This window comes from Cohnella sp. (assembly GCF_041641335.1).
In the GTDB taxonomy this organism is placed as follows: Bacteria; Bacillota; Bacilli; order Paenibacillales; family Paenibacillaceae; genus Cohnella.
The window spans coordinates 1-57,671 of sequence record NZ_JBEPYQ010000036.1; the positions used below are offsets into that span (position 1 = coordinate 1).

The following is a 57,671-nucleotide window of genomic DNA, read 5'->3' on the forward strand; positions in this document are numbered from 1 at the left end:
TGTCGAACTCGGCGCGCACGCGCAGTCCGCGGCCGCCTCTCTCCAGCCGGACGATCGTGCGAAGACGCAGCGTCACCGTCCGCTCCGCGCGGACGGAGCGGCGTCCGGTGAACCAGATCAGCTCCTCACGTTCCCGCTCGAGCGAAGCCTCGGCCTCCGCCGGCACCTGCCATTCGTGCACGATTTCCAGCGCCGCCTCGTATGGCGTATCCGCAAGAACGCTCACTTCTGCCTTCAAAAGCTCGGTCGTCAGCGCCGTCTCCCCGTTTGGCTGCCGGTACATATACTCGTTGCCGACGTCTCCGGTATTTTCGTAGACGCACAACCCCCGGAACGTCCGGCCGCCGGCTTTGTCGATCATCGTTACCGAGCCGTTATCCTCGACGGTCGCCCGGATTCGGTCGTTTTCCAGCGTCCGGCCGTCCTCGGAGAGCAAGGAACGAGCGTCTCCTCCGGAGAGTCGCGGCTCCAGCAGTTGCTCCTTCTCCCCTTCCTGACCGGAAGGGATAAAGGCAAATGCCCGGTGACCGCAGCACGGAACGTCCGACGCCTCGAACTCGACGCGCAGCGTACGGGCGAAGTACGGCTGGCGGAAACGGTCGTCCGGCAAATCGTAGCCGAAGCGAAGACCCAGATCGGTCACGCTGCATGCCAAGCGCCGTCCCTCCGAATCCAAAACCTCTCCTCCGCTTACTGGCAGCGTTTTCAAACGCATCTTCATTTCGCTGAAATCGACGCCTTCCCGGAAGTAGATGCGGCTGATATCCAGATCCACCGACACGATCCCGCCGCGCGTCCATCCGGTCGTGTTGAATACGACGAACGGCTGCGCCCGCTCTCCGCAGTCCGCGAACGCGGACGTATCCACCCTCTGCGCGATGTACGCGATGCTGTCGGCGATAATGCACTCCGCGGTCTGGCCGCTCTTCTCGAAACGCGTCACCATCTCGCGGTGCACCTCGTCGACGCTGCAGCCGCAGATGCTGTCGTGCGGATGGTTCTGCATGAGCGTCTTCCAGGCATGCTGCAGCTGGTGGTGAGGATAGTCGAGTCCGAGCAGGCTCGCGTATGCGGCGAGCGGTTCGGCGCCCTTCTCCAGCAGCGTCTGGCCGCGTTCGTTCATCTGCTTCAGGTACACGCGCGCGGAAGCCGTATGGACGAGCGTGCCCCATCCGTCCGTGCGCTGGCTGCGCAGCTCGCCGCGGACGACGCTGAGATCGTCCGGCAAATGCCGATTAAGCGCTTTCGCATACGTATCGAAATCGGAATGGACAAACTCCGTATCCGGGTACAGCTCGGCGGCCAGCCGCAAAGCCTCCGGCAGATCCGTCTGAACCGGCTGATGGTCGCAGCCGTTCATGAACAACAGATGCGGCGTTGATGCGTACTTCTCCGCGGCGGCCAGCCGGTCTTCCCAGAATGCTTTGGCCTGCTCGGGGTCCGTCGGAACCTCATTGCCGTTGCTGTACCAGTTCGCGAACAGAATGCCGAGCACCCGCGAGCCGTCCGGCGCTTCCCAGATCAGCTCCGAATAAGGAGATTCGTACGCCGCCTGCTCGCCCACCTCATTGTTGAACCCGGTCGGCTTCACCCCCCGGCCGAACGCGGCGACCTCGATGCCCGCCTGCTGCAAAATTTGCGGAGCCTGGCCGATGTGACCGAACGAATCTGGAAAGTAGCCAAGCATGGAGACGGCACCGAATTCCCGGGCGTCCCGCAGTCCTGCCAGCAAATTCCTTATGTTGGCTTCCCCGCTCGTCAGAAACTCGTCCTGCAGCACGTACCAGGGGCCGATATGGAGCCGCCCTTCTCGGATCAGCTCCTTGAGCTTCTCCTTCCGCTCCGGCCGCACGCTCAAATAATCTTCAAGGAGGATCGTCTGTCCGTCCAGATGAAAGCTTCTGTACGCCGGGTCGCGCTCCATCGTTTCCAGCAAGCGGTCCATCAGCTTGATCAGATGGTAGCGATGCTTCTCGAACGGCAAGTACCATTCCCGGTCCCAGTGCGAGTGGGATATGACATGGGCCGTTTTCCTGCTTCTCGTTCCGGTCATCTCGTGTCCTCCCCACGCTGTTTTCTCTCTATTATTATATATCTTAATCATAGATCGGTAAATATTAGATATATCTTTTTAATCACAATTCACAAAAGTTTGGTATACCAAAAGAAAGAAAAACCATTCTACGATATGCGCAATCGTAAAATGGTTTTCAAAATGCGCGGCACGGCTCCCGCTTACCGCGCCTCCAGATCCTGCTCCTCCTCTTCGTCGGCGATCGCCTCCGGCCCCGCTCCCGTCGACTGGCGCGCGATCCATCGGATCGGCACCTCGACGCGGGCCGTCATCCTCTCGCCGCCCTCAAGCTGATCGACGATCATCGCCGCCGCCCGCTTGCCGATTTCCCGGTAATCCTGCTCCACCGTCGTAATCGGCGGCACGTCGGAATGCAGCGCGAAATCGAGGTTGTTGTCGAAGCCGACGACCGACAGCTCCTCGGGCACGCGCACGCCCATGTCCGCCGCCGCCTTGGCGATCTCGAAGGCGACCAGGTCGTGCTCCGCCTGAACGGCCGTCACCTGCTGCTCCAGCATCTGCCCGAGCAGCGACTTGTAGAACTGCCTGCGGCTGGGCGGATCGCTCTCGGCCTGATCGGTCATTCCGCTGTACACCAGATCGATGTCCACCGGAAGACCGTTGTCGCTGAGCGCCTTGCAATAGCCGAAGAAGCGATCGCGGACCGTGCTGCGATACTGAATGTCGATCGTCGACAGGAAGGCGATGCGCGTATGTCCGAGCTCGATGAGCTGCGCCGCGCTCGTATAACCGCCGCCGAAGTTGTCGGAGACGACGCTGCCCATCGACAGCAAGCTGTAATATTGGTCGATCGTCACGATCGGATAACCGCTGGCGTGCAGAGCGTGAACGATGTCCAAATTGCGCTGGGTGCTGACCGGATACAGGATAATGCCGGACGTTCCCCGCTTCGGCAGGGAACGCAGCAGCTCCCGCTCCTGCCCGCTGCTCCAGTCGCTGTTGTGAATGGTCAAATAATAGCCGCGCGACTCCAGGTACGCGGCGATTCCGGGAATGTGGCCCAGCGTGTTGTTGGAAGCGACGTAAGGAATAATCATCGATACGATACGATTCGCGGACATCCCGGACGGATCCTCGGCCGGCCTGCGGCTTCCTTCCTTCTTCTTCACGAAGCTGCCGCTGCCGCGCCGGCGGTAGATCATGCCTTCCCGTTCCAGCTCGATCAAGGCGCGCTTGGACGTAATCCGGCTGACGCCGAACTGCTCGGCCAATTCCACCTCGGTCGGAAGCTGCTGGTCGGGAACGTATTCTCCGCGTTCGATGCGCCCTCGCAGAATTTCAATGATTTGACTATATAACGGCTTATCTCCGCTCAACAAATGGACTCACACCCCGAATTCTCGAATCTGTTACAATTATAGCCTTGTTTATTGGTATATCCAATAGTTTGTTACGCAAGGCGTTACGCGCCGTTACCCGACGATGCCGGTGCGCTCCACGCTCTCGACGAAATAACGCTGCACGAACAGGTACATCAGGATAAGCGGCGCGATCGCCAGCAGCACGCCGGTGTTCAGCAGCATCGACGTGTAGACCGGATCGGGCTCGCGCAGCCCCATGCCCATGTCCATCAGGCTGGTCGACAGCACCTTGACCTGCTTCAGGAACAGGCTGACGTAATAGCTGTCGTTCCACTGCCAGACGAACGAGAACAGCAGCACGGTGACGACCGCGGGCACCGCGTTCGGCACGACGATGCGCAGGAAAGTCCGGAACACGCCGGCTCCGTCCACGAGGGCGGCCTCCCCGATCTCCTTCGGAATACCGCGAAAAAACTGCCTGAAAATATAAATGTACAGCCCGTTCTTCAGCCCCATCGCCGTACTGGAAGACAGAATGAACGGCCAGAACGTGTCGATCAGATTCAGACTGTCCTTGCCCGTGAACAGCCCGACGAGGCCGAACAAATCGAAGTAGCGGTACGTCAAGTACAGCGGAATCATGATCGTCTGCGGCGGAACGATAATCGTGAAGATGACGAGGCCGAACAGCAGCCCGCTGCCTCTGAACTGCAGTCTGGCGAACGCGTAGGCCGCCAGCGCGCAAGAGACGAGCTGGATCAACGTCGTGCTCGCCGAGATGAGCGCCGTATTGCTCAGCGCCTCGAAATAATTCGTCGTCTCGATGGCGATCCGCAGGTTGTCGAGCGTGAAGTTGCGCGGAATCCAGAGCACGGTCGGGTCGTAGATGTCGGCCTTGCTCCGGAAGGCGATCGACAGCCGCTGGAACAGCGGGAACAAGATAATGAAGCAGAAGCCGACGACGAGGACGGTGCGGATCAGCACCCATGCCCAGCGCTTGCCCTTCTCCAGGGGCTGGTATCGGCTGACGAACAAATCCGTATAGGCGGTCTTCGAGCTCATCGCTTCGCCTCCTTCCATACTAATCGTAGTAGAACACCTTGCGCGAGATCAGGCCGACGGACACGGCGAGAATAAGCGCGACGGACAGGAAGTAAACCCAGGACATAGCGGCGCTGAGACCGAAGTCGAACACTTTGAACGCCGTCTCCGACACGAGCTTGTTGATCGGGCTATTGCTGAACGAATCGATGATCGAATACACCGTATTCGTCAGAATGAGCGGCGACATCATCGGGAACGTCACCTTCCAGAAGCTCTCGTACCCGGTCGCTCCTTCGATTTTGGCCGCTTCGTAGAGCGACGGCGGAATCGATTGCAGCCCGGCCAGGAAAATCAAAATCTGTACGCCCGACGAACTGATAATCTCGTAGATCCGATCTACCGCCCCAGTCAGATAGTCGACGAAAATCGGCGAGATTCCGGATTCAAGCATCATTCTCTTCAGCTCGAAGCTTTGCAGCAAGTTCGATTCCGCCTCCCCGCCGCCGGATGAGAGCGTCCCGCTGCCGACGAAGCTGCCGATGTCGAGATTGGCGATGACGCTGGAAGCGAGAATGACCGGCAGGAAAAATACCGCCCTGGCGAACGGCCGCCCCCTGAACTTCTGGTTGAGCAGCACCGCCGCGAACAAGCCGAAGACGAGAATGAGCGGCACGTTGACGGCCATGGCCGCGATCGACTCGGCGAGGCTGCGCGGGTAATCCGGGTTCGACGTGAACAGGCTCGCATAGTTGGAGAACCCTTCGTAATCGACCGAAAAACCGCCCTCGACGAGCCGGATAGAGCTCAGACTGTACCGCAGCGATTGAATCAAGGGCAAAATAAACAGCATGATCATGCCGAAAATAAGCGGCGAAGCGAACAGGACGCCGAACCAGGCGTTTTTCTGCTTCAAGGTCAGCTTCTTTTTGCGTTTGAACGTTATTTTCATCTGGAAGCTTCACCGCCTATCCGGTAGCTTTCGGCCGGGATCGTCAGCCCGCCGGCTTGCGCGTCGGCAACGCCGTAGTTGACGATTACGGTCGTTCCGTCGCCGAACGTCGTCTCCGTCACGTCCGCGGACAGCTTGCGGTGCCCGGTAATCGGCTGCCCGCGAACCTGCTTCAACACCTCGTCAGCTTCCTTGTACAGCGCAATCGCCTCGTCCAGCCAATCGCGGTAATGGAGCGCGTACAAACCGTTGTAGCGCGTATCCTTAACCGCCGACGACGGGCTGTAGAACCATTGATAGAACACGTTGGAGCCGGTCTCGAGCGCTTTGAGCATCGACCTGCGCGGGTTTTGTCCCTGGTCCGCGTTAAACGGCGCGCCAGCCAGCTCCACATAGCCGTGCAAGGCGATCTGGTAGAAAGGAACGTCCTCGTCGGTCAAGTTCATCCCGCTGGAGGACGTCGGCGCGTTCACGACGATGTCGGCGTAGGGCAGCGTATACGCGTTGCCTCCGCTGACCATGACGGAGCCGATCCGTTCCTTCAGCTTGCCGGTCTCCGACGCGATCGTCTCCAGCGCCTGCTCCCGCGCGATCGGCGCGGACGGATCGAAATCGGAATTGACCTCTTCGCCCATATCCCGCAGCGATACGCCGGTTGCGCCCAGCTTGGCGTAGTCGGACAGAAAATCGCCAACGACGTCCGGAAGCCGGGATGCGGACAGCACATAATGCGAGAAGCGCGAGCCGAGCTTGCGGTACGTGACCGGGTCGTACTCGTAGATCGCCGCTTTGCGCCGGTCGAGGAAATCGGCGCTGCCGCCCGAGCCCTTGTACTTCCGCAGGAAGGCGACGTCGGGATACAGCCGGACTCCGCCGGCCGCCGCATATTCGGCCAGCTTGCGGAAGCCTTTCTTCCCGCCGAGCGCGCTGACGAACGCGATGTCGTCCGGAGAGCTGTGGCGGATGCCGCCGTTAAACCAGCCGACATACCGGAGCGCGACGTCTTCGACCCCGCCCGCCTTGAGCTGCTCCAGCAGCTCGATCGCCTGCTCGTACGTCGTCAGCGCCTCCGTCGAGTCGTACGGAATGCCAAGGAAAGAATTGCGGCGCTGGAACGCGCCTTCCAGCTCGAGCACGAACGGCGCGTTCTCCCCCGCAGCAAGCGGCTCCAGCCGGTGCTTGGCGACGAAGTAGTCGCGGTAAGCCCCCGCCATGCCGGCATAATCGGCCCGGTCTCCGGACAGGAAAGCGTACCGCAGGCGAACGTCGCCCTGATACGACGGCGTCTGAAACATCGGCACCGAACTGCTCTTGCTGCCCGAGCTTAACGTGTAGAAGTCCATCGTCGTAAACCGGAAGCTGCCATTGACGCTGTTGTAGGACGTATAGCGGCCGCCGATATCGGCCAGTACGCTGCCCATCGCCTCTCCGTCCTCCAGAATGCCGATGAACGCCTGGTCGCCCGTCTTGAGTCCGAATACGGGAAGACGAGCTTTCTCGTTGGTCAGAAACCGCTCCTTCACGTCGAACGTGCCGTCCTCCCCGTACACCGGCATCTGGTAAGGCTCGGCGCTCAGCTTCCCGTTGTTCAGCCGAATGAGCGCTCCGGAGCCGTCGGGGACGAGCATGTAACCCTCCTGATCGCCGTCCGCCGCGCCAAAATACGGCAGAACCTGCAGACTAGCCAGCGGAAACGACGGATTGCTCTCCACCTCTCCGCCTTTGACGGCGACGGTCAGAAACTCGCCGTCAAGCGCGTATTCGACGGGGATGGAGAACTGCGCCTGATCCTCCGCCTCCTGCCGACCCGCCCCGTTCTCGGCGTTGTCCCGCTCCGCGTCCTCCGCCGTGTAGCCGGCGGAATCGAGCAGCGCCGATAGCTCGGCGGCGACGTTGTCCTGCAACTTGCGCACTTCATATACTTGCTTCTCATCGTTGAACCGGTACTTGTAGGTGACCTGCTTGCGCGCATCGTCGTCGGCCAGCTTGCTTAGAATCGCCTGCTCGAAGCGCTCCTTGCCGATGACCGACGGAATGTTGCGCCAGGACGCGTCGGGCTGGTTCCCGAACCGATAGACGATACGCACGCCGTGATCGGTCTCGGCGATGTCGAACTGCCCCTTCTGCACGCTGTCTGTATAGCTGTTATAGCGCGAGAGCTGGCCCTTGCCGTTGTAATACGTCAGGATAAGCTGCGATTGCAGCTCGGCCTTGTACAGCGGCGAGGCGATCGGATCGTTCTCTCCCTCGGCGGGGTTCGAAAACCAGACGTAGCCGCCCTGCTTCCGCTGGACGGCGATGCCGGCGCCGGCCCGGTGCACGTACAGCACGAGCGCCTCGTTCTCCGCGACCCGCTCCATCCCGGCGAGAGCGGAGCGCTCCGCCGCACTGTTGGCCGCGCTCGGCGCCAGGCTCGCCGCAGCTGCCAGAGCGGCTGCCGGAGCATTCTTCCCGCCGGCAACCGTCTGCGACGAAGCAGCCGCCGCCGATCCGCTCGCCGCGACGCCGGATTGCGCCGCTAAGCCGACCTGCGCCGACGCTTCGCCGATCCGTTCTCCTCCCCGGCCGATGATAGCGCCGCCTGCCGCCAGAGCGGCACAGAGCGCGATCGCCAGCGCTTTTTTGTTCCCGTTCATGCCCGTTCCCCCTTCCCTACCCTCTGAAAGAAATTTCCCGGATCAGCGACTCGGCGAAGCTGACCATCTGCTGGATCATGCTGAACAGCAGCACTCCGATGAACAAAATGATGCCGATTACGACGAGCGTCAGCAGCATCGTGGCGATCGTCTTGCCGGCCGAGTATTGATGGATCGTCATCGTACCGACGAACAGCAGCCAGACGAACCACAGATACGCCACCGTGTCGAGCAAGTAGTAGAACGCGCTTTCGTCCGCCGTGATGACGTTGCTGTAGAGCACCTGCGGCACGTACAGGATCACGAACGGCATCAGCGAGTAGCCGGTCGCCGTCACGATGTCCTTGAACTTGCCGACGCCGTCCATCAGCGTCGTCAGCGACCAGTTGGCCACGCACCAGAGCAGCAGCGGCAGCACGATGAACTTCAGTTCGTCGAGGCTGTTCAGCTCGGCCGGATTGTTGAAGTTGACGACGAAGCCGCTGAACTGCCGCTTCACGATCGTCAGCAGCACGAACAGCAGCATGATCGCGACGGCGATCGACAGCCGGCCCTTGCGCTCGAACTTCAGCTCCCAGAAACCGTTGAACGGATGGAGCATCGTGTGCAGCGGGTGCTTCAGCACTCCGGTGTCCTTGTACTGTGCGCCTGCGGAGCGCCGGCCGGCCCGCTTCATCGCCCAGACGACCAGACCGACGACAAGCGCGATCGCCAGCACGATTTTGCCGAAGTGCGCCATAACAATATCTTTGCGGTACTGCTTAAACGCTTCCGAATAATATTCCCGGCTGCTGCCGAGCTTGAAGTAGTTCATCGCCTCGCGGTTGTCGCCCTGCTTCATCAGCGATTTGCCGATGCCGATGTACGCCACCTCGAAGTTGCCGCTCAGCTGCAGCACCTTGCGCCAGGCCGCGGTCGATTCCTCCACTCGGCCGTCGTACAAGGCGGTTACCGCCTCGCGGATCAAGCTCCCATACGTGGTCGGCGCGAACACGGTCAGCCGGTTGTAGTCCTGGTCGAGCACGAGCGTCCGCTCGCCGAGCATGCCGATCGCCGAAGGATTGCGGAACCGGTCCTGACGGCTGCCGAGCCCGCCGAAGACGTACAGCAGGTTGCCGTCCTTGTCGTAGGCGAACACGCGCCCGCGCTTCGAGTCAAGCGCGCTGTACATGCCGCCGCGGTCGGAGGCGATATCGACGAAGATCGAGCTGCCGCGCACGCTCCCCGTCTCCGTCGTGCCGATATCCCCTTTGGGCGGGAAATAGCCTTTGCTGCGCAAAATGTCGGCGCCGGACGGATTCAGCTTCTTGATCGGACTGTCCGAGCCTTCCTCCGACGTTGTCGTGAACAGGAAGCCGTCCTCGTTCAGATCGATATTATTGAACTCCAGCGGGATGAACTGCTGCATCTGATCGCGCTGCTTCTTCGTGGAAATCTGCTTCCAGATCAGATCGATCGGCTTGAACTTGACCCGATTCGTCCCGAGAAAGCCGGTAAACTCCCCATCGGACGAAAACTCCATAATGCCTTCGTACGAGCCTCGTCCGACGACGTAGATCCGCTGCGTCCGGTCGACGACGACCTTGCTTGGCGCGTACTGGAAGCCGTCGCGGATAAGCGACGACTTCGGCTCGCCGATCTCGCGCACGAACGCGCCTTCCGCGCTCAGTTCGACCAGCCTGCGGTTGCGCGTATCGGCGACGTAGATGCCGCCTTCCGCGCTGGCGAACACGCCCTCGGGCTGGTTGAATCCGTCCTGCCTGCCGCCGTTGTCGAACTCCGCGATCACCTTTTCCACTTCCAATTCACCGCTCAGCACGACGATCCGGTTGTTGCCCGTGTCGGCGATGTACACTTTGTTTTCCGGACCTACGAATACGTCTTGCGGCGAAGACAGAGGACCGACCCCCAGATCGTTCCCGTACAGAATGCGCTCCGGGACGTAAGCGTCCGGCGCCGGGACGGCGTCTCCCCAATAGGAATAGTTGTACCCTTCGGCCGAAGCCGCGGAGGGAACCGCAAGCGCGAGCAGAGCCAGGACGAGCAGACCGGGGACGCGCAGACAAGCCGAAATCCGTTTGACGTTCACCATCCTGCCCCCCCTAATCCTTCAGCCCCGACGAGGACATCGTCTGAATGACGTTGCTCTGCGTCACGATGAATACGGTAATCGGCACGAGCATCATCAGCAGCGTGACGGCCGCGACCGGTCCCGTTCTGGCGATGCCGCCGTTGGCGATCTGCCCGAACACCGCGTCCACCGTCCGAAGCTGCTCGCTGTAAATGTATTTATGGCTCGTCACCGAGCCGTTCGTCCACAGGTTCTGGAGCGAGAAAATAATGAGCGTCAGCCACGCGGGCTTAACGATCGGCATGACGATTTTCCAGAAAATCCGGTATTCGCTCGCCCCGTCGATCTTCGCCGCCTCGATCAGCGCGTCGGGAATCTGTTCCATGAATTGCTTCATCAGATACAGCCCGAGCGTCGTGCCGAAGGCGGGAATGAGAATCGCCCAATACGAATTGATCATGCCGAGCCACGAGATCGTCATATAGTTCGGCACCTGCGTAATGTACGGGGTGAACATGAGCGACAGCACGACGATGTGGAACAGCGCGCCGCGGAAAGGGAATTTGACCTTGGCCAGCGGGTACGCCGCCGCCGAAGCGATCACGACATGTCCGGCCGTTCCGATGATTGCGATGAAAAACGTATTGAACACGTACCGCGAGAACGGCACCCACGAGTCCGAGAAAATGTTAAGCAAGTCCTTGAAGTTCTGCACCGTCGGATTGCGCACGATAAAACGGGGTGGGAACGCGAATATTTCGTCCAGCGGCATGAACGCCCTGTTCACCGTGTAGACGAGCGGGGCCGCCATGAAGACGGCTACCCCCGCCAGCAGCAGGAACAGCAGAATATCGACGGACCATGAACGGTTAAGTCGTCTGCGCAAAAGCAGCTTCAGTCTCATCTCCGCTTTACTCACCCACTTTTTTGAGCAGTTTCTGCGTCATCAAATTCGTTCCGAGCATAATCGCGAACAGAATCGTCGCGATCGCCGAGGCGTAGCCCATCTGGAAGCGGATCGTGCCATAGTCGACCAGATGCGTGACGATCGTATGCGCCGCGTAGTCGACGCTCGGGAACCCGATCATGTAGATGGAGATTTCCGCGACTGCGAACGCCGTCGTGATCTGGATGACGGCTCCGAACATGAGCTGCGGACGCATCGTCGGCAGCGTAATGAACCACAGCTCCTGCCAGCGGTTGCGGACGCCGTCGAGCGCGCCGGCTTCGTACAAGGTGCGGTCGACGTTCTGCAGTCCGGCGATGAACGCCAGGAACGAGGTTCCGAGACTGAGCCACAGCTGCACCATAATCAAAATGCCAAGCATATAGCGCGGGTCCTGCAGCCATTGAATCGGCTCCATAATGAAGCCCCAGCGCATCAGGAACGAGTTCATATAGCCGTACGAGTCGCTGGAAAACAGCGTCTGCCAGATCAAATACGTGTTGCCGGCGATCGACGGCGCGTACAGAATGAGCGTCAGCAGCGCGCGCAGCTTGGGCGGCAGCTCGTTGATGAGCCAGGCGAACAGGAAGCAGGCGACGTAGCTGATCGGCCCGGTGATGAAGGCGAACAGGAACGTGTTCTTGAGCGCGATCAGGAAGACGTCGTCCTGGACGAACAGCCTGGCGTAATTGTCCCAACCGACCCAGCGCGGCGGCTCCAGCATGTTGAAGTGAGTGAAGCTGAGCGCCAGCGACATGAGGACGGGAACGACGGTGAACGTAAAGAATATCAGGAAATAGGGCGCCATCAAGACGAAGGCGTGCCGGTTCTTTCGGACTTCCGCCGCCATGTAGCCTATCTTTTTGCGAATGATCGGATAGATGGGTCAACCCTCATTTCTCGTAGGGAAGATTAAATTCTTTCCGCTTGGCGGTGATTTCTTCGTTCATGTAACGGACGTAATACTCCATCGTCTCGCGCGGATCGTCGCCCTGAACGACGACTCTGCGGAAAGCGTTGTCGATGTGCCGTCCGGTCAAGTAGCCGCCCGGAACCTCGGGAACGCCCCGCACCCAGCGCATCTGCTCCATCAGCTTGGCCAGATCGGCGGTCGGCCACGGCAGCTTCGTCAGCGCCGCGACGTTCGCCGTCGGATAGCGGGCCGAAGCGCCGAGCCGCACTTCCATCTCGCGCCCGAAGGCGAGCTGGGTTTCTTCGCTTGTCCACCACTTCAGGAACTGCCAGGCCGCGTCCTTGTCTTCGGTATGCTCGAACATGACGACTGCCGAGCCGCCTCCTCCGACGTCACGCCTGACCGTGTCGTCCGGCAGCGTCGTTCCGGGAACGGGCGCGAAATCCCACAGTCCCTTGATCTCGGGCGCGAAGACGACCAGCTTGTTGTACATCGTGTAGTCGATAATGCCGATTGGCATCTCGCCGGTGCGGAAGCGGTTGGCGAAGTCGACCTGGATCGGCAGCTTGTAGTTGACGTACAGATCGGTCCACTTCTTGAACTGCTGGATGGCGACCTCCTCGTCCAAGCCGCTGGCCATGTCGCCGTCCGTATAGAACCGACCGTCGTGCTGGTACAGCAGCATCGCGAACGTCGGGCTCGGCGGCAGCGTAATGATATCCGTCGTCACCAGATCGTTGCCCTGCGCGTTCAGCCCCTTCTGCGGCAGCCCGAATTGCAGGTTGCGCTTCTGCAGCTCCGGCACGAGCGCGTACACGTCCTCCCAAGTCTGCGGCACCTTCAGCTTCAGCTCGTCCTCGATAATATCCTTCCGGTAGAACAGCACCGGGAAGTTGAGCTGCTCCGGCAGCCCGTAATAGCCGCCGTTGTAGGCGAACGGCACCATCGCGCTGTCCTCGAACCGCGTTCGCACTTCGTCGAAATCCGGGAAGACGGACAAGTCCTGAAGCGCGTTGCGCGTCGCGAAGTTGACCGGCACCTCGTTGCCGACTTGAAGCGCTATGTCGGGTCCTTCCCCGGACACGGTCGACGGCAGCAGAATGTCCGCGGAGACGAGCTTCAGATTCACGGAGATGCCCGTCTGCCTCGTGAACGAATCGTCGATCAGCCGCTTGACGATCTGCGCCTGGTCGCGCGCCGAAGTGATCCACACCGACACCGAGCGTCCGGCGCCGTCCTCTCCGCCGAAGTCGTCGTAATTTTCATAGAACGAGGCCGCGAACGAAGCCGTCTCCGACCGCAGCTTCTCCCATCTCGTCGCGTCCGGGTCCGGCAGCTCCGCACCGGGCGTCGAGACGAGCAAATAATCGATCGCCAGCGGCTGCTCGGTCATCATCAGCAGCCATGCGCCGAGCGCGCCGACGTTGTTCTTGAAGGAATCGAGCCGCCCCGGCACCGTATCCGGCCGGTCGGCCATGTCGCTGAGCTGGTAGGCCAGCGTGTTCAGCAAGGCGGAACGGTCGTTGCTGCCGCCGTCCGGACCTTCGATGATGGCGGCGATCGTCTTCAGGCGTTCGCTCTGCTCGCGGAAGGCGTCCGACATCTCGGGAATGCGCTTCTCCAGCGCATAATCGCGGAACGCGTCCGGTACGACGCCGGTGTAGCTGATGATTTTGCGGTAGATCGCGTTCAGCTCGAGAATGCTCGACTCCGCCGCGCGAACGATCGGCGCGATCTCGCCGAGCGTCACCTCAAGGCGCACCGAATGACGTCCCTTGGTCAGATAGAACAGATACGGATCGTCCTGGCCTCTCCCCAGCACCTTCGTCTGCCAGGCGCTGTCATAGGCGAACCCGATCCGCTTCGCCTCGCGGAACGGAATCTCGCCGTCGACGTACAGCGTTCGCAGGGACGACATGCCGGTCAAGTAGTTTTGCCGGTTTTTCACCGCGATCTGATAGAGCCCGTCCTCGGGCACTTCGAACTCCCATTCGATCCACTGTCCAGGCATCCGCCACGCCCAGCCGCCCGCCGCGTTGATGCGCAGCTTGGACGTATGGTAAGGCTCGACCGCCGGACTGGAGCGATCGTTGTACGGCGCCAGCATCGCGTCCGATTTGTAGGCCGCCGTTTCGCCCTGCACGGTAATCAGCGTTCCTTCGGCGCTGCGGTAGCCCAGTTCCTTATATCGATTCGCCAGCTCTTCGTAAGACGGCGCAGTATCCGGATTCGACAGCTTCAAATCGGCGATGACGAGCGGCTCTTTAATGGAAGCGAGCGTCAGCTCGTGCTTGCCGGCGGTAAAATAAAACAAATAAGGCTCCTCGTAATACCCCGTCGCGTCTTTAAGCCAAGCTTCGCGCCACATCGGCGCTTCCTCCTGCTTCGGCGTCAGGTCGTTGCCCCGGCCGTCGCGCTCGAGCCCGCCGTCCGCGTCTTTCCATACCCGGTTGAAAATGAGGCTTTTCGCTTCCCTGAACGGAGCTGCTCCGTCGATCTCCAGCTCTCTTTCAATGTCGGAATCCTTGCCCTTGACCGTATAATACTTGATGCCGATCTGATACAAGCCGGGCTGTTCGACGTCGACCTCCCACGTGATCGAGCCCGCGTCCCCGGTCTGCGCCAGCTTTCCGCTCACGCCCTCGAACTCGCTGAGCGCCGCGGCGGACATTCCTTCGGTTCGGCTGAAGCTGCCGCCGTCGATGCGGATTTCCGCGAGCGGCCGATCGGCGTCGGCGTGCTTGGCCAAATACTCGTCGTAACCGCCCTGCTTGTAGGAGACGTAGCTTGCGAGACTTGACACGTCGAACGGACGATCCTCCGCGGCCGCGCTGCCGCGGGACCCGCCCGAGAACAGAACGACGAGCGAGATGGCCGCCGCGGCGGCAAGGGCCGAATACGCTATCCATTTAAGTTGTTCTCTCCGCATAGTTCCCCTCACAAGACGTACCCCTACTCGTCATGGCCGGTAATCACCAATCCCGAAATAGGGGTACCCGTTCAGAATAAAAGCTGGAATTGCCGGTTTACTCGCCCAGCATCTTCTGAATGTTGGCGTCGAATTGATTTTTCACTTTCTCCGCGGCCGTGGCCGGCGCTACCTTGCCTTCGGTAATGTCCTTGACGACCTGGTCGACCAGTTGGTCGCCTTCCGGCACGGCGATGAAGCTGCCGCTGTAATCGATCTTGTCGTACATCTGCACGCGCGTCTCGTACGCTTCCGGCGGCCAGGAGTTTTTCCAGGCTTCCATCGCCAGCTCTTTGTTTTTGCCGTGCAGGCTGATTTCGTCCATGATCTTGACCGCGATCTCCGGATGCTTGGAATACTTCGAGAGCATATACATGTTGCCGTACGGCGTGAAGGCGGTATAGTCGGTCGCGTTCGGCGCTTTCGGGAAGAAGACGTACCCGAGCTCTACGCCCGGCATATTGTCCTTCAGCCCGGAATACTCCCAGTTGAAGCCGCTGTACATGATGCTTCTGCCGGCAATGAACGCCTTGTCGTTGCCTTCCTCCGGCGCCGGCTGTACGATCGACTTGTCGACGTTGTACATGTCGTACATAAGCTGCAGCCCTTGGATCGAATTGGCGCTGTCCATCGAGAACTTCATGTTGCCGCTTTCATCCTTGTCGAACGCGCCTTTGTTGCCGTAGACGAACTGTTCGAGGCTCGTTTTCATATCCCCGATGAAGCCGAACACGTCGGTTTTGCCGTCGCCGTTCGTATCCTGCGTCGCCTTCTTCGCCAGCTCGCGGAATTTGTCCCACGTCCACTCCCCGCTCTGCTGCAGCTGGAACGGATCTTCCAGACCGAGCTCCTGAACGAGCTTCTTATTGTAGAAAAGACCGTAAGGAGACGGAGGGGAATCGATAAATCCATACTGCTTGCCGTCGAACGTTCCTCCGTTTTTCATCCAGGCGATGTATTTCGGATCGCTCGTATCCAGCAGATCGTCGAGCGGAGCGACGAAGCCTTTGTTCACGAGCTGCGGGAACGCCCAGAACAGCTCCAGCACGACGATGTCGGCGAACGGCTCTCCGGCGAGCGACGTCGTCGTGAAGTTCTCGACGTATTTGCCGTAATCGCCGAACTTGACGAATTCAATCTTGCCGTTATACTTCTTCTCGGCCGCTTCGATGAGCGCGACTTTCTCGTCGTCCGCCGGCGTGCGGTCGGCCTCCGCGATGCCCCGCGGATCGGCGCCGTCCCACCACAGGCCGATCTTGACCGTTGCGCCTTGCAGATCCGGAGCCGGCTCGGCGGATTCGGACGGAGACGCGCTCGGCGATTCCGATGCCGACGGGCTCGGACTGGCGGACGGAGACGCGCTCGGCGAAGAACCGGAATTGGATTTGGAGCCCGAGCAGCCGACCAACGATACGGCAAGCAGCGCCGCCACGGCGGCGGCCATGAATTTGCGTGGATTGTAGAACTGCATGTAGATGAGTCCTCCCCTTGAATCTCAAAGTTAATGACACTGCAACTTCGAAACTGCCTTAGCTAAACTGCCGATCGCACCCACGCGACCTCCCCTCGCCCCTTTTCAGTAATTTGGTATACCTAAATTCCCCGTTTTTATGCTTTCATCTAGATGATTACGTTTTCATTTTATATTCAGAACGGTTTTTTGTAAATAGTGATTATATCTTTTTATCAAGAAAACGCTAAAATCTTCGTTTTTCGTGTTTTTTATCTATGAATTATCAATATGATATATCTTATTCAAAGGGAAATGGCCGCACATTCTCTCACGAATATACCTTTTACGCGCAACAAAAAACCGTTTCCCGGTCGAAACTCGGGAAACGGCTCTTTCAAAAAGGGGATTAAGCTTCACCCGTCAAACCCAAACGCTCAAGCTGTTCGGACGGCTGCCTGAAATCCGAATTCCGCTAGCCGAACCGCCGATTGTCACGCCGTCGTCATTTATATCGGCCGACCACGCCCGCGGCCGCCCTCAGCTTGTCCGGATCAATCGGCTCCAGCGCCCGGCCATTCCGCCTTACCCCGGTACCCATGTGAACCTCCCTGACGCCCGTCTGCCGGATGAACTCGTCTAGCGACGCCAGACCGAGTCCGCTGCCGGCGAGAATGTCCAAGGAACGCCCTTCGCTCAGCTTGGCGAGCTCCGCTATCTCCTCCATGGCATCCAGCGCGCTCGGCTTGCCGCCGGAGGTCAATATTTTGCGGATCGCCGGATAACGGCTTAGCAGGTCCAGCGCCCCGCGTCGGTCCGCCAACTCGTCGAACGCGCGGTGGAAGGTGACGGCCAGCTCTCCGGTCTCGCCGAGCAGCAGCTCCAACGCGGCCGTATCGATCTCGCCCCGCTCGTCCAGCATGCCCATGACGATGCCCGCCGCGCCGCTCTCGCGAATGATCCTCGCGTCGCGCTGCATGACCGCCAGGTCGTCCTCGTCGTAACGGAAGCTGTTGGCATGCGGCCGCAGCATGACGTTCACGGGGATGTCGACCGCCTTCACGACCCGCTCGATCAAGCCGACGCTGGGCGTCACTCCGCCTTCGACTATACCCGAGATCAGCTCGATCCGGTCAGCTCCGTGCTCTTGCGCAAGCTTGGCGTCCAACACGCTTGTTGCAATGACTTCTAGGATCATTTAGGATGCCTCCCTCGTTCTTTCGATTCAACACGGAATTACGATAGCAGAAATGTCCGCCTCCGTCCACGCCCTGCCTCATGATAACGCAAAGTAAATCCCGCCGGCGGCCCTACCCGAAGGCACTCACAGCACGGCATCGGAGACGAAAACAAAACGCTCTCCTCTAGCCATGACGTGCGTGCGAAGCCGAGGAAAGTTGTGGTATACGTGGTCTACGAAATAGCCAGGACGTTCGCTATTGCCGGCGAACAAGTCGTAGTGCATTGGAACGGTCATCCCGAAGCCCGCGCGATGGGCCAGCTCCGCTGCTTCGCGATAGTCCATGTTGCCGATGATGCCTCTTTCCGTCCGGAAAGCATCGCGTCCGTTAATGGGCAACAGCGCGAGATCGATTCGCTCGGCGGCCACCCTTTCTGCCAATCCGTCGTAGATTACCGTATCGCCCGCATGATACCAGGTCACTCCATTGAGACGGACGACATAGCCTACATGTTTGAACAAGCCTTCGCTGTCTTGTTCCAATTGTTCGTGCGCCGCCGGGATCGGCTTAACGAAGAAGCCGCCGTCTTCGACGACGGCCTTGTCCGTCTCCGCGCGAAACAGTCTTTCTTCGGATACTCCGCATTGCCGCATCTCCTCCAAACAGCAATTGGGGGCGACGAACAACGTCTTCGGATTGGCTGCGGCCATCGCCCTGATCGTGTCCGGGTCCAAGTGATCGGAATGCTCGTGCGTAATTAGGCAGCAGTCCGCGTTCACGATCTGCTCCGGCCGCATAGGCGAAGGATACTGTCGCTTCAAGCCATAGCGGCGCTCCACTTCCTCGTCGGACAGCGCGAACGGATCGACGTAGACGACCGTCGATCCTCCCTTGACAATAAAGCTCGCCTGTCCGAGGCTCCAAACTGCCAGCACACCGTAGGGCACCTTCGTGTCCTCGATTTCCCGAATCAACGGTTTGTCCGCTTCGGGACGCTCCGTTAGATCTGCTTTACTCATTGCCAAACCACCTCGTCGTTTGTCTCTTCCCATTTCTTCGTTTAGCACAGCAACTGATTGCAGTATGGCACGTCCACAAAATCCTTGCAATCGCATTTTGCAGGTCGGCCTTCGATTGCAGCGCCTCATCCGAAAACGTAAGGCGCTTAGAAACGACGAACGGCCCGCCCCCGCTCGATGTCGTCGAGTGAGGGGCGGACTTAATAGGCCGGAGGATTGCCCCTTCGCGGCGCGGTGCATGCCGCCTAACGGCCGTCCTTCCCCCCGATTCTCTCATACAAGTAGTCCACGATATGCATCGCTTCCATCCTGTCTTTCGCGCCGTGCTTCTCGATCCCGTGCTTCATCTGCAGCAGGCAGCCCGGATTGCTCGTCAGCAAGTAGCGGGCGTTCGTCGCGTTCGCATGCTCCATCTTGTGCTCGAGAATCTGTCCCGCCATCTCGGGCTGGGTGACGTTATAGATGCCCGCCGAGCCGCAGCAGCGATCCGAATCCTTCATCTCGCAGTAATGGGCCCCAGATACTTGATTCATCAGCTCCCTCGGCGCGGTCGAGCTCTTCATAACGTTGCGAAGGTGACACGAATCCTGGTAAGTAATCGTGACCGGTTTGGTGGCCGCGGCGGCAGCCGGCTCCGCGAAATCGGGAATGCGTCCCTTCTCGACGAGCAGCTTGCCGACGTCCACGACCCGCGGAGCGAACCATTCGCCGAGTTCGCGATATTCCGGGTCCTCGTGCAGCAGATGATCGTACTCGACAAGCAGCGCTCCGCAGCCTCCGGCGTTTGAGACGATGTACTCGATACCCGCCTCGCGGAACGCCTTGACGTTGACGCGGGCCAGATCCCGCGCCTGGTCCATCTCTCCGCTATGGGCGTGAAGCGCGCCGCAGCACACCTGAGTCTCCGGGATAACGACTTCGAAGCCGGCTTCGGACAGCAGCTTCACCGTGTTGACATTCGTGTCCGCGAACATGACGTCCATAATGCAGCCGCGGAACAGCGCGACGCGGGCGATCTTCTCGCCCTTGGCCGGGTAGACGGCGCCGAGCCGCTCGACGACGCCTTTGCCGGTCGCGTCGGGCAAAATCTGCTCCATCTCGCGCAAATGCTTCGGAAACAGCTTCATGATCCCGGTGCCTCTGGCGATTGCCCGAAGACCGGACTTCTGATAGAGAGCAAGCGAGCGGCCGAGCCACTTGAGCCGGTTGCGATGCGGGAACACGCCCTTGAACATCAGCTTGCGGACGCCTCGGATCGGGGCGCTGTGCCCCGCATGGTCCTCGATTGCGTCGCGGGCCTGCTCGATCAGTTGGCCGTACTTCACGTCGGCGGGGCAAGCCGGCTCGCAAGCCCGGCAGCCGAGACAGTGGTTCATCTGGTCCTGGAACGCCTGATCGGGGTCCATCAGTCCGTCGGCCACCGCCTTCATGAGCGCGATGCGGCCGCGCGGAGACTCCGGCTCCAGCCCGGTCTCACGGAACGTCGGACAGGCCGGCAAGCAGAAGCCGCAGCGCATGCAGTTCGTCAATTGGTCGTAATCCAGCTTGGCCAGCAGCGTCTTCGCCATCGGGTTCGTATGCTCGATGGCCGGTTTCTTCTGAATGGTCGCAGGAGCGTTCGCGTTAGCCACGGTTGATGACCACCCTTTTTCTCGTTTCTTTGGCGAAAATCTTGCCCGGGTTCAGCAGGTTGTTCGGATCGAACGCCTGCTTGATCCCCTTCATTAGCCCGATTCCGGCGCTGCCGACCTTCCACTCCAGGAACGGCGCCTTCACGAGGCCGACGCCGTGTTCGCCGGTAATCGTGCCGCCGAGCTCGATCGCCGCCTCGAAAATTTCCTCGAACGCCTGCTCCACGCGGTGCACTTCTTCAAGGTCGCGCGCGTCCGTCGTGGCCGTAGGGTGCAGGTTGCCGTCTCCGGCATGGCCGAACGTCGCGATCGAGACGTCGTATTTGCGCGCGATCTCGTTGATCCGCAGCACCATGTCGGCGATCCGAGAGCGCGGAACGGTCGCGTCCTCCAGAATCGTCGTCGGACGGAGCCGAGCGAGCGCGGTGAAGGCGCTGCGGCGCGCCGTCAGCAGCTTCTCCGCCTGTTCCCGGTTGTCCGCCACGTCGATCCGGTCGGCCTGCTCGGCTTCGCAAATTTCCCTGATCCGTCCGATGTCGCGTTCCACTGCCTCCGGGTCTCCGTCCTGCTCGATCAACAAGATCGCTTCCATATCCCTCGGCAGTCCGAGATTGGCGAAATCGTCGACGACGCGGATCGTCGGATTGTCCATAAACTCCAGCGTCGCGGGGATGATCTTCGCTTCGACGATCCGAGACACCGTCCTCGCCGCGCCGTACAGATCTTTGTACATCGCCAGCATCGTCTTCTTGCTCTTCGGCGGCGGTACGAGCTTCAGCGTCGCTTCCGTAATAATCGCCAGCGTGCCTTCGGAACCGACGAGCAGCTTCGTCAAGTCGTAGCCGGCGACGTCCTTCATCAGCTTGCCTCCGGTGCGGATAATTTCGCCGCTCGCCAGCACCGCTTCCAATCCGATGACATAATCCTTGGTCGTCCCGTACTTCAGCCCCCGCAATCCTCCCGAGCATTCGGCGATATTGCCTCCGATCGTCGATATTTTCATGCTGCTCGGATCGGGCGGGTAGAACAGGCCCAGCGATTCGATGTGCGCGGTAAATTCCGCCGTAATGATGCCCGTCTGTACCGTCGCCGTCAAATTTTCCATGTCGACTTCCACGATCCGGTTCATCCGGTGCATTACCATGACGATGCCGCCCTGTACGGGCACCGTGCCTCCGCACAGATTGGAGCCGGAGCCGCGCGAGACGACGGGAACGCGGTACTCGGCCAACACTTTCATAATCTCGGAAACCTGCTCCGTGCTCTCCGGATAAATAACTCCGTCGGGCAAGCTTTGCAGCATCGGCGTGCCGTCATAGGAATGAGCGACGAGCGACTGCCGGTCGTCTTTGAAATTGCGGTCCCCTACGATCTGCCTCAGACTTTGGGTTAAAGCGGCATCCAGCATTCGGGAATCCCCCTTGGAACGATAATATTAGTCAGGTCATCTGATGACTTTGTGTTCATTATATTTCAATTTTATAGTATTGTATAGACAATACGTTGCGATGATGGCTTTGATGCGGCAGATTGGTTGGACGGACTGGCTGGCTGGACGGACGGAATGCGCGGATGCGCCAAGCCCCAAGGCACAATATGTGCCTCCGGACGCCAAGAAGCCGAGCTATCGCTCACATAGAGACGGATCGGGAGGTTCGGATATGCGGCAGATGAAAATAGAAACGCCCAAGGGGCATGAACTGGTGGCAGAGGACATCCTGCGCCGCATTCGCGAGGGGGAGTGGCAGCCCGGACATCGTCTTCCCTCGGTCGTCGAGCTGGCGGAGGCGTACGGCGTCGGCCGGTCCACGGTACGGGAAGCGGCCAGCGCGCTTAAGGCGATGGGTTGGCTGGACGTGCGGCACGGCGGCGGCACGTTCGTCAAGGAGGAGCTTCCGAACGAAGCGAAAAGCGGAACGGAGCGGCTGTTTCAGGGAGCGGCCTCTCTGATCGAGCTGCTTGAGGTGCGCCGAACGCTGGAGATCGGGGCGGCATCGCTCGCGGCGGAGAGACGGACGTCCGAGGACATAGCCAAGCTTCGCAAACTGATCGAGACGATGGAATCGTGCCTCGAACGCAACGACACGTCCGAAGGGGAGCGCGCCGACGCGGACTTTCACATGGCGATCGCGGAGGCATCGGGCAATTCTCTGTTCGTGCAACTGATGGAATCGCTGTCCGACCGCTTCGCCGGATCGATCCGCCAGACGCGCGAGCTGTGGTTTTATCGCGAGAAGGCGACCGCCTCGAGATTGCTGGACGAGCATCGCCAAATCTTCGAAGCGATCGAACACCGCGACAAGCTGCGAGCGACCGAACTCGTCACGGAGCACCTGAGCAAAGTCGAACAGGTACTTCGGGCCGCTTTGGCGAATTAAGGAAGGTTGAAGATCGATCTTTGTTGGTCTTCACAATACTCAATGCGGATTGGAGATCGTCAATGTTGTTGGAAAAGTTAAAGCTCGCTTTAATGATTGTCCCTATATTTTTCATGGCCGGATGCTCAGCCCCGAAAACCGTCCCCGTGGATTACGCCGCGCTAACGAACGAACAGTCCAAAAAGACGATCGCATTAGACATGAAGGAAGAGGAAATTACGGGCATTCTGGGCAAACCCGAGACCAAGGATGACGAGAGCCTTACCGATCTTGCGCTATACGACTACGGCAACGGTCTGATCGTCGGCTTCAGGGAAGGAAAAGTGATCTGGCTCATGCTGGAAAGCGCGGAATCGGGATACGCGACGAAGATCGGCGAACTAACCGTCGGAAAAAGCTTGGAGCAAGCCAAGCAAGCTTACGCGTTCGAAGGCTCGCCCGGCAACGGCCCGTTCGATTTCATCCATACGTTCAAATTGCTCATCGAAGACAACAAGGTCATCGGACAACCGCTTGAAGCCGAAGGCACGCCTTACTACTGGATCGAATGCTATATCGATGAAGACGGAATCATCTACAAGCTTCTCATCACCCATCACGAAATGATCGAGCCGCCCGCCGACTGAACGAAATCGCCCCGTTCCGAACGCGTCAAGCCGCGCGGAGCCGGGGCGTCATATTTTACGCGAAGCGTGTCCATCCTCTGATCGTCCGGGCGACATCCGCTCCTTCGTTGATCATGCGAATGATTTCCTCGTTGATGAGCTGTCTGGAGGAGTTCCATTTCTCGCTCAAATAGAATCCGCTTGTCTGAACAAAGTCAAGTTCCTCGATATATCTCCGCCACACCGGATGGACCGTATACCCGCTCCGCTCGGCAAGCGACCTCGTGATCGGCAGCGTATTCGCTTGCCGGAACGCTTCGGGACGCTCCAGTGCATAATGGCGTAAAAACGCCCATGCCAGCTCGCGATTCGGCGACTTCGCGCTGATTCCCGCGGCTCCCATATAGATCATGTTGGCGTTCTCCCCGCCCGGCATCCGAGGCAGTCCGACGACGCCATACTTGTCCTCCAATCCGTAACGCACGACCGCTCCGGCAAACCAAGCGAATCCGAAGATGAGGGCGAAGCCTTCGTGCAATTCTCCCGCCTCGGACGGCTCGCCGGGTCTGCGAATGACCCGGTGCACGCGGTAGGCGTCGATCAGCAGCCGGTACGCTTCGATGACAGGGAGCTGATCCGCATAACCTCTGGCTGTCGTACCATCGGGCGAGACGTAACGTCCGCCGTTGCGCATGACGAACGGCTCGAACTCCTCGACGTCGACGCCGAAACCGAGTCCGAACTGGGTCGCCACCCCGCGCTCGTTGCGCAGCGTCAGCTTCTTGGCCGTCTCTATCATTTCTTCCCACGTCCAGCCTTCCCTCGGATACGGAAGACCGGCGTTATCGAACAGCTCCCTTTTGTAGAGAATCAGAGGAAGCGCGACGTCCACCGGCAGCCCCGGCAGCGTTCCGTCCTTGCCGGCCACCCTCATAACGCCAGGGTTCAAATCATCCTTCAACCCGGGTATCTCCTCCACGCGAGGCAGCAGATCGACGAACAAGCCTTTTCGGTTGAAAATCGACCAGCCACCGGATTCGACGATGTCCGGCGCTTCGTCGGATTGGAGAGCCCTGTGGGATTCAGCGTGATCGGCGGCCTGCTCGATCGTAATGACAACGTCGGGATGCGCCTTCTCGAAAGAAGCTTTTGCGTCCATCAGGTTGTCCAAATGCTGAAACTCGGTCATGATTTTGAGGCTTTTCACGTTGCTCATTGGGATGTTCCTTTCTCCAAATAAGGGATTGTTTTCTCCAAATAACCGATCGCGGACGCCTCGAAAGTTCTCGCTTGCTCCAGCAATCCGGCGCATCGTTCGCACAGGTCCGCTTGCATCAGTTCCGCCGTCTTGACGAACGGCGCCAGCTCTTCGAGCTCGCGCAATGCTTCGGCAGCCTGCTCATACGCTTGGGAAGCCAAAAGGGTGAATCTCATCGCCTCCCCTTCGAACGGGACGGTTCTCAGGTATGCGGCAGCGCAGCTTTTCGTCCGGGAATACACGTAGGCAAGATGGCCCATTCCGTACCGGTTCGGAGGAGAGCCCGGACCGCGTCTCAGATGCCCGATCCACGTATCGTAAGCGGCCAGTCCCGTGACGTAGGACAAATAGGACGTCATCGGACGGTAAGCCCAACGGTTCTTGGCGAACGACACCGCAAACCGGACGGTCTTCTCCGCCAGGCGCCGCCGGCGAGTGTCCCGCGTGCCGGGAAGGGACGCCGTCCGATCGCGGTCCGCTTGACGAGTCAAGGCGGCCAGGAAGCGAATCGGATTGTCGGCGACGTCCTCGTAGCTCAGCGTTTTCCCTTCCGGGCACATGACGTCGGTCAGATGCACGACCCGGCGCTCGTCGTCGTAGCCGCAGATCAGCGACCATTCATGAATGAACGGTCTGGTCGCGGACGTGTCGAAATACAGAACCGGCCTTCCGCTGTCGATCGTTTGACGGATAAAAGGCAGAACCGCCTCTTCGATCGGCAGGACGACGGGAAACTTCTCGACGGCTCCGAGCAGCGGCACAGGAAAATCGGAAAGCTGGCCGCAGACGAGCGCCGCCTCGTACCCGAGATCCCGCGCGAAAGAGATCAGCGTCTCCCGCCAATCGAACATGTAAATTCCGTCGGCGAAAGTCGTTTTCTCGGAAATTTGCATCCGAAAGGCAAACCCCGACAGGCCCATCAGCTCTGCGATGTCGCGCGAATCTCCCATCGTCGCCAACATATGCCCCAGCCGGTCGACCATGGTCGTGGGCAAGGAGGCGTGCGCGGGCCATTCCGCAAGCTCCAGCATCTTATGCCTGGCCAATATGGCTCCTCCCTTCTCGGGAAGCAGGCCAAGGGAAACGCGGATTTGTTCTTGCCGGAGTTTCTGCCGCGAACGGTGGATGTACGTATAGATGGAACCGGTCGTCATGCCGTACATCGCAGCGATCTCTTCCGGGCTCAGCTGCTTGAAGAAATACGCTTCGAAAATCGCTCTCTCCTTCTTCGTCAAGCAGTGCAGCACCGCATGGATCGTCTCGTACATCTCCTTGCGCATCAGATGCTCGACAGGGTCGTCTTCCTTCATCGCGGCTTTGCCGGCCGAACGCGTCAGATGATCCAGAATGCTGTCCAGGTTGTCCCAATCGACGCTTCCTCCGTTCCGCTCCCGCGCCTCGAACGACGTGAACGGCTTCTCCCTGCGATGCGGTCCGCCGCGCCTTAAACGCATGTTCGCCTGATTCCGGACGATCCGGTGCAGCCATGGCAGGAAGCGGTTCGCGTCCTGAAGCGATCCGATGTGCATAAAGGCGCGAATCAAAGCGTCCTGCACGATATCGTCGGCAAGATGCGGATCTCCGGTCATTCGCTCGGCCCAGCCTTTGGCACGGCACCGGTGCCGCTCGATCAGTTCCCCGAACGCCTCCGTATCTCCTGCCCGCGCCCGTTCCGCCAGCTCCGTTCCGAGGTCCGCGCTTTCCTTCTCCTTCTCCGCGTTGTTTGCAACGTCCGGATCAAGCCCGTTCCCGTCTCTCATCCCGTTCTCCCCTGTTCCTGCCGCCCCTCGAATAAAGAGATGCCGGAAGCCGCATACATTTGAACATTTTCAGGCCGAATCCAACTTATTTTTTTAATGTATACCAAATTTCCCAATCAAGCAAAAACGTCTTTCGCGTCCTCAAGATGAAAAACTGCGTTTTTGTCGGAGGTGATTCAGAAAAAGATAGCGATTTTTATACTTTTTGAATCACAGAAAAAGACTGCTTCCTCATTATCAGAATAATGAAGAGCAGTCCGATTAGGTGGTTTATACAAGGTTAGGCCCGATACGTGCCGTCTAAGCCATGGCCATCAGCACGGCTCCCCAGGAAGCTTCCTTCTTCGCGGGATAGACGATCATGTCCGGGAAGTCCCGCTTCAGCAGGCCGAGCAGTTCGGCTCGCACTTCTTCGTTGCGCAGCAGCACGCTGCCTGCCAAAGCCAGCTTCCCGCCTTGCAGATTCAGCTTCTGCGCTACGGGAGCGACCAGCTCGCGCAAAGCTTCGGCGCTCTTGCGGACGATCGGCGCAGCCGCCGCGTCTCCGAGCGCGCAAGCCTCCGACAGCAGCGGGGCGAGAGCGGCGATGTCCTTCTTGTTCGTCGTCTTGGCGTGCGCAAAGCCGATCACCTGCCGAACCGAATCGACGCCCAGACGCTCGTATACCAAGGAGGTGATCGCCGTAGGAGGCAGGCGGCCGTCGTTGGCGCGGACGACGGCGGAGAGCAGATCGCGTCCGATGCTGTAGCCGCTCCCCTCGTCGTCGATCAGATAGCCGCAGCCGCCCGCGCGATGCTCCGCTCCCGCTGCGTTCCTGCCGAAGCAGATCGAGCCGGTGCCCGCGATCAGGATCATGCCGTGCGGACTCTCGTGCGCGCCGCGCAGCGCGGTCTCATGGTCGCCCGCGATAATCAGCCCGCCTTCGTAGCCGCACGACCGAACGAGCTCCGTCATCCGCGAGACGACCGTCGGATTGCTGACGCCGGCCGCGCCGATGCAGATTCGCGCGCAGTTCGCCAGCCCGCCGCATACGCGCCCGATCTCGGCGAACATCTCCTCGAAACTGCGGCGGATGCTCGCCTCGTCCTGACCGTTGAAATTGATCGGCCCGGAGACGAAATGATGAACGGCTTCGCCCCGTTCGTCGGCGATCGTCAGCGCCGTTTTCGTCCCGCCTCCGTCCATTCCCGCCACGTATCCCATTCGCTGCCACTCCTCTTAGTAAAGATGATACGCTTGCTTGCGTTCGGAGAACGCGCGGCTCTCCTCGCGGAACCGCTCCAGCAGCGCTTCCTCGTCGGTCTCGTCCCGATACGCGCGATCGCCGCCGAGCAGATCGATGAACGGCCTGCCGTTCTCCCGCACGGGAGGCAAAAACGCAAACTGCTCGTGCCGTCGCTTCAGCTCGTACATCAACCGAACCCCGGTCTCCAGCGGCCGGAGCGCCCGGAAGTCCGTCACGTGAAGCTGCACGCCTGCGCATAGCTCCCCTTCGTGCTTGTAGAACGTCGGCTTGAAATAGACGGGCCGGAAGCGAACGCCAGGCAGCTCCTTGCGGTTCATCTCCTCCGCCAGCTCCTCCGCCCGAACGAACGGCGCGCCGACGATCTCGAACGGAGACGTCGTGCCGCGGCCTTCCGACACGTTCGTCCCCTCGAACAGGCACGTGCCGGAATAGAGCAGCGCCGTCTCGAAGCGCGGCACGCCGAGCGAAGGCGGAACCCAGATGCGTCCGGTCTCCGGAAACAGCATCTCCCGCTCCCAGCCTTCGCAGCGAACGACGCTCAATTGCGCGTTCAGGCCCGTCTCGGCGTTGACCATCGTCGCCACTTCGCCGGCCGTCAGGCCGTAGCGCACGCACAGCGAGTAGTTGCCGACGAACGAACGGTATTCGGGTCGCAACACGTTGCCTTCCACCGTCGCGCCGTCCAGCGGATTTATCCGATCCAGCACGACGAACGGCTTGCCCGCCTTCGCGCAATCCTCCATCGCGTAGAGCATCGTGTAGATAAACGTATAATAGCGCACTCCCACATCCTGAATATCGTATACGACCATATCGACCGCGTCCAGCATCTCCGGGGTAAGCCGCTTGGAATCTCCACGGTACAGGCTGTAGACCGGAACGCCGGTAAACGGATCTATATAGTCGTCGACCAGAGCGCCCGCTTGGCGGTCGCCGCGTACGCCGTGCTCGGGCGAGAACAGGGCGGCAAGCCCGAACTTCTCGTGCAGTACGCGGATCGTCGATTCCAGCTCGGCGGTCAGCCCTGTCGGCGACGTAATCAGCCCCAGCTTCTTCCCCGCGAACAGATGGGCGTAATTGTCGATGCAGTCGATTCCGTTGCGTATCATCTTCTTCCTCCCGCCTCTGCTAATAAGAAATCTTCCCAAGAACGGCCGCCCGCTTGGCCCCCGTCACTCCCGGAAGGCTGTTCGGCCTGCCGGCGACGGCATAATCCGCGAGCAGCGCGAAGGCGACCGCCTCCTTGGCGTCGCTGCTCAGACCGATGTCCTCCTGTGTCAGCACCTCAACGCCCATCGGTTCGAGCTCCTCCTTCAGCATGCCGATCAACGTCGGATTGTAGCTGCCGCCTCCGCCGACGATCATCGCGTCCGCCGCATGCTTCGGACGGATGAAGCGCCGATAGCCGTCCCCGATCGACCATGCTGTCAACCGCGTCACCGTGGCCGCAAGATCGCTTGCCGACAAGCCGCGCTCTTCCCCGTAGGCGAGCAGCTTGTCGACGTACGCCGAGCCGAACAGCTCCCGTCCGGTCGACTTCGGAAGCGGCTGCGCATAATATGGCTCCTGCTGCAGCCGCTCTAGCAGCTCCGCGTCGACGCGCCCCTCCTTGGCGATCGCGCCGCCGACGTCCATCGACATGCCCGGAAACAGCCGCGACACGACGCCGTCGATCAGCATATTGCCCGGTCCGGTATCGAAGGCGTACACTTCCTCGGGCGAACAAGCCGCGGGCAGGACGGTAACGTTCCCAATGCCGCCGATGTTTTGCAGCAGCAGCGTTCTGTCCGACTCACCGTACAGCAAATATTCTGTAAAAGGGACAAGCGGAGCGCCTTGGCCGCCCCAAGCCATGTCCGCAACGCGGAAGTCCGATACGCAAGGAATGCCTGTCCGGGCGGCAATAACCGCTCCTTCCCCGATCTGTACCGTATAGCGCAGATCGTAGCCATGGCTCGGGAACGGCTGGGGAGCGTGAAAGATCGTCTGGCCGTGCGAGCCGACGACCGCGATCTCCTCCGGATTCAGGCCGGCCCGCCGGATCGCCGACAACGCCGCTTCCGCATAAAGCTCGCCCAGCAGCACGTTAAGACGCCCGACCCGGTCGACCGTCGCGGCCGAAGGCTCGAACAGCGCGAAAATTTCCGCTCTCACGTCCGCCGGATACGGAGTATTCTCGAAAGCAAGCAACCGGATTTGCGGCCGGCCGCCTTCTCCCTCCCGAATCTCGATCGCCGCCGCGTCGATCCCGTCCACCGACGTGCCCGACATTAAACCTACCGCGCGGCGGACGCCCCCGGCGCCTTCGTGCGAGCTTGCTTCGCGGTATCGCTTTCCGTAAACGTTCCCATTCTCGTCCATACCTATCGCCAGCCCCCTATGCTCACCCGGCACATTTCTGTCGTAATCATAATCCGGGCAGATTTTTTCGTCAACGAAATTTGAAATAAAATTTCAATAATTTTAATTATATATGATTATTTAAATTCAAATCTACTTTTTCCTCCAGTCGATCCCATCCGCCTTCGTTCGATGAAAATAGCAATGTTCTCCCCCGACAATCCAACATCCTTCTCGCCGGCAACTCGGTATGATGAAAACCGTATGAAAATTCACTCGCAGAAGGAGCAAGAAACCGTAAAAATGATGAGAAACACGTACTTGGACTCTGCCGTGCTTAACGTCGCGTTCGCTCTTCGGGTAAGAGCCCCCGGCAAAACAAGAGCTTTCGAGCTCGCCATGTGCCAACTCAGCGAAAGAAATCTGTGCCTGGACCGCATCCGGTTAGCCGACGCGCAAGGCAAGGAAATCTGGTTCTCGGTGGAACGGATCGAATCGATCCGCTGGACGGCCGCCGAATCGACCGGATTCAGTCATCTGTTCCAAGTTCACGGGCAAATCCGGCTGGAAATCGCTCCCGAGAGGGGTATTCTGAACCGGATGCCGATTCCGTTATCCGGCGACTATCGCCTTCCCCGATCCAAGCTGTCGGATATGACCGTCTGGGTCATTCCCACCGCCGGCGAACCGGCATTCGCTCAAGTGCTCGGCCAAACGTTGGAGCGTCGTCTCCCCTGCAGTTCTTTCTCTCTGACGAGCGCCGTTTGAAGCGGCGGCGCGAAGCGGAGCAAGGGCGTCTTGGCATCCGTCATTCGGAATCGCTTCTGTCCGCCGATGGAGCCCGCTCCGCTTCGCGCCCACCATTTTCCACACAACCTACCGTTCCCTCCCAGCGTCAAACCTAGTAAGGCTTAGGACGAAGGGAGAAGGACGCATCATGTTAACCAGAATCGGAGCAATCGCCCTGCTGGGCCTGCTGCTCGGACAAGCGCTGCCCGCGCATGCGCATGCGGCTCAAGGCGGCGCTCCGGATATTTACGTAGACGGAAAGAAGCTGGCGCTAGCCGCCGATCCGATCGTCGTCGGAGGCGCGACGCTCGTGCCGATGCGGGCGATTTTCGAAGCGCAGCACACCGAGGTGACCTGGTCGAACGCCGCGCAGACGGTGAGCGCGATCAAGGATGGCCTCCTCTTTACATACCGAATGGGAGACACAACGGCATATCTTAACGGCAAAGCGATCCCGCTGCCCCAGCCGGGCGCCGTCGTGAACGGAACGGCGATGCTGCCGCTTCGCTTCATCGGCGAAACGCTCGGCAACGTCGTGCAGTGGCACGCCTACGCCAACGACATTACGATCTCCACCGTTCGGGAGTTCCGTACTTCCGTCACCTACGGCGTGAACCTGCGCGCCGCGCCCGACGCCGCCTCCGATACTCCGATCCGCGGCATGCTCGCCAAGGGCGAGAAAATCCAGGTGCTCCGCGAGATCGACGCGAAATGGCTGGAAGTGCGCACCCAGGACGACCGGATCGGCTTCGTCTCGGCCAAGCCGCAGTACACCGATTACGAGAGCCCGACGCTTGCCAAGCTTCAGGGAGACGAATTGATTTCGTTCGGCATGCAGTACATAGGCACGCCTTACGAGTTCGGCGCGGCGCTTGGCCAGACCGACACGTTCGACTGCTCCTCGTTCGTGCACCATGTTTTCGAGGAAGTGCTGTCCGTCGACCTGCCGCGCGTCTCGTACAATCAGGCGAAGGAAGGCCGGGCGGTTGGTTTGGACGAGCTTCGCGTCGGGGATTTGCTGTTTTTCGGAGCGCGCGGGCTGGAGATCGGACACGTCGGCATCTATGCGGGCGACAACCGGATTTTGCACACCTTTTCCAAGGTCAAAGGCGTTCACTTCGACGATTTCGACGAGAAATGGAAAAAGAGATTCGTCACGGCCCGCAGGCTGATCTAGCCTGCCTGATCAGTCTAATCAGCTTGATCAGCCTGATAATCCTGCCCTGTCAGCCAAAATCGAGCAGCATCCATTCCGGCCTATATAGGTCAACAATTGGATGCTGTTCATTTTTTATTCAGATCAATCGAATATAATGGTTCGAGTAGCGGAACTTGCGGGCACACCGACCAGAACATCGGAGATTGGAAAAGATACTTCGAATACGTGAAGAAAGGAGGGCCGTTGCATCCCGTAAGTGCCGGTACAATCGCCACGACGCGTGATGACGGCGCCAGTGCAAGAACCGCCGGGAGAGAAAGAAAGGGAGAGAGAATACCGAAATGAAGAAAAGATTGTATGCAATGGGAATCGTGATGCTGCTGATCGTGAATGTGTTTGTCGGCGGCACCGCTCTGCATGCCGCGGACAACGCTCCGGGCTCCGGGGAGGACGGTCGGCAGGTCGAAGTCGCCGGCGAGGAGCGGACCGACAGCAGGCCTGCCAAGGCAATCGAAGACCCTATTTTGACCAAAGTGATTTTGAAGGACGAACGAGGTTCGGTCGTCGACGCGGTATACAATCCGGACTACCGGTTCGAGATCGGGTCCGCGGTCCATCTGGCATTCGAGTGGGAGCTGCCGAACGGACACGATTACAAGGCGGGGGATACGTTCTCGTTCAATCTGCCGCCCGAGTTCGCCATCTATACGGAGATCGAAGGGACGCTGGCCAACGGCGACAGTACGGTCGGCTCCTTCACGGTCGACCGGGACGGGCGGATCGTCATGACCTTCAACGATTACATGGAGAATCATTCCAACGTTAAAGGCACGTTGGAGATCGTTACCGAATTTAATGTGGAAATCGTCAAAGGCAGCGAGGAGGTCGTCATTCCCGTGCCGGTTCGGGACGGCGTGCAGACGGTCGTCGTCGTATTGAAGCCGGACGTCGATACGACGATCGAGAAGCGGGGCCTGCTGGCGGCCGACAAGAGCCGGATCGATTGGGCGATCGAGATCAACAAGAAGCTGGAGAAGCTCGAACAGGCGACCGTTGCCGACCCGATGCCGGAAGGTCTGAGGCTGATCGCCGATTCGGTCAAGGTGTATCGGCTGCAGGTGAATGCGGACGGTTCGACGGTAAAGGGCGCTCCCGCGGATCCGACCGCTTACTCGCTGGAGGCGTATGACGACCGGTTCGTGCTGAAGTTTGCCGAGACGATCGACCGGGCCTACCGGATCGAATATTCCACGGACGTCGCGGGCGTACAAAGCAAGTTCGTGAACACGGCCACGCTGTCGGGGACGAATACCGAGGATGCGCAGGCGTCCGCCACCGTGACGGTTGAGCGCGGCGAGCGCCTGGATAAAGCGGTCGGACGCTTCGACTCGTCCACGGGCGTCATCGACTGGGTCATTCGCTACAACTTCAGCCGTGACTCGATTCCTCAAGACAAGGCCTGGCTGAAGGACGAGTTCGGCAGCTCGCATACGCTCGTACCAAATTCGCTCAAAGTGTTCTCGGTCGATCCTGAGGAAGAGCTCGGCTCCGGCTACGAGCTTAAGGAATCCGCTCACGGCTTCGAGCTGCAATTCCTTCACGAGGTTACGTCGCCGTATACGATTCGATATCAGACGCAGCTGACCGAACGACCCACGGCCGGGGAAACGGTGAAAAACGTCGTGACCGACGGACTCGGCGGCAGAGACGAAGCCAGCCAGCGGATCTCTCAGGGCGCGATCGTCAAGTCTCACAAGTCCGCGAACTACGCGGAAAAAACGGCGAAATGGGAAATCCGGATCAACACCGACAAGAAGCCGGACGGCAGCCGATACGTCATGAAGAACGTCAAAATCGCGGATACGTTCACGAACGGCGGACTCGAGCTGATTCCGGACAGCCTGAAAATCAAAAAATCGCAAGGCGGCGAGCTGGAGCGCGGGAAAGACTACGAACTGGTTTATACAGATCCGAAAATCGGCTTCGTCATCGAATTCAAAGTCGATGTCGCGGACGCCTATACGATCGAGTACGAGACGAAATTCGATGTCCAATGGGTGAAGGATCCCGGCAAGCGAATCAACAACAAAGCCGTCGTGACCTGGACGGACGAGAACGGCAGCAACAAAGAAGCGGCCGCGGAAGCCGGCTTTGACTTGAACCGCTATGCCAAAAACAACGGCGGCAAGTTCGGTTCCTACAACGCGGAGACCAAGGAAATTACGTGGAACGTCCTGATCAACTACAACCGCGAGAAGCTGGCCGGGGCGAGCGTCGCCGACAAGCTGCTGCAAGGGCAGAAGCTGGTGCCCGGCTCCGTGAAGGTGTATCCGCTGACGGTGAAGTCCGACGGAGGGGTACAGCAAGGGAAGACGGAAGTGCCCGGAGACGAATACGAAATCGGCCTCCCGACCGCGGACAACGACAACGTCTTGACCGTCCGGTTTGCCGATGAGATCTCTTCCCCGTACTGGCTCACGTTCAAGACAACGTTGGAAGGCTCTCTGGTCGTGCGGGAAATTCATAACTATGCGGATTTTCTGATCGGCGGAGCTAAGAAGACGACGTGGGAAGCCAAGGTAAACGTGCCGAACGGCGGACAATATGTCGGCAAGTACGGGGTCCAGAACGGCAAATACATGGACTGGACGATCCGGATCAACGAGGGACAGTCCTACCTGACCAACGCCAAAATCATCGATACGCCGACGCCGAACCAGGAGCTCGTTGCGGATTCGTTCCGCCTGTTCGCGACGACGGTCAAAGCCGACGGTTCGATTGCCGAGTCGGAAGAGCTGGAGAAGGACGTGGATTTCACGCTTCACATCCTCACGGATGCGAACGGCGCGCAATCGTTCGAGCTGGCTTTCAAGGGCGCGATCGGCAAGCCGTTCATTTTGAAGTACAAATCCTTGATCCAGGCCAACGACAAAGAGAAAGTCGGCAATACCGTCTATTTGGAAGGCGACGGACTGACGACGGAAATTCGGGAAAAGACGGAGGAAATCGTCGTACGCACCTCCTCCGGCTCGGGATCGGGAAGCGGCGAGACCGGCGCGCTGCAGGTGATTAAGGTCGATGCCGCCGATCCTGCCCAAACGCTTGCGGGCGCGGAGTTCAAACTGATCGACAAGTCGGGCACCCGCGCGCCGCGAATCGGAACGACGGACGGGATGGGAGAGCTGCGCTTCGCCAACCTGCTGTACGGCGACTATGTGCTGGAAGAGACGAAGGCTCCTGAAGGGTATGTCATCGATCGGGCCATGTACGACGTGACCATCGACGGCACGACGGTCGACGGGACGAAGACGGTCGTCGTTACAGTGACGAACAACAGGACGTCTCCTCCTGATCCGGGTAATCCGGGCAATCCCGGAAATCCGAGCGATCCTGGAAATCCCGGCGATCCGGGCAGCCCTATTGATCCGGGAGACCCGGGAGATCCCGGCGATCCGCAGCCGCCCGGGAATCCGGGAGATCCTGCCGGCGGAGACCCGGTGACTCCGACCGATCCTGCAGATCCGGCGGAGCCCGAAGAACCGGGCGAAGATTTGGTGGAGGTTCCGGGCGACGACATCCCGCTCGGCGGAACGGAGCCCGAGCCGGAATCGGGATCGCCAAACTCCGGAGGGCCCAACGTCCTTCCGAAGACCGGGGAATCGAGCCCGCTTCCGTACTATGCAGGAGGAGCCGCGCTTATTGCGGCCGGTCTGTGGATCGGCTTCGGCCGCCGCCAACGGAAATTGGCCTGACGGCGGCTCCGGCGGGTAGGAAATGAAAAAATGGCGGTGCCGGTTAATCCCGGCATCGCCATTTTCCTTTTCGGTCCGGTGCTTCAGGCTTTTCGACGGGCTCGGGTTTTATTCCGCCAGCACCTTGAACTCCTTCAGCATCTGATGGAACCGGGCGCCGTGCCCTTCCGCAGCTTCCAGGAAGTATTTCTCGGTAATCGTAAAGCTGCCCTGCTTCCCATTGTCCACGACGTAGATGACGACGACTTCGCTGTCCCATTCCTTCCCGGCCAGCGCCCGGACCGCATAGCCTTGCACCGGCTCCGACACCTTTTCGACCTCGCGCACGTCCTCGTAATTGCCGGACAACTCCCCGCTCAACCGCTTGATCAGATCCTCGGGCTTCTCGTCTTTAACCTGCTCAATCGTCATCGACACTTCGGGATAACGCTCGGGCAGCGGCTCCTTCGTCGTAATGACGTCCTTGCCGCTTTCCTGAACGAGCTTGTAGCGCTCCTGATCGTAATAGATGACATATTTGCTCTCCTCGTTCTGGTGCAGCTTCTGGTCCGTCTCTTCCTTCTGGCCTTCGACTTCGACCTCGACTTTCTTTTCCGGCGCGAACCATTCCTTGACGTCCTTCATAAAAGCCGTACCGGCCGGCATGGCCAGAAATACTCCGAATGCCATAATAAAGACGGCGACTCCCATCGTTATTTTCAATGTTCTCATCGTTCGATCGCTCCTCTTCGTCTGTTTTGTCGTTGTCCGCGACCTGGTTCCCATTCTTGTCGGCGCCGCCGGCTCGCTGTCCAGCATCGCTTCGATCCGATCCCACACTTCCTCTTTCGTCTCCTCGGCGTAACGGCTCTTCTCCAGCAGCTTGTCTTTAAGATTCCGTTCCATAGCGTTCGCCCCCCAGCCCTTTCTTCATCTTTTCCCGTCCCTTGAGCAAGCGCGATTTCAGCGTATTCACGTTCACGTCGAGCATGTCGGCGATTTCCTTCTCGCTGTAGTCGTGCAAATATTTCAAAATGAGCGGAATGCGGTACAAGTCGTCCAACGTCTGCAGCACCTCGTACACGTCCACCGAAACGTCGGGCAGCTTCTGCTCGACGGCGATTTTCTCAAGCTGCTCCCCGAACGGAACCACCTTTTTCTCCCGTTCCATCACCCTGTAGCACTCGCGGAGCAAAATACAGTAGAACCATGGCTTAAACGGCTTGCTCCCGTCGTACTGCCAGACGTTCCGGTATACCCGGAGAAACGTTTCCTGCACCGCGTCCTTCGCCCACTCCCCGTTCTTGGTCACAAGCTTGGCGGTGCGCATTGCATAGTCGAAATATTCGTCGTACAGCGACCGAAACGCGTTGCGGTCTCCTTGGAGAATGCGTTCGATCAACCGATTGTCCACTCGAATCCCCTCTTTCCTGCTGTTCTATAAGCGGTGGTTCAAAAAGTCCGATTTTGATCATGAAGCAACTCTTGAAGCGGATTCGACGTCGAATCTTGCATTCAGCCGACTCTTCCGGTGCTCACGTAGTTTTGACTACGCTACGCTCCTCATCCCCGGTCTTCATCCAACCTTCTCGATGCTGAAAACCGATCTTTTTGAACGTTCACTACAAGTATTACCCGGCGAATCGGTGGAAAGTTTGCTGCAAAGCCAAAAAAAAGCGGACGGAGGAAGAGCATGCAAAAAGCCGCGCATCCATGCGCGGCTCCCGCCGAACGATCCTATAAGTTCAAATCCGGATTTTCCGAAAATGCTTCAGCAGGACGATCAGGTCCGTCTTCGACGGGTTCGAGATCGTGACATCCAGTTTCCATCCGTCCTTCACGAACATCGGCAACTACTCCCATTGGTTCAAGCTGAAGTCTTTCAACGAGACCGTTTGTCAACTGCCGCTCAATTCCCATAAAGAAAGTTAATCAAATTACATTAACTGATAGAAAAAAACATGGCAACTTATTGTCTTGAAATTTGTTTAGTTTATGTACGAAATTTCTTGGTTCAGATTAGGTGAAAACGGGACTTATGGCTCAAGTTCATTGTTCGACACAATTCGCTATGTACATAGAGATATTATTTTGGTATCCTTCAATTATAATCCTATTTTTGTAATCAAAGTAATAAATTAGCATATACTCAATCCATATATAAACAACAAGACAAGCTGGTGTTTTTCTATGTTTACAACATTTGTATTAAATCGTTAGTTTACCCAGTCACATCATGAAGTTAAGCCTATTTTCGCTCTGCGAAAGTTGAGTTTATATCTATACCAAAAGTATTAGGAGGAATGAAATTAATGAAAAAAACTGTAGTGGTTTTACTAAGTTTTTGTCTTTTTCTCGCATTTATTAATGTATCGGTTGCTGCTCCTAACTCAGAGCAGTTAATCCCAGCTTCAAAAGAGATAAAGGAATCAAAGTCGCCCTTAAAAAAACATTTAAGGGTGCTCCATGTCGGTCACGGCGAATATTCAATTTCAAACACAGACGGCCAAAAAGCCACTCTAATTGAAAGCGAGAATGTCTATCGTCTGGATGATGGAACATTTTTGTCTTACCTAAACGAAAAACAATTACTTAAAGTTGAAAAGCTCGATTTACATTTGATTGATCAATTGGCAATTGAGAACGTTTTTAATTCTTACAGTATTAATGAAGAGATTAAAAAAGATATACTCGAAATGTCGAAGATTGCAGTAGAGAGTGGGAATAACGAAGCAAGGGCATCATTATATACAGCTGCGAAAGTACCACAAGATTCCGGTACTATCGGAACAATGGCACAAATAACTAGTTATTACACATACAATGGCAGAAATCTAAGACAAGATATGATTTACTTTTATGATATGTCAACTACCTGGAAAACAATTTCATCTGGAGCTAACACTAAATCAGTAGCTGAGGGATTATCTAATTTTGCAATTTGGGGAGTTGGATCATTTGGCTCTGCGTCTATAGCGCTAGCAGTTAATTTATATGTAGGCGCATTAACTGCAATTAGTACTTTTGTTAATTTAGTAGGTTATACTCCAATTGGAGGTGCAACTTCAGATACTATTCAAGTAAAAATTGATTATGATAAGTGGACAAAATATGATTATGTTCAAGATTGTACTGGATGCCAAGGAGCAACCTACTTGCTTGGCACTGTTACACAAAAAGTACGGATAATCAAAATAGACCACTATATGTATTTTTATACGAATAGCGGAGGTAAAAGCACAACGTTTACTACCAATCCAAATCAAACATATGAGACAGCATATACAACTGCAAACTATTCCAATCCTGCGCCTAAAGCAATTCAATATTACGGATCTCCCTGGACTGAGTATGTACAATTTAGAGTCTATAACACGGAAGTGGCATTTTAGAATGTTGAATTGGATATCAATGGTACAGGGCTTGTGCCCTGTACCATTTGCTTAATTTAGAGTTGTGTCATTTGTAGAGTTAAATCAAAGTATAATAAATTACTGATCATTCTGAAATCGTTTGTCAACTGTCCGAGAGGTGAGAGATGATGGTTATTGTCTTAAACATCATGGTTTGGTTTTTTATTCTGTCAATTCCTTTTTTATTGATTCGTATAATCCGCGCTCAAATACGGAAGAAGAAGAATAAAAGTTTGTACATCAATATCTCAATCCTAGTCGGTATGCTATTGTTGTTGGCAATCTTCTATTCCCCTACGCGGCTAACATTACCAGACCCGCAGCAACTATTAATAACACTAGACGCAAGAAACCAAGATCTTACATCGCTCATGAACGATGCACAAATAAATGAACTTGTTATGTTGGTAGAACGCCAAAGACTGGTGAAAAGTACAACTAAAACACTCGGAGGCACTTTATCATATCCAGCCGAAAATGGAATTAATATCATGATTTCTGGAAAGGATGAGCCATTCCATTTATATATTTTCGCTAGAAATGATGATATTAAACGTACATTTTTTGAAATAAAAGGACAATATTATACTGTACTTGAAACAAAAAGCTTTGTTGAAGATATTTTAGAACTATGCGAGCGAATAAAGAGGTAATCCTGAATTTCGAAAGTGCCTTACTTTGAAATAGAAAGCAGAAATCGTCAGCCCTTCTATGGGCTGCATTTTTTTGCCTGCTGCTACTCATCGAAAATCATTGGAAACAGTTGAGGCTTGATCCTTTTGGTTTTTTTCGGATGCGGCTATGAATAATTACAAAACGAATCGAATTCGCCGTAAAGAGGCAAACGGACGAAAAAACCCGCCGGAGGTCCGGCGGGCGACGAGAAACCGGGAGAAGGGATTCGTTACGTCTCCGTCATCACCCCGCCGTTGACGTGGAGCACCTGGCCCGTGACGAAGGAAGCGTCGTGAGAAGCCAGATAGACGTAGGCCGGAGCCAGCTCGAACGGCTGACCGGCGCGTTTCATCGGCGTCTCGAGCCCGAACGTCTTCACGTATTCGGCGGAATAGCTGGAGACGATGAGCGGCGTCCAGATCGGTCCGGGAGCGACGGCGTTGACGCGAATGCCCGCGCCTGCCAACTGGAGGGAAAGCGAGCGGGTAAACGATACGATCGCCCCCTTCGTCGCAGAATAGTCCACCAGCAGCGGCGCCCCCGCGTAAGCGGTGACGGACGAGGTGTTCACGATGGCGCTTCCCGGGCACAGATGAGGAAGAGCGGCTTTGGTCATATAAAACATCGGGAAAATGTTCGTCCGGAACGTATCCTCGAGCTGGGAGTCGGAGATGTCCGCAATGCGGGTCTGCGGAAACTGCACGCCCTGATTGTTGATCAAAATATCGAGCCTGCCGTAGCATTCGACCGTTCGGCGCACGACTTCGCGGCAAAACTCCGGACGGCGCAAATCTCCTTCTACGAGCAAGCATCTTCTGCCGTATTGGGCGACCATGCGCTGCGTAGCCATTGCATCCTCCCGCTCGTACAAGTACGCGATCGCCACGTCCGCCCCTTCCTTGGCGAAGGCGATCGCCACAGCGCGCCCGATGCCGCTGTCTCCGCCGGTAATGATCGCGACCTTGCCGGCCAGCTTGCCGCTTCCCCGGTATGCCGGATTGTCGGAGATCGGCACGGGAGTCATCTTGTATTCGAGTCCGGGCTGACGTTCCTGATGCTGCGGCGGGAACGTGATCGGCACCTGCTCGCACTTCATTTCTTGCCCAAAATAAGGATATCCGGGAATCACTGAGCAACCCTCCATCATTCGAACTGATAGCAGGGTATTCGCCCAGAGGGGCGGAAGTTCCGGCAACGTCGTTTTGCTTCGGCGGACGGACGTTGTCGAACGACCGCGCAACTTGCGTCGCCAACAGGCGATAAAGCGACACCCTTCTCTGGATACATATCGTATCATTAAGTGGACTGAGCCCACTCCACTCGGCATCGCTATTCTGTCTGCTTAACGAGGTGAAGGAATGTCCATTCTGCCCATGCCCCACTACGTCGCCCATACCGATCCGGCCGCGTCCATGCGGCTGGCGAGCAGATTCGGCGCGTATTTCAATCGTCTTCCTCCCCGCAGGAGAATCGTCGTCGTCTGCATCGGAACCGACCGCTGCACGGGAGATTCGCTGGGTCCCCTGACGGGCACGCTGCTCGGCAAATACCGCTCTCCCGAATTCGATATTTTCGGCACGCTGGAAAATCCCGTACACGCGATGAACCTTGCGGATACGATGGACAGGCTCTACGTCCGGTTCGAGGACCCGTTCGTCATCGGCGTCGACGCCTGTCTCGGACAAGCGTCCAGCATCGGCGCCGTCGTGATCGGAGACGGTCCGCTGCGGCCGGGCGCGGGCGTCAACAAGCAGCTGCCGCCGGTCGGCGACATTCACGTGTCCGGCATCGTGAACATCGGAGGGCTGCTCGGTTATCAGGCTCTGCAGAGCACCCGGCTGCATCTGGTCATGAACATGGCCGGTCTCATTTCCCGCAGTCTGCTCGTCGGCATCCGCATGTCGGCCGGGCGCGCGATCGAACCGGCCGTTCCTTAAGGGAAGAGCCATCGGGGGGCTTCCCCGATGGCTCTCGGTCAATCGATCGGATTCAAAATGAGCTGCATGCCCTGCGTTCTGAGCTGATCGTAAGAGATCGCCCACGCTTTGAACGCTTCGTACGTCTCGTCCGGAATATCGAACGTCCGCTTCATGTCCATGACGATCTGCTTTTCCTCGTCGCAGTAGTCTCCATCCGCATAAGCAAGCAGTAGAATCTCCAAGAAAAAAAGATGCTGGACGCGACGATCCCGGATTTCCGACAGCACCTCTTGTAAATCTCTCGGCGGCGCGACGATTCGCAAACGGTCTTCCAGTCCGAGCTCGGAACGCACGGACTGCAAATACCGCTTTTCACCGCCGCTGACGAAACCGTCCGCGTTGGCGACGGCATGAGCCAGTTCCAGGAAGGCTTCCCGCTGCTCCCTCTCCTGTATGAAATGCAAAAACAACCGCAGTCAGCTCCTCGTATCGCCAAATGTTTGCTTGCTTCATCTTGCACCGAAATCGCTTATTTTTCAAGAGAGCAGGCGAACTTTTTCGCGAAGTCCGGCGGTTATTCGTAGCGCAGGGAGGCGATCTCGAACGGCTTAAGCGTCAATGTGACGCTGCCGCCGCTCAGCTCCAGCGGCCGGATCGGAAACCGTACCTTGACCGTTTCCCCGGGCTGCAATTCAACCTTCCGAAACCCTTTCAGTTCGAGCGGCGGTCTTGTTACGCTGCTGAACTTGTCGGCGACATACAATTGCACGACCTCCGTCCCCGCAACCTCGCCCGCGTTCGTGACGGACACCTCGTCCGTCGCCTCCGGCAGCTCTTGAATCGGACATACCTGCTTCGACTTTACCAGAAGGGAGGGCGGAGATTGAAGTGCGATTATTGTATTTTTCATTTCCAAATTAGAGAAGCAAACGGCCGCTTGAACGACTTTTGCGCTTCCTACGGGCGGATGTTTGTTTTGTTTCCAAGCTTCTCCGCGATGCGCGCCAACGTTGCGGCGACCCCCGACTCGTACGAGGTCCCCTCGCTCCCGTATTCCGGCAAGGATCGGGCGGAGACAGAATCGCCTTTCTCGTAGCGATTCAGAATATCCTTCGCTCTTGATGCTTGCCATTCCAACAGTCTCAGCTTCCATCCGCCGATCCGCACCGCACTCGGTACCGCTTGAACGGCCGAACCGGCGATTCCGATCAACTCAGGAGGGCTAATCGCCGGACCGCCGCGAAGCCGCCAAGCGGTTGTGTCCGCGCTTTGCCGCATGGCCAGCTTCGCCGCGTAACGGGCTGCGTCGTCCGCGTACAAGTATTCCCGTTTGACCGAAGGTGGACCGACGTACTTGGTCGTTTTGCCTTGCGCGATTCTTTTAAGCGTATAATGAACGATCGTATTCGATACGTTCGGCCCGTACAGCTCCGGGCAAAGCAGCCGCAGATGCCTCTTGTCGGACAGCAAATCCTCGTGCTCGCCATCGGGACGATAGATCCCTTCGAGCAGCACGACCTTGGCACCCGTCCGTTCGGAAACCCAATGGACGGCTTCGAGCCGTTCCCGCACTCGATCGGGATGCTCGTCGTACGTTAAATAGATGCCGATGAAGATCGCGTCGACTCCTGCCGCCGCGGTCAGCAGCTCTTGCGGGTTCCTCCCGTCTCCAAGCGCCGTCCGCAGCCGCGAAGTTCCGGAGTACGCTTCTTCAAGAGCCGTTAATCGGCGACGCGATCCGGAGAAGGCGACGACCTCGGCGCCGGCTTCGATCAAGCTCCCGATCAACGCTCTGCCCATGCCCTTGCCTGCTCTTAACACCATTGCTTTTTTCACCTTTATTCGCTCCCGTCGTATTAGTTTTTAGAGATCGGGCAAGTTGCCCGACTTGGTTCCTACCCGGTATGAAGTCGTGATTCCTTCGTAATTGAGCATCATGCTCATCCCCATCGACGCATGCTCGAGATTGTGGCAGTGAACCATCCACAAGCCCGGGTTGTCGGCCACGAGGAAAATCTCGTAGATTTCGCCTTTTTTCGTCAACAGCGTATCCAGATAAACGGGGCTTCCCGTTAAGGGGTTGCCGTTTTTGCTGAGCACGCGGAAGGTATGCCCATGGAAGTGGAACGGATGATCTCCGCCCCCTTCGTTGACTAGGGTGATTCGAGCTGTCTCCCCCTCTTTCACGGTCATGGGCGGAATTTCATGGAACGAGCGCCCATTGATCGTGCTGACGAACAGAAGCTGGCCGAGCCGCAGCTCGTAGCGTCGATCCGGTTCCCCCGGGGGAAGCGGATCGTTCGGGACCGGGGCTCCGTAGTCGACGAACGAGAACGTCTTCAAGCCTTCCATCCGCGCCGGCTCGCTGCCGCTTCCGAGCGTAATCGGGAGATTGTCGGCCGCATCGTTCCGGACGACGACCTTGCCCGAATCGGGAAGACGAACGAGCAGATCGTAGCGTTGACCGGCTCCCAGCGGGACGATCTCTCCGTCCAGAAGACCAGGCTCGTGCATGTCATGGCCGTCCATGGCGACCACCTGGAACGGAGCTCCTTCAACCGAGAAATTCATCGTTTCGTTGTCACCGTTCGTCAACCTCAGCCTCACCGTCTCGCCCGGACCGACCGACACCTTCAACCCTCTGGTGCTTCCGTTAAGCAGAACGGCAGACTCCAGGCGCTGATAGAGCGCGGCAACCTCCGTCGCTTTCGGGGCGAGCCCGAATGGATTCCGGGGCTCTACGATAATGGAGCCGAGCAATCCTTTCTTCGCTTGAATAGAGCTCATCTGGTGAGAATGATACCAGTAAGTTCCCGGCGCCGCCGCGACAAACGCGTAGGTGAAGCTTTCTCCCGGTTTGACGGCGTCTTGCGTGACTCCCGCCACGCCATCCTGCGAGCAGGGGACGTTGATTCCGTGCCAATGCAGGGTAACGCCGTCCTCAATATCCTCGTTGCGAAGCGTAACGACGACGCGATCCCCTTCGTTCACGCGCAGTTCCGGCCCCGGGGAAATGCCGTTGAAGGTCCACGCCTCGAGCGTCTTCCCGTTGTCCAGCCGAAGCTCCGTCCGCGCGGCGGTCAGATCGAATTCACGGGTCGCTCCCGAAGCTTCCCCGGCGACGAGCGACTCGCAAGCGACGCCCGACGCGGCATGCTCGTGCATTCCCGCACCGACGGCGGCGGCCGAATGATGCCGATGGTCGCCCATATTGATCTCCGACGGCTTCTGCAGGCGGATTTGCCAGAAGTATACGCTGACCGTCAAACCGACCAGCAGAGCAAGCAGCAGCGGTATTCCGATGGGTAACAGTCGTTTCGCGCTTCTCTTCCTAGTCATGGCCGCCCCCTCCTTCCTTGTTCCGGGATTTGATCGTTAGCACGATAACCGCCCCGAGGACGGCGAAGACGGCCGCTCCGAGGAAAGCCCACGCGAAGCCTCCGGTCAGCGCCTGCGACTCGCCGACTCCCATGCCCGACAGCGCATTCGTCCGCGAAGACGAGATCGTCGCCAAGGCGGCAAGGCCGATCGCGCCCCCGATTTGCTGACTCGTATTCACCAACCCGCTGGCCAATCCGGCTTCCCCGTCGGACACCCCGCTGACCGCCAGTTCCGTGCCGGCTACGAATGCTCCGCCAAGCCCGATTCCGATCGCGAGGCTAGGTCCGAGCAGATCGGCCGCGAACGAGGCGTCGCTCTGCGCCATGGATAACCAGGCCAAGCCCGCGGCGAACAGGAGCAAGGAACCGGCGAGCGTTCTCCGCGTGCCGAACCTTTTGACGATTGCCGGAACGGCTCCGGCGATCGCGACCAGCGCTCCCGCCAGCGGAAGCTGGGTAAGTCCCGCCTTCATCGCGTCATAATGGAGAACTTGTTGCATAAAGACCGACAAAGCGAAGAACAGTCCCGTCGTGGCTCCTCCGATCAAGAACATCGCCAGATTGCCGCCCGTTACCGACTTGATGCGAAACACCGACAGCGGCATGAGCGGATTCGCGGTCCGGCGCTCGATCCGGATGAACGCGGCCAGAAGCGCCAGGGACGCGCCGGCGAGCGTCAACGTCCACGGGGACGTCCACCCTGCCCTCTCCGCTTCGGAGAGCCCGGCCACAAGCGCAACGATGCCGGCGGTAACCAAAGCCGCTCCGGTCATATCCAAGCTTTCTCTTCGGCCGGGCCGGTCTCGGGGAACGAGAAACGGAATGACCGCGAGGACAAGGAGGCCCACGGGAACGTTCACGTAAAACACCGACGGCCAACCGAAGGCCGAAGTCAACACGCCTCCCAGCAGCACGCCAGCCGCGCTGCCGATCCCGGCGACCGCCCCCCAGATGCCGAGCGCTTTCGCCCGGTCCCGGGGCTCCGGAAACAGCCGGGTCAAGAGCGCAAGCGCCGCCGGTGCAAGCAAAGCGGCCGACGCGCCCTGCACCGCTCGCGCCGCCAGCAGCCACGTTCCGGAGCTCGCCAATCCTGCCGCCGCGGAAGCGGCGACGAAGCCGGCGACCCCGGCGGCGAACAGCCGGCGATGACCGTATCGATCGGCCAAGCGACCGCCGAGAAGCAACAAGCCGCCGAAAGGCAGGACGTAAGCCGTAATCACCCAACTAAGCGTGTTCGTATCCAAGCGAAGTTCCTGCCCCAGGGATGGAAGCGCGATATTGACGATAGACGCGTCGAGAACGACGAGAAATTGGGCCAGCGCCAGGGCGATAAGCGCCCACCAACGGTATGCGGCAGCCCCTGCGGCCGCGGAAAACGGTTGAGCTAACGAGCTCATGATCATCTCTCCCTTTAGTTAGTGATTGATTAATAACAATTTAGTATTAGTGATTGATCAATTACAATCCGACAAACCTCTACCGTTCCGATGCTGCAGCGCTCTAACCGTAATCGAGATCCCCTCCTCGAAGGAAGTCGCCGGTGCGGGACCGATCCGCCGCGCGTATTTGTCCCCGCTTAAGACAAGCGGCTCTTCCGTTAAGTAAAGCATCTCGACGACTTCCTTCATGACCGGCAGGCCCATTCCGAGCAACGACAGGCCGACTTTGCCGAGCGGGATGACCGGCTTGGCGCTTCCGCCGGCTTGACGGGCGATACGCACGATCTCTCGGCCCGAAATCAGACCCGCTCCCGGAATATGCCAATTCTCCCCGTAGGCATCGTCCCTCGACGCCAGCTCCGCGATCATGAACGCCGCGTCCGGCAAGTAAACGAACTCCCGGGGAACGCGCATATTGCCGATGAAAAACGCCGTCTTGCCGGCCGCGATCGCTTCGAGCGTGGAACCCAGATAAGACGCCTCGTTCGCGGTAGGCCCGTAGTAGTCCGGCAAGCGAACGATCATGATCCGTGCCCGGCTCCACCGGTCGTCGAACAGCATTTTCTCGTAGGCGAGCCTGATCTGACCCTTCCTCGTATGAGGCTGTTTCGGATGCTCCTCTGTCGCGCGGACCATTCGTCTTCTTCCATACGGATAGATTCCGTCGATCGCGACGACCTTCAAGCTCAGCCGGTCGGCGGCTTCCATGACCGATTCTCCCAGCGGAATCAACCTGCTCACCATCTCGTGATACGGCACGTTCGCGCAATGGAACAGTATGTCAGCGCCTTCAGCCGCTGCGGCAATCTCCTCCGGGCGGAAGGCATCGCCTTCCGCGACCGTCAGGCAGTCCGGACGGCTCAGATTTGCGCAAAGCTGCTCCAGTTTCTTGGCGGATCTTCCGAAGGCCACCGTCCGAACTCCCCGCTTGACCAGCTCTTCCGTAATCGCCGCTCCCGTTCCCCCGGTCGCGCCGACGACTATCGCGTTTTTCATCCCAATCGCTCCAATCTGATTTGTGATTGATCAATTACTAACTCTGGATTCACTATAGCATCTTTGTGAGTGATCAGTCAATAACAAAATATTGATTGATCACTCACAACTTGCTGCGAAGGGGCTCCCCTCCCCTCTCATTGGTCCTTCAGCTCCGGCATCGCCAGGGCGACGGATACGTTGCAGAGCATCCCCCGGGCGAGAAAAAGCATCGTCCGTTCTTCGGCGTTCGGGATGCCGGCCGCCCCGAATGCGTCCAGCACGATGCGACGGACTTCGGCGAATCCTTGGCGCATCACTTCCCGAATCGATTCTTCCCTGATCGTCTGGGCTTGCATCTGCAAAAGAATTTCGTTTTGATACACGTTCAGAATGTCCTCATAAGCCTGAATCAAGTCGGGCTCCAGCCGTTCCGGCGAAGTCGAATCCACGACCTTGCGGAAGGAATCGATCAATCGCGTCCACGAGACCTCCAACGCCGTCAGCAGCAGTTCTTCCTTCGTCGAGAAAAATCGGAATACGTACGGCTGCGATATTTTGGCGCGTTCCGCGACCTGAGCCGTCGTTGCCCGAAAATACCCGATCTCCGCGAACACCTCGATCGCCGCCGAAATAATGTCCGCTTTGCGATTCACCGAGGTGGTTTCAGTGTCTGCCATTAAGCTCGTCGCCCCTTTCATCGGTTAGTGATTCATCAATTAATACATTAAATTATAGCGAACATTGAGAACCAAAGCAATTCGACGACGTCAGCCCTCCCGTCCTTCGCCGTCTGCGAGAGTTGGATGCGCGGGCGAACCATTTGGCGGACGCGGACAAGAACGTGACAGGCGGCGAAATTGCCGGGAAAGCGGCTGGGAGCGGGCGCGTTCAAGCTTTAAGCCGGGCGCCCGAACGCGCAGTCGAAGGCGCGGCGGGCTTACGGTTGACGATAACGATGCCGCCCGCCACCAGTCCGAGCGCTAGCCAGACGGTCGCATGCAGCGGCTCGGACAGCAGCAGCGCGGACAGGAAGACGCCGAATACGGGAATGAGGAACAAATACATCGAGATGCTGCCGACCTGGTTGTATTTCATGACCGTGTTCCACAGGACGAAGCCGAGCGCCGACAATACCGCGAGATACAGCAGCATGCCCGCGGCGCTCCACGTAAACGCGAAAGGCATCAAGCCCGCGCCCGCCGCCCCGATCGCGCTCAGCACAACTCCTCCCAGCAGCATCTGGTACGAGGTCATATACAGGATGTCGAGACGCCCGGACTCTTTTTTCGACAATACGTTGCCTAATCCTCCGAAGAACATCGCCGCCAGCAGGCAGAGTTCGGCCAAGCCGAAGTGAACGCCGGTCGCGCCCCCGGCCAGCCCTACGACAACGACTCCGGCAAAACCGACGATCAGCCCGGACAGCTTGCGCGGCGTTATCCGATCGTCCGCATACATCCAATGGGCGATGAGAATTTGGAAGAAGGACGTCGTCCCGGCTAAAATCGAGCCCTGCACGCCGGACGAACCGCTCATCCCGTAATAGAAAAACACATACTGCAAAAGCGTCTGCGACAGGCCGATCTTCGCCACGCCCCGCCACGAGCCTCTCTGGTAAGCGATACTTCTGCCCAACAGCTTCATGAACGCCAAAATCAGCAGCGCCGCCAGCGTGAACCGGATTCCCGCAAATAAGATTTGCTCGTAGACCTGCCCCTTCCCGATGTCCAGCTCGGCATAGCTCATCTTGATGACCGGAAACGCGCTTCCCCACAAAAAAGTAGCACCCGTCGCCGCGGCCAGTATACCGAGCGGATGCGTAAATAGTTTCTCTGTTGTCAGCTTCATTGGTGTTGGTCTCCCATGCTTGCGGGCGTTTTGATTCCTGTGTATCCAGAAAAAGTCCGCGCATCATTTGGTCGAGCTTGAGCTTCTCCTTGGCGCTTCGGTCCGACAGTTTCATTATACTACACTTCCTTAGTAGCAGACTAACGGCCGCAGGTAAAGGAGCTCTATCGTATAAATAAGTACTGGCAAGACGACACTTGAATTAAAAATACGAACGAAACTCGAGGGTTACCGATGGCGCCTCTGAAAACAAGCCTGGAAGAAAATATTCGGCAGGTAAAAGCAGCTCTTGGAAACAGCGGAGATATCATCATCCGAGAAATTCCGATCGGAACGGATGATGAAATGAAAGCAGGGATTTTCTATGCCAAAGGATTGGCAAAGACCGATTCCGTCCATCATTTTATTATCGAATCTCTCATGCTGGATACCCGAGGAACGGAGCTTAAGCATAAGCTCTCTTCGGGACAGAATGCATTGCAGCTCATCAAAGATTATGCACTTACGGCTGGAGAAATTAAAGATGTAACGGATTTTGAGACGCTGTTTTCCGCCCTTTTATCGGGGAAAACGATTTTCTTGCTGGATGGATATCCGCAAGGCTTTGCTATCGGATTGGTCGGGTGGGAACATCGCGGGGTAACGGAGCCTACTTCCCAAACCGTGATACGCGGACCGAAGGAAGGCTTCTCGGAAGTTTTAATTACCAATATCGCATTGATTCGCCGAAAAATCAAAGATCCGAACCTTTGGTTAGAGAGCCGAAAAATAGGGCGAGTCACTCAAACGGATGTCGCGATGATGTTTATCAAAGGGTTCGTCCACGACCAGGTGATCGAAGAAGTGCGCTCCCGTCTGGATCGAATTGATATCGACGGGATTTTGGAAAGCGCCTATATCGAGGAATTGATCCAGGAAAAAACCTACAGTCCTTTTCCTACGGTGTTCAATACGGAACGTCCTGATGTGGTTGCAGCCGCGCTGTTGGAAGGCCGCGTCGCAATTGTCATCGATGGAACTCCGTTTGTTCTCTTGGTCCCTGCCTTGTTCGGCCAATTCAATCAGGCGGCCGAAGACTATTATCAACGAGCGGATATCGCAACTCTGCTCCGCCTGCTTCGATATTTATGTTTTATTATCGCCTTGTTGGGACCTTCTCTCTATATCGCCATTACCACTTTTCATCAGGAAATGATCCCGACTCCGCTGCTGATCAGTCTGGCGGCCCAACGGGAAGGGGTTCCCTTTCCTGCTTTTATCGAAGCTCTCGTAATGGAAGTAACCTTTGAAATTCTGCGGGAAGCCGGAGTGAGATTGCCGAGAGCCGTAGGTCAAGCCGTATCCATCGTTGGGGCGTTAGTCATTGGGCAAGCCGCTGTAGAGGCCGGCATTATATCTGCGGCGATGGTCATTGTGGTATCCATCACCGCAATTTCGAGTTTTGTATTTCCATCTTATAATATGGCGATATCCGTCAGGATTTTACGGTTCGGGTTAATGGGGCTCGCCGCTTCCTTCGGCTTGTTTGGCATTACCCTGGGTTTAATTGCGCTTGTACTTCACTTGAGCAGTCTACGGTCCTTTGGGATTCCCTATATGAGTCCTTTTGCGCCTTTCAATCTTGCCGATCAGAAGGATATGCTGTTTCGGTTTCCGTTAAGGGGAATGTTTTCCCGTCCGCGCCTAATCAGTCAACGTCAAAACCAGAACCGCAAAAAACGATGATAGAGCATCGGCAAGGAGGGAGTGGGAACGGTGAAACGACAAATCGTACTGGGAATGCTCATTCTCGTCCTGACCGTGAACGCCGGTTGTTGGAACCGCAGGGAATTGAATGAAATCGCGATCGGAGTGGCGATGGGATTCGATAAATCGGGGGATAAATATCGAATCACTTCTCAAGTGGTCGACCCCGGAGAAGTGGCGGCGAAGGAAGGCGGTACGGGACATACGCCGGTCATAACCTACCATGCCACAGCAGACACTCTGTTTGAGGCTCTAAGGAAAATGACAACGATGAGTCCCAGAAAGATCTATTCCTCTCATGTTCGGATGGTTGTTATCGGCGAGGAATTGGCAAGAGACGGAATAGAAAGATTCCTGGATTTCCTAACGCGAGATCATGAACTTCGAGCCGATTATTTTTTTGTCGTGGCGAAAGGGACAACCGCCGAAAACGTACTGAAGACCTTCACTTCTTTGGATAAAATACCCGCCAACGAGCTGTTCGATTCCCTTAAAACGTCGGAGAAAGCTTGGGCGCCCACTTCAAGCGTCACCTTGCACGATCTTATTTCCGACCTCGTAAGCAAAGGGAAACATCCCGTGCTGACTGGCCTTAAAGTGAAAGGGAGTCAGAAGACCGGCGAAAGCAAGGAAAATGTAGAAAGGATTGATACTCCTACCCGATTGCAATATTCGGGACTTGGCGTTTTTAAGAAAGACAAACTCATAGGTTGGCTAAATGAAGAAGAAAGCAAAGGGTACAATTATGTGATGGGCAACGTGAGAAGCACAGTGGGCGATGTCCGCTGTCCGCAAGGGGGCAAAGTCGTGATGGAGATCATTCGAAGCAAAGTGGATCGGAAAGGGAAGGTAACGAACGGAAAACCGGAAGTGGATGTCGATATCCGTCTCGAAGCCAATGTGGGGGAAGTCGAATGCAGGAACCTTGATTTAACCCAAACCAGCACGATCAATGAATTAGAAGAAAAATCGGAGCAAATAATAAAAGAATTCATTGAAAAAACCATAAAAAAGGCGCAGAAAAAATATAAAGCGGATATTTTCGGGTTTGGGGAAGCGATTCGCCGTGCGGACCCCCATTTTTGGAGGACGGTAGAAAAAACATGGGATCAGGAATTCGTGGAGCTTCCCGTGAATATAAAGATTGACCATAAGATTCGACGCACAGGCACCGTCGGTCAATCCTTCCTGAAAGCGTTAGAGGAGTAATGGATGATGTGGATCGTATTTGGAATTGTTGCGATAGCGATTGTGATCGCCTTCCTCGAAGTTCCCAGCCTTTTAAAACGAAGGTTGAGAAAGGAGCTCTGGGTATTTTCAATTCTGCTTCTGTTAGGAACGGGGATCAGCATCGCCGAAGGAGCACAAGTGAAGCTCCCCAACCCCATGGATGCGTTGGCTTTTGTGTATAAACCGCTTATCGATGTACTATTCGGTTTTTTCAAGTAGGACGGAGTGGGGATCATTGCCGGAAAAAGCGAAAATCGCAGCGCGTCAATTTGCTATATTGGTGTTTATGTTTACGGCGGGAAGCTCCCTCTTATTGGCTCCCGCCATGCTTGCGACCCCTGCGAAACAGGATGCTTGGCTGGCGGGTATTCTAGGATTGGGAGCGGGACTTTTATTGGGGTTGCTTTATACTAAATTGGGCAGCCTCTATCCCGCAATGAATTTGGCCCAATACAGCGAAAAAATCCTTGGAAAATGGATGGGCAAAGCGGTTATGCTTCTTTTTCTCCCCTTTCCGTTTCTTCTTGCTTCGCTTGTTCTTCGCAATATCGGGGATTTTCTCACCGTGTATATCATGCCGGAAACGCCAATCCAGTTTATCCATATTTTGATGTTAATCGTTGTGATGATGGGAATCCGTCTCGGGATTGAAACGATCGCGCGTGCGGCAGAAATTATTTTCCCCTGGTTTATCGTCCTGTTTCTTTTGCTTGCGATCCTTGTTTCGCCTCAAATAGACTTGCAAAAAACTCAGCCGGTCCTTGAAGAGGGGATGAAGCCCGTGCTGCATGGCGCCCTTCTATTTGCGGCGTTTCCTTTTATGGAATATGTCGTTTTTCTGTTCATCATCCCTTATGTGAATCGGCCCGAGAAAGTAGTCAAAGCTTTTTGGGCGGGAACAAGCATGGGAGGAACGGTTATCGTCCTGCTCACGGCTCTCACGATCCTGGTAATCGGCCCAGATCACACGGCGAGAGAAATATACCCCAGTTACGTTCTGGCCCAAAAAATTAACATCGGCGATTTTTTGCAGCGGATCGAGGCGATTATAGCCGGATTATGGTTTATTTCGATTTTTTTCAAACTAATCATTAGCTATTATGCGACTACGTTTACTTTGGCCCGTATTTTAAATTTGAAAGAATATCGCATACTCGTCTTTCCTTTAGGAATGTTGATGGTTGTCTTTTCTCTTGTGAGCAGTCCCAATATCGTCTATAACATGACCGTTATTTTGGAAGTATGGGTATTTTTCGCCGGAACGTTCGGTCTGCTTTTGCCCTTAGTTCTTCTGGGTGTGGCCGCCATACGGAAAAGCCTCCCCTGAAGCCGTTCGAAGGCTGCAGGGGCGCGCCGTGGCGCTCAGCCATTCACTTTAGCGGCCGTGTAGCGGTTCGCCGTAATTTTCAGGCCGAGATAATATTCCTTGACAGGAATATTCCTATAGGAGTATATTTGATTGGCGAATAATTTCGATAAACGGTTTAAGCTGAAAACGGAGGAATGAAAATGACAGTGAGATCAGAAGGTAAAGAGTTAGTCATAACGCGCGTATTCCAAGCGCCTCTCGAACTGGTATTCCAGGCATGGTCCGAGGCGGAACATCTGAAGCGCTGGTGGGGACCAAAAGGGTTTGAAATCCACGTCGCGGAACTGGACTTCCGACCGGGCGGCTTTTTCCACTATCGCATGCAAGCTTCCGACGGTACGCAAATGTGGGGGAAGTTCGTGTATCGGGAAATCGTTGCTTTGGAGAAGATCGTCTGGGACAACAGCTTCTCGGATGAGTCGGGCAACATTGTCCGTGCTCCGTTCAGCGACTTGATCCCGCTGGAAATACGCAATTCGGTCGTCTTCAGCGCAAATCAAGGTGCGACCACAATAACCTTGCGCAGCGCGCCGATCAACGCAAGCGCGGAAGAAATAAGCTTCTTTGAGGGCATGTTCGATTCCATGCTAGAGGGCTTCGGAGGAACGTTCGATCAGCTCGAACAATATTTGCAACATAAGGATGGCGCCTTCTAAGAAACAAGATGCGAAATGTGATTTCAAACGGCGCGATCCTCAGCCCGGGAAGGCAACGGATCGCGCCGAAATGCGCTCAGCTATTCACTTTGGCGACCGTATTGCGGTTTACCGGAACTTTCAGCCCCAGGTTGCCGCGAAGCGTATCCGACTCGTACTCGGTACGGTAGATGCCGCGCTCCTGAAGAATCGGGACGACGAGTTCGACGAAGTCGTTCAAGCCGCTCGGGAGCTGGGAGTGGATGATGAAGCCGTCCGCGCCTTCCTCCTCGTACCACTGCTGAATCAGATTAGCGACATGCTCCGGCGTGCCGACGAATGGTCCGCGCGGCGTCGCCGAGCGCAGCGCCACCTGGCGAAGCGTGAGTCCCTGCTCGCGGGCTTGCTTCTTGATTTTGTCCGTGCCGCTGCGGAAGCTGTTGCTGCCCAGATCGCCGATGTCCGGGAACGGCTCGTCGAGCGGGTACGGCGAGAAGTCGTGATGCTCGAAGAAGCGGCCGAGATAGTCGAGCGCCTTCTCGATGCTGACGAGGCTCGCGATCTCCTCGTATTTGCGGTCGGCTTCCTCCTGCGTCCGGCCGATGATCGGCGAGATGCCCGGCAGGATGACGATGTCGTCGGCCTCGCGGTCGTAACCGATCGCCCGCGTTTTCACGTCCTTGTAGAACGCTTGAGCCTCCTCCAGCGTCTCGTGTCCGGTGAAGACGGCGTCGGCGCCTTTGGCCGCGAGGTTTTTGCCGCTTTCGGAGGAGCCCGCCTGGAACACGACCGGCTGTCCCTGCTTGGAACGCGCGATGTTGAGCGGTCCTTCCACGCTGAAGTATTGTCCCTTGTGATTCAGCCGATGCAGCTTCGAAGGATCGAAGAAGACGCCGGACTCCTTGTCGCGGACGAATGCGTCGTCCTCCCAGGAATCCCACAGCCCCCTCGTCACCTCCAGATGCTCCTCGGCGATTTTATACCGTTCGTCGTGCGTCGGATGCTCCGGCTTCCCGAAGTTGCGGGCGGAGCCTTCGAGCGGCGAAGTGACGAGATTCCAGCCCGCGCGGCCGCCGCTCAGCTGATCGAGGGAGGCGAACTGGCGCGCTACCGTGAACGGCTCGCTGTACGAGGTCGACAAAGTGCCGACGAGACCGATACGGCTCGTGACCGAAGCCAGCGAGGAGAGCAGCGTCAGCGGCTCGAAACGGTTCAGAAAGTGCGGGATCGATTTCTCCGTAATGTAGAGACCGTCCGCGATAAAGACGAGATCGAATTTGCCGGCCTCGGCAACCAGCGCTTGCTGCTTGTAGAACGGAAAGCTGACGCTGGCGTCCGCGGGAACTTCGGGATGCCTCCACCCGGCGATGTTGCCCCCTACTCCGTGAATAATCGCTCCGAATTTGATTTTCTTGCGTTGTGCCATGTCCGATTCCTCCCTCAATTTGATCTTCTTATACGTTCAGAAGCGCCGTGTCCGACAGCTTCAGACGATAGCTTTTGACTAACACGGTGCCGCTATGGAACTCCTTGTCGTACGCCCGCTCGAAGCCGAGCCGTTCGTACAGCCTGACCGCCGAATCCATCATATCCGACGTGTGCAGATGCAGCGTATCCGCTCCCCATTCCTTAATGAGTCGGACGCTCCCGCGGATCAGCTCCGTGGCGATTCCGTTGCCGCGAGCGCCCGGAAGAACGCCCAACAGCCGAATGATCGGGTTATGGATTTCGAGCTGCGGCGAACCGTAGGCGGTTACCGACGAGTCGTAAATAAACACGCTGCCGACAAGCTTGCCGTCCAGCTCGGCCACCAGCCTCGCTTTCGTCGTGGGGGCGTCGACGGCTTCCACGATGCTTTCCTTGTACTGCGTCCACCTTTCGGGCGACAGCGCAGCTTCGTACTGGCTGTACGCCTCGAGGAGCACGTTCAGAACCGCTTCGCGGTCCCGCTCCTCTGCATGTCGAACGATCGTTTGGCCGCTCGGCATTTTCTCCACCCGCTTTCTGCGTAAAAATAGCTCGTCTTCCCGTCTTCAGACCGCGCCGCTCGACTCCCGGGAGCTTTTCTCCCCCTGCCTGATTCGTTCGATCTGCCCGAGATGGTGATGAACGTGGTCAATGAACGCCTGCGCGATGCCTGCGACCGTTACGGTGAGCCCCTTGAAGTTCACGCCCGACTTGTTCCAGTCCTCCGGAGACAATCTGCGGAACAGCAAACTGTTGTAAAGAAGAAGCGCCCGGAAAGCTTCCAATACGTCGGCGGCTTTAGCCGAGTTCGCGCGCTGTCCGGCCACCCATTCGTCCTGGGAGAACGCCGGCAGGCGAGCTTCCGACCCGGCCAGCACTTCGCGAAGGCGGAAGGAAACGACGAGGTTGTGGTCCGCCAAATGCGTCAGCACCTCCGTCACGCTCCACGACTTCTCCGACGCCTTCCAGACGAGCTGTTCGTCGGACAAGCCGGCTATGGCCTCCTGCAAAAGATCGTGAGTCCGAACATAATTATCGATGGATACTGGAGATTGACTCATGGATGGATACGCCTCCTTTGGAATGATGGATCAGGTACGACCGGGCTGGGAAAACCGCGTTGCGGAAAACCTTCCGATCTCCTGCCCCCATCTACCCAGCTCGATTTGGTTGGCGAGAAGCTCGCCGACGACGCTGGAAAATTTGAAGCCGTGACCGGAAAAGCCGCCCGCCAGCAGCACGTTCGAATGTTCCGGATGCTGGTCGATAATGAAATGTTCGTCCGGCGTATGCTCGTATTTGCATACGGAGCCGCGGAGCAGCTTGCCCGCCGCGCCCGGCAGGAACGCATTCAGCGCCTTCCGCAAATCCCCCTCGTCCTCCCGGTACGCCCCGAACGGCGCAAGCTCTTCGCCGGGCTTCCACTCGCAGCCGCCGTCATGCCGCCCGATTTTGACCCCGGCGCCTCCGACGCTTGGAAAACCGTAGTAGCCTCCCGTCCCGTCTCCGAACGTAAATCCGGGAAACCGTTCGGCGTCGTAAGCGTTCGTCTCCGGCTGGAACCAGCCGACGACTTTGCGCACGGCGCGGATCGGCAGGCGGACGAACGGCTCCAGCGTCTTGAACCACGCCCCCGCGCTGACGATGACTTGACCCGCGATATATTCGCCCTTGTCCGTATGCACGGTCACGAACGAGGCCGTCGGCTCGATACGCGTCACGAAGGCGTTCGTCAGCAGCTTGGCGCCGGCCTGCAGCGCCAGCTTCCGGAAGGCGGCCACGCATTTGTCGCTGTACAGCAGCCCCGCTTCCGGCTCGTACATCGCCCGGTAGGCATCGGGCAGACGCACGGCCGGCCAGCGTTCGCGCGCCTGCTCCGCGCTCAGATCCTCGAACGGAACGCCCAGTTCGGCCGAATACTGGAATCGGTCTCCGTAGGAATAGGCGGAAGGATCGAACAAGTTCAGCACGCCCGTTCTTTCCAGCAGCTTTTCCCCGGAGGCGTCCTCCAGCTCCTGCCACAGCTCGTCGGCCCGCAGGGCAAGCTTCACGTAATCCGGTCCGCCGCTGTACACGTGCCGGATGAGCCGGGTGTCGCCGTG

Annotated in this window: 47 protein-coding genes (1 of these 47 running past the window's edge); 13 read left to right on the forward strand and 34 right to left on the reverse strand. The window is 57.6% G+C overall.

Features of this window, described 5'->3' with window-relative positions; genetic code table 11:
* The 14 genes from ACESLM_RS13730 to ACESLM_RS13795 all read right to left on the reverse strand — a co-directional run.
* The coding region (locus ACESLM_RS13730) for a glycoside hydrolase family 38 N-terminal domain-containing protein (RefSeq protein ID WP_372632135.1) at window positions 1-2,053 on the reverse strand (2,053 nt) is incomplete at its 3' end.
* A gap of 182 nt (window positions 2,054-2,235) precedes the next feature.
* Window positions 2,236-3,414, reverse strand: coding sequence for a GntR family transcriptional regulator (locus ACESLM_RS13735; RefSeq protein WP_372632137.1), 1,179 nt, complete (start codon window positions 3,412-3,414; stop codon window positions 2,236-2,238).
* Window positions 3,415-3,507: 93 nt separating this feature from the next.
* Complete coding sequence (locus ACESLM_RS13740; RefSeq protein ID WP_372632138.1) at window positions 3,508-4,458, reverse strand: carbohydrate ABC transporter permease; 951 nt, start codon at window positions 4,456-4,458, stop codon at window positions 3,508-3,510.
* A gap of 19 nt (window positions 4,459-4,477) precedes the next feature.
* The gene (locus ACESLM_RS13745) at window positions 4,478-5,389 is read right to left on the reverse strand and encodes a carbohydrate ABC transporter permease (RefSeq protein ID WP_372632139.1); all 912 of its coding nucleotides are present in this window, start codon (window positions 5,387-5,389) and stop codon (window positions 4,478-4,480) included.
* On the reverse strand, window positions 5,386-8,025 hold the full coding sequence (locus ACESLM_RS13750; RefSeq protein ID WP_372632140.1) for a DUF5696 domain-containing protein: 2,640 nt from the start codon (window positions 8,023-8,025) through the stop codon (window positions 5,386-5,388). Before ACESLM_RS13750 ends, ACESLM_RS13745 begins: the two co-directional genes overlap by 4 nt.
* 16 nt (window positions 8,026-8,041) lie before the next feature.
* The gene (locus tag ACESLM_RS13755; protein ID WP_372632141.1) at window positions 8,042-10,117 is read right to left on the reverse strand and encodes a YIP1 family protein; all 2,076 of its coding nucleotides are present in this window, start codon (window positions 10,115-10,117) and stop codon (window positions 8,042-8,044) included.
* Between the two features lie 10 nt (window positions 10,118-10,127).
* Complete coding sequence (locus ACESLM_RS13760; RefSeq protein ID WP_372632142.1) at window positions 10,128-11,000, reverse strand: carbohydrate ABC transporter permease; 873 nt, start codon at window positions 10,998-11,000, stop codon at window positions 10,128-10,130.
* A 7-nt stretch (window positions 11,001-11,007) separates the two neighbouring features.
* A complete protein-coding gene (locus ACESLM_RS13765; protein WP_372632143.1) occupies window positions 11,008-11,892 on the reverse strand; it encodes a carbohydrate ABC transporter permease in 885 nt (294 codons plus the stop codon).
* A 43-nt stretch (window positions 11,893-11,935) separates the two neighbouring features.
* A complete protein-coding gene (locus tag ACESLM_RS13770) occupies window positions 11,936-14,884 on the reverse strand; it encodes an extracellular solute-binding protein (RefSeq protein WP_372632144.1) in 2,949 nt (982 codons plus the stop codon).
* A 97-nt stretch (window positions 14,885-14,981) separates the two neighbouring features.
* Window positions 14,982-16,394 carry an ABC transporter substrate-binding protein gene (locus tag ACESLM_RS13775; protein WP_372632146.1) on the reverse strand — a complete coding sequence of 471 codons (1,413 nt, stop codon included), beginning with the start codon at window positions 16,392-16,394 and terminating at the stop codon, window positions 14,982-14,984.
* A 484-nt stretch (window positions 16,395-16,878) separates the two neighbouring features.
* On the reverse strand, window positions 16,879-17,571 hold the full coding sequence (locus ACESLM_RS13780; RefSeq protein WP_372632147.1) for a copper homeostasis protein CutC: 693 nt from the start codon (window positions 17,569-17,571) through the stop codon (window positions 16,879-16,881).
* Between the two features lie 126 nt (window positions 17,572-17,697).
* Window positions 17,698-18,573 (reverse strand): MBL fold metallo-hydrolase, encoded by an 876-nt coding sequence (locus ACESLM_RS13785; protein ID WP_372632148.1) that lies wholly within the window; start codon window positions 18,571-18,573, stop codon window positions 17,698-17,700.
* A 245-nt stretch (window positions 18,574-18,818) separates the two neighbouring features.
* On the reverse strand, window positions 18,819-20,204 hold the full coding sequence (locus tag ACESLM_RS13790) for a (Fe-S)-binding protein (RefSeq protein ID WP_372632149.1): 1,386 nt from the start codon (window positions 20,202-20,204) through the stop codon (window positions 18,819-18,821).
* Window positions 20,197-21,612 carry an FAD-binding oxidoreductase gene (locus tag ACESLM_RS13795; protein ID WP_372632150.1) on the reverse strand — a complete coding sequence of 472 codons (1,416 nt, stop codon included), beginning with the start codon at window positions 21,610-21,612 and terminating at the stop codon, window positions 20,197-20,199. Before ACESLM_RS13795 ends, ACESLM_RS13790 begins: the two co-directional genes overlap by 8 nt.
* A 253-nt stretch (window positions 21,613-21,865) precedes the next feature.
* Between ACESLM_RS13795 and ACESLM_RS13800 the strand changes: the two genes are divergently transcribed.
* Together ACESLM_RS13800 and ACESLM_RS13805 are read left to right on the forward strand one after the other, a co-directional pair.
* Complete coding sequence (locus tag ACESLM_RS13800; protein WP_372632151.1) at window positions 21,866-22,582, forward strand: FadR/GntR family transcriptional regulator; 717 nt, start codon at window positions 21,866-21,868, stop codon at window positions 22,580-22,582.
* A 62-nt stretch (window positions 22,583-22,644) separates the two neighbouring features.
* Window positions 22,645-23,208, forward strand: coding sequence for a hypothetical protein (locus ACESLM_RS13805; RefSeq protein ID WP_372632152.1), 564 nt, complete (start codon window positions 22,645-22,647; stop codon window positions 23,206-23,208).
* Window positions 23,209-23,263: 55 nt separating this feature from the next.
* Here ACESLM_RS13805 and ACESLM_RS13810 read toward each other — a convergent pair whose 3' ends face one another.
* The 5 genes from ACESLM_RS13810 to ACESLM_RS13830 all read right to left on the reverse strand — a co-directional run bounded on the left by ACESLM_RS13810 (window position 23,264) and on the right by ACESLM_RS13830 (window position 29,812).
* Window positions 23,264-24,403, reverse strand: coding sequence for an extracellular solute-binding protein (locus ACESLM_RS13810; protein WP_372632153.1), 1,140 nt, complete (start codon window positions 24,401-24,403; stop codon window positions 23,264-23,266).
* Window positions 24,400-26,205, reverse strand: a complete 1,806-nt coding sequence (locus tag ACESLM_RS13815; RefSeq protein WP_372632154.1) for an RNA polymerase sigma factor — start codon at window positions 26,203-26,205, stop codon at window positions 24,400-24,402. Before ACESLM_RS13815 ends, ACESLM_RS13810 begins: the two co-directional genes overlap by 4 nt.
* Window positions 26,206-26,505: 300 nt before the next feature.
* Window positions 26,506-27,408, reverse strand: coding sequence for a BadF/BadG/BcrA/BcrD ATPase family protein (locus tag ACESLM_RS13820; RefSeq protein ID WP_372632155.1), 903 nt, complete (start codon window positions 27,406-27,408; stop codon window positions 26,506-26,508).
* A 15-nt stretch (window positions 27,409-27,423) separates the two neighbouring features.
* The gene (locus ACESLM_RS13825; protein WP_372632156.1) at window positions 27,424-28,560 is read right to left on the reverse strand and encodes an exo-beta-N-acetylmuramidase NamZ family protein; all 1,137 of its coding nucleotides are present in this window, start codon (window positions 28,558-28,560) and stop codon (window positions 27,424-27,426) included.
* A gap of 19 nt (window positions 28,561-28,579) precedes the next feature.
* Entirely contained in the window at window positions 28,580-29,812 is a 1,233-nt protein-coding gene (locus tag ACESLM_RS13830; RefSeq protein WP_372632158.1) for an anhydro-N-acetylmuramic acid kinase, read from the reverse strand.
* 243 nt (window positions 29,813-30,055) lie between these two features.
* Between ACESLM_RS13830 and ACESLM_RS13835 the strand changes: the two genes are divergently transcribed.
* The 3 genes from ACESLM_RS13835 (at window position 30,056) to ACESLM_RS13845 (ending at window position 35,491) form a co-directional block, all read left to right on the forward strand.
* Window positions 30,056-30,559 carry a hypothetical protein gene (locus tag ACESLM_RS13835; protein WP_372632160.1) on the forward strand — a complete coding sequence of 168 codons (504 nt, stop codon included), beginning with the start codon at window positions 30,056-30,058 and terminating at the stop codon, window positions 30,557-30,559.
* Between the two features lie 169 nt (window positions 30,560-30,728).
* Entirely contained in the window at window positions 30,729-31,757 is a 1,029-nt protein-coding gene (locus ACESLM_RS13840) for a C40 family peptidase (RefSeq protein ID WP_372632161.1), read from the forward strand.
* A gap of 323 nt (window positions 31,758-32,080) precedes the next feature.
* A complete protein-coding gene (locus ACESLM_RS13845) occupies window positions 32,081-35,491 on the forward strand; it encodes a collagen binding domain-containing protein (RefSeq protein WP_372632162.1) in 3,411 nt (1,136 codons plus the stop codon).
* A 108-nt stretch (window positions 35,492-35,599) separates the two neighbouring features.
* Here ACESLM_RS13845 and ACESLM_RS13850 read toward each other — a convergent pair whose 3' ends face one another.
* A complete protein-coding gene (locus ACESLM_RS13850) occupies window positions 35,600-36,376 on the reverse strand; it encodes a hypothetical protein (RefSeq protein ID WP_372632163.1) in 777 nt (258 codons plus the stop codon).
* On the reverse strand, window positions 36,360-36,884 hold the full coding sequence (locus ACESLM_RS13855) for an RNA polymerase sigma factor (RefSeq protein ID WP_094047733.1): 525 nt from the start codon (window positions 36,882-36,884) through the stop codon (window positions 36,360-36,362). The genes ACESLM_RS13850 and ACESLM_RS13855 overlap by 17 nt, the downstream gene beginning before the upstream one ends.
* 898 nt (window positions 36,885-37,782) lie before the next feature.
* Here ACESLM_RS13855 and ACESLM_RS13860 point away from each other — a divergent pair.
* Together ACESLM_RS13860 and ACESLM_RS13865 are read left to right on the forward strand one after the other, a co-directional pair.
* On the forward strand, window positions 37,783-38,862 hold the full coding sequence (locus ACESLM_RS13860; protein WP_372632164.1) for a DUF5022 domain-containing protein: 1,080 nt from the start codon (window positions 37,783-37,785) through the stop codon (window positions 38,860-38,862).
* Window positions 38,863-39,008: 146 nt separating this feature from the next.
* Window positions 39,009-39,536, forward strand: a complete 528-nt coding sequence (locus tag ACESLM_RS13865) for a hypothetical protein (protein ID WP_372632165.1) — start codon at window positions 39,009-39,011, stop codon at window positions 39,534-39,536.
* 251 nt (window positions 39,537-39,787) lie between these two features.
* On the opposite strand, the gene ACESLM_RS13870 is transcribed toward ACESLM_RS13865, so the two are convergent.
* Window positions 39,788-40,687: an SDR family oxidoreductase gene (locus ACESLM_RS13870; RefSeq protein ID WP_372632166.1), complete on the reverse strand. Its 900-nt coding sequence runs from the start codon at window positions 40,685-40,687 to the stop codon at window positions 39,788-39,790.
* A gap of 229 nt (window positions 40,688-40,916) precedes the next feature.
* On the opposite strand from ACESLM_RS13870, the gene yyaC reads away from it, so the two are divergent.
* Window positions 40,917-41,495: a spore protease YyaC gene (yyaC, locus tag ACESLM_RS13875; RefSeq protein WP_372632167.1), complete on the forward strand. Its 579-nt coding sequence runs from the start codon at window positions 40,917-40,919 to the stop codon at window positions 41,493-41,495.
* 38 nt (window positions 41,496-41,533) lie between these two features.
* Here the strand turns inward: yyaC and ACESLM_RS13880 are convergent, their stop codons facing one another.
* The 8 genes from ACESLM_RS13880 to ACESLM_RS13915 form a co-directional block, all read right to left on the reverse strand.
* The gene (locus tag ACESLM_RS13880; RefSeq protein ID WP_372632168.1) at window positions 41,534-41,947 is read right to left on the reverse strand and encodes a TerB family tellurite resistance protein; all 414 of its coding nucleotides are present in this window, start codon (window positions 41,945-41,947) and stop codon (window positions 41,534-41,536) included.
* A gap of 104 nt (window positions 41,948-42,051) precedes the next feature.
* Window positions 42,052-42,288, reverse strand: a complete 237-nt coding sequence (locus ACESLM_RS13885; RefSeq protein WP_372632169.1) for a fibronectin type III-like domain-contianing protein — start codon at window positions 42,286-42,288, stop codon at window positions 42,052-42,054.
* A 146-nt stretch (window positions 42,289-42,434) separates the two neighbouring features.
* Window positions 42,435-43,313, reverse strand: coding sequence for a Rossmann-fold NAD(P)-binding domain-containing protein (locus ACESLM_RS13890; RefSeq protein WP_372632170.1), 879 nt, complete (start codon window positions 43,311-43,313; stop codon window positions 42,435-42,437).
* A gap of 27 nt (window positions 43,314-43,340) precedes the next feature.
* The gene (locus ACESLM_RS13895; protein ID WP_372632171.1) at window positions 43,341-44,816 is read right to left on the reverse strand and encodes a multicopper oxidase family protein; all 1,476 of its coding nucleotides are present in this window, start codon (window positions 44,814-44,816) and stop codon (window positions 43,341-43,343) included.
* Entirely contained in the window at window positions 44,809-46,254 is a 1,446-nt protein-coding gene (locus ACESLM_RS13900) for a DHA2 family efflux MFS transporter permease subunit (protein WP_372632172.1), read from the reverse strand. Before ACESLM_RS13900 ends, ACESLM_RS13895 begins: the two co-directional genes overlap by 8 nt.
* 57 nt (window positions 46,255-46,311) lie before the next feature.
* Window positions 46,312-47,292: an SDR family NAD(P)-dependent oxidoreductase gene (locus tag ACESLM_RS13905; RefSeq protein ID WP_372632173.1), complete on the reverse strand. Its 981-nt coding sequence runs from the start codon at window positions 47,290-47,292 to the stop codon at window positions 46,312-46,314.
* 137 nt (window positions 47,293-47,429) lie between these two features.
* On the reverse strand, window positions 47,430-47,951 hold the full coding sequence (locus tag ACESLM_RS13910) for a TetR/AcrR family transcriptional regulator (RefSeq protein ID WP_372632174.1): 522 nt from the start codon (window positions 47,949-47,951) through the stop codon (window positions 47,430-47,432).
* 211 nt (window positions 47,952-48,162) lie between these two features.
* Window positions 48,163-49,116: a DMT family transporter gene (locus ACESLM_RS13915; RefSeq protein ID WP_372632185.1), complete on the reverse strand. Its 954-nt coding sequence runs from the start codon at window positions 49,114-49,116 to the stop codon at window positions 48,163-48,165.
* Window positions 49,117-49,356: 240 nt separating this feature from the next.
* On the opposite strand from ACESLM_RS13915, the gene ACESLM_RS13920 reads away from it, so the two are divergent.
* The 5 genes from ACESLM_RS13920 to ACESLM_RS13940 all read left to right on the forward strand — a co-directional run bounded on the left by ACESLM_RS13920 (window position 49,357) and on the right by ACESLM_RS13940 (window position 54,123).
* On the forward strand, window positions 49,357-50,847 hold the full coding sequence (locus ACESLM_RS13920; RefSeq protein ID WP_372632175.1) for a spore germination protein: 1,491 nt from the start codon (window positions 49,357-49,359) through the stop codon (window positions 50,845-50,847).
* A gap of 30 nt (window positions 50,848-50,877) precedes the next feature.
* Entirely contained in the window at window positions 50,878-52,077 is a 1,200-nt protein-coding gene (locus ACESLM_RS13925) for a Ger(x)C family spore germination protein (RefSeq protein ID WP_372632176.1), read from the forward strand.
* A 3-nt stretch (window positions 52,078-52,080) separates the two neighbouring features.
* Window positions 52,081-52,317 (forward strand): hypothetical protein, encoded by a 237-nt coding sequence (locus ACESLM_RS13930; RefSeq protein ID WP_372632177.1) that lies wholly within the window; start codon window positions 52,081-52,083, stop codon window positions 52,315-52,317.
* A gap of 16 nt (window positions 52,318-52,333) precedes the next feature.
* Complete coding sequence (locus ACESLM_RS13935; RefSeq protein ID WP_372632178.1) at window positions 52,334-53,425, forward strand: GerAB/ArcD/ProY family transporter; 1,092 nt, start codon at window positions 52,334-52,336, stop codon at window positions 53,423-53,425.
* 182 nt (window positions 53,426-53,607) lie between these two features.
* Entirely contained in the window at window positions 53,608-54,123 is a 516-nt protein-coding gene (locus ACESLM_RS13940; protein WP_372632179.1) for an SRPBCC family protein, read from the forward strand.
* A 76-nt stretch (window positions 54,124-54,199) separates the two neighbouring features.
* Here ACESLM_RS13940 and ACESLM_RS13945 read toward each other — a convergent pair whose 3' ends face one another.
* The 4 genes in view from ACESLM_RS13945 to solA are tightly spaced (at most 45 nt apart) and all read right to left on the reverse strand, a layout consistent with a single transcriptional unit that may run on beyond the window.
* Entirely contained in the window at window positions 54,200-55,528 is a 1,329-nt protein-coding gene (locus tag ACESLM_RS13945; RefSeq protein ID WP_372632180.1) for an LLM class flavin-dependent oxidoreductase, read from the reverse strand.
* A gap of 28 nt (window positions 55,529-55,556) precedes the next feature.
* Window positions 55,557-56,090 (reverse strand): GNAT family N-acetyltransferase, encoded by a 534-nt coding sequence (locus tag ACESLM_RS13950; RefSeq protein ID WP_372632181.1) that lies wholly within the window; start codon window positions 56,088-56,090, stop codon window positions 55,557-55,559.
* Window positions 56,091-56,135: 45 nt separating this feature from the next.
* On the reverse strand, window positions 56,136-56,630 hold the full coding sequence (locus ACESLM_RS13955; protein ID WP_372632182.1) for a DinB family protein: 495 nt from the start codon (window positions 56,628-56,630) through the stop codon (window positions 56,136-56,138).
* Window positions 56,631-56,660: 30 nt separating this feature from the next.
* Window positions 56,661-57,671 carry the 3' portion of an N-methyl-L-tryptophan oxidase gene (gene solA / locus ACESLM_RS13960; RefSeq protein WP_372632186.1) on the reverse strand. It continues 135 nt past the right edge of the window, so 1,011 of the gene's 1,146 nt are visible here — the last part of the coding sequence; its start codon lies beyond the right edge, outside the window; the stop codon is at window positions 56,661-56,663.

Excerpts from the sequence above, each read along its gene's own strand:
- ACESLM_RS13750 (WP_372632140.1), bottom strand. The coding sequence starts at position 8,025 with ATGAACGGGAACAAAAAAGCGCTGGCGATCGCGCTCTGTGCCGCTCTG.
- ACESLM_RS13945 (WP_372632180.1), bottom strand. The coding sequence starts at position 55,528 with ATGGCACAACGCAAGAAAATCAAATTCGGAGCGATTATTCACGGAGTA.
- ACESLM_RS13835 (WP_372632160.1), top strand. The coding sequence starts at position 30,056 with ATGAAAATTCACTCGCAGAAGGAGCAAGAAACCGTAAAAATGATGAGA.
- ACESLM_RS13865 (WP_372632165.1), top strand. The coding sequence starts at position 39,009 with ATGATGGTTATTGTCTTAAACATCATGGTTTGGTTTTTTATTCTGTCA.
- ACESLM_RS13795 (WP_372632150.1), bottom strand. The coding sequence starts at position 21,612 with ATGCTGGATGCCGCTTTAACCCAAAGTCTGAGGCAGATCGTAGGGGAC.
- ACESLM_RS13955 (WP_372632182.1), bottom strand. The coding sequence starts at position 56,630 with ATGAGTCAATCTCCAGTATCCATCGATAATTATGTTCGGACTCACGAT.
- ACESLM_RS13950 (WP_372632181.1), bottom strand. The coding sequence starts at position 56,090 with ATGCCGAGCGGCCAAACGATCGTTCGACATGCAGAGGAGCGGGACCGC.
- ACESLM_RS13805 (WP_372632152.1), top strand. The coding sequence starts at position 22,645 with ATGTTGTTGGAAAAGTTAAAGCTCGCTTTAATGATTGTCCCTATATTT.
- yyaC (WP_372632167.1), top strand. The coding sequence starts at position 40,917 with ATGTCCATTCTGCCCATGCCCCACTACGTCGCCCATACCGATCCGGCC.
- ACESLM_RS13765 (WP_372632143.1), bottom strand. The coding sequence starts at position 11,892 with ATGGCGGCGGAAGTCCGAAAGAACCGGCACGCCTTCGTCTTGATGGCG.
- ACESLM_RS13940 (WP_372632179.1), top strand. The coding sequence starts at position 53,608 with ATGACAGTGAGATCAGAAGGTAAAGAGTTAGTCATAACGCGCGTATTC.
- ACESLM_RS13895 (WP_372632171.1), bottom strand. The coding sequence starts at position 44,816 with ATGACTAGGAAGAGAAGCGCGAAACGACTGTTACCCATCGGAATACCG.
- ACESLM_RS13910 (WP_372632174.1), bottom strand. The coding sequence starts at position 47,951 with ATGGCAGACACTGAAACCACCTCGGTGAATCGCAAAGCGGACATTATT.
- ACESLM_RS13780 (WP_372632147.1), bottom strand. The coding sequence starts at position 17,571 with ATGATCCTAGAAGTCATTGCAACAAGCGTGTTGGACGCCAAGCTTGCG.
- ACESLM_RS13740 (WP_372632138.1), bottom strand. The coding sequence starts at position 4,458 with ATGAGCTCGAAGACCGCCTATACGGATTTGTTCGTCAGCCGATACCAG.
- ACESLM_RS13755 (WP_372632141.1), bottom strand. The coding sequence starts at position 10,117 with ATGGTGAACGTCAAACGGATTTCGGCTTGTCTGCGCGTCCCCGGTCTG.
- ACESLM_RS13810 (WP_372632153.1), bottom strand. The coding sequence starts at position 24,403 with ATGAGCAACGTGAAAAGCCTCAAAATCATGACCGAGTTTCAGCATTTG.
- ACESLM_RS13785 (WP_372632148.1), bottom strand. The coding sequence starts at position 18,573 with ATGAGTAAAGCAGATCTAACGGAGCGTCCCGAAGCGGACAAACCGTTG.
- ACESLM_RS13800 (WP_372632151.1), top strand. The coding sequence starts at position 21,866 with ATGCGGCAGATGAAAATAGAAACGCCCAAGGGGCATGAACTGGTGGCA.
- ACESLM_RS13745 (WP_372632139.1), bottom strand. The coding sequence starts at position 5,389 with ATGAAAATAACGTTCAAACGCAAAAAGAAGCTGACCTTGAAGCAGAAA.
- ACESLM_RS13820 (WP_372632155.1), bottom strand. The coding sequence starts at position 27,408 with ATGGGATACGTGGCGGGAATGGACGGAGGCGGGACGAAAACGGCGCTG.
- ACESLM_RS13850 (WP_372632163.1), bottom strand. The coding sequence starts at position 36,376 with ATGGAACGGAATCTTAAAGACAAGCTGCTGGAGAAGAGCCGTTACGCC.
- ACESLM_RS13920 (WP_372632175.1), top strand. The coding sequence starts at position 49,357 with ATGGCGCCTCTGAAAACAAGCCTGGAAGAAAATATTCGGCAGGTAAAA.
- ACESLM_RS13845 (WP_372632162.1), top strand. The coding sequence starts at position 32,081 with ATGAAGAAAAGATTGTATGCAATGGGAATCGTGATGCTGCTGATCGTG.
- ACESLM_RS13830 (WP_372632158.1), bottom strand. The coding sequence starts at position 29,812 with ATGGACGAGAATGGGAACGTTTACGGAAAGCGATACCGCGAAGCAAGC.
- ACESLM_RS13930 (WP_372632177.1), top strand. The coding sequence starts at position 52,081 with ATGATGTGGATCGTATTTGGAATTGTTGCGATAGCGATTGTGATCGCC.
- ACESLM_RS13760 (WP_372632142.1), bottom strand. The coding sequence starts at position 11,000 with ATGAGACTGAAGCTGCTTTTGCGCAGACGACTTAACCGTTCATGGTCC.
- ACESLM_RS13900 (WP_372632172.1), bottom strand. The coding sequence starts at position 46,254 with ATGAGCTCGTTAGCTCAACCGTTTTCCGCGGCCGCAGGGGCTGCCGCA.
- ACESLM_RS13860 (WP_372632164.1), top strand. The coding sequence starts at position 37,783 with ATGAAAAAAACTGTAGTGGTTTTACTAAGTTTTTGTCTTTTTCTCGCA.
- ACESLM_RS13775 (WP_372632146.1), bottom strand. The coding sequence starts at position 16,394 with ATGCAGTTCTACAATCCACGCAAATTCATGGCCGCCGCCGTGGCGGCG.
- ACESLM_RS13840 (WP_372632161.1), top strand. The coding sequence starts at position 30,729 with ATGTTAACCAGAATCGGAGCAATCGCCCTGCTGGGCCTGCTGCTCGGA.
- ACESLM_RS13815 (WP_372632154.1), bottom strand. The coding sequence starts at position 26,205 with ATGAGAGACGGGAACGGGCTTGATCCGGACGTTGCAAACAACGCGGAG.
- ACESLM_RS13905 (WP_372632173.1), bottom strand. The coding sequence starts at position 47,292 with ATGAAAAACGCGATAGTCGTCGGCGCGACCGGGGGAACGGGAGCGGCG.
- ACESLM_RS13770 (WP_372632144.1), bottom strand. The coding sequence starts at position 14,884 with ATGCGGAGAGAACAACTTAAATGGATAGCGTATTCGGCCCTTGCCGCC.
- ACESLM_RS13825 (WP_372632156.1), bottom strand. The coding sequence starts at position 28,560 with ATGATACGCAACGGAATCGACTGCATCGACAATTACGCCCATCTGTTC.